Here is a 57,671-nt window from a genome sequence, read left to right as displayed (position 1 = left end):
CCCGACGGTCAGTGCGTCCCCGACGCGCAGTACGAGGAGGAGGGCGATCACCGGGCGCAGGGCGGGAAGCGTGACGTGCCACATGCGCCGCCAGCGTCCGGCGCCGTCCATGGCGGCGGCCTCGTACATGTCCGTGGGCACCGAGGCCAGCGCGGCGAGGAAGACGATGATCCCCCACCCGGCGTCCTTCCACACGCTCTGCGCGGTGATCAGGAAGGCGAAGGTGTCCGGGTTGGTCATGATGTCGAGGCCGTCGTACCCGTTCTGCCGCAGCAGCTGGGAGAGCATCCCCGCGCCGCCGAACATCTGCTGGAAGACGGCGATGACCAGCACCCATGAGAAGAAGTGCGGCAGGTAGAGAACCGCCTGCGCGACCGCCCTGACCCGGGGCCGGACCACGCTGTTGATGAGCAGCGCGAGCAGGACCGGGATCGGGAAGAACAGCACGAGCTGGATGACGAACAGCACCAGTGTGTTCTGGACCGCGTTCCAGAAGGCCGAGTCCTCGAAGATCCGCTGGAAGTTCTCCAGGCCCACGAAGGGGCTGTGCAGCATGGAGACGATGCCGTTGTCGCTGACGTAGGGGTCGTAGTCCTGGAAGGCGACGACGTTGCCGAGGATCGGCAGGTAGTTGAAGACCAGGACCAGCAGGACGGCCGGCAGCGTCATGAGGATCAGGACGCGGTCGCGTCTGAACCTGAGCCGCGGGCTCAGCTTGCCCGTGCCCTGTTCCTTCCGCGCGCCGGCGACGTCGACGGACGCCGCCGGGGTCTTCACCGGTGTGCCGGCCTCGGCAGCGCTCCGAGGCACCGTGCTGTGGGACACGGCTGTTCTCCTCGCCTCGAAGCCCGGTCAGCTCGCCGCCGTGCCGTTCTCGTCGAGAAGCTTCTTGTACCAGTCGCGCAGCCTGTCGCCACCCTTGCTCTTCCAGTCGGAGACGGCCTGCTGCATGTCGCTCATCTTCTTGTGGCCGCGGATGATGTCGTCCTCGAGTTGCTCGAAGTCGTTGGCGAGGTTGGTGTAGCGGGAGGGTTCGGTGATCTGCAGGCCCCAGAAGGACGACTTCCTGGTGAAGGCACCCATCCGCTGTTCCCACTCGACGCTTTCCCTGGTGACGTCAGGGAGGTCGGGGTGGGCGATGGTCGGGGCGGGGCTCGCCACCATGACGTAGGCGTTGAGGACCTCGTTGTTGCCCTTGTCGTTCTTGACCGGGACGCCGTCCTTGAGCGTGTAGTGCGTGCCCTGGACGCCGTAGTTGGTCATCATCCACTCCTTGGTGCCGTACGGCGCCGCGGTGACGTTGGCGACGGCCAGCACGTCGCGGATGACGGACTCGGAGGCCTTCTTGCTGACGAAGGCGAAGATGCCGGCCGGGTTCTGTGCGTACAGCGTCGGGGCACCGCCGTCGTGGTTCCAGATGTCCATGCCCCAGACCTTGAAGCCGGGGTTCTGGGTGGCCTGGGACGCCTGCTGGCCATACCAGTTGACGAGGTTGTTGTTCCAGATCAGGAACTCGCCGGCGGCGAACTTGGGGGCCGGGTCGACGGACTGGCTCTTGCCCAGCTTGAAGTCGGGGTGGACGACCCCGGCGGCGAACAGCTTGCGCGTCCACTCCAGGGCTTCCAGGTACTCCGGGGTCTCGATGCGGTTGATCAGCTTGCCGTCGACCAGGTTCCACCAGAGCGGCTTCTCCCCGCCCCCGAGGACGCCGAAGGTGTTCATCGCGGTCCACTTCATGTCACCGCAGGCCCACACCTTGGCCCGGGCGTTGGTGATGTCCTTGCACAGGGCCATGAACTCCTCGGCGGACCGCGGGACCTCGTAGCCCTCCTTGTCGAAGATGTCCCTGCGGTACAGGGGCACGATGTTCTGGATGGACGAGGCGGGCATCGGCAGACCCATCAGCTTGCCGCCGAAGATGGAGCGCTGCCAGGCGTCGGTGGGGATCGCCGCGAGGTTGGGGTAGTCCTTGACCTTGTCGCCGGACAGGTACGGGCCGAGGTCGGCCATCTTGCCGGCGATGGCGCTGGGTATCTTGCCCATCATGTTCCAGCCGGGGACGACGACCACGTCCGGGACGTCACTGGAGGCGAGGACCGCGCCGAGCTTCTGGTCGTAGGTGTTGCCGTCCTGGTTCCGCCACTGGACGTCGACGCCGATCAGGTCGTTCATCGACGTGTAGTAGGGGTTGTTCCCCTTCGGCGGTGAGCCCCAGAACGGCGACATCACGGTCACCTTGCCGCCCTTGCCGAGCTTCTTCGACACCGACGTCTTGAGCGTGGCGATGTCGAGTTTTGCGGTGAAGCCCATCGACGAACCGTTCTTGGACGGGATGTCCGGCGTCACCACGTTGCTCGCCACATAGGCCGGGAGGATCTTCTTCGCGTCCTTGCCCGACGTGGTGCCCTCCCGCGAGCCGCTCTCCGAACCGCCGCAGGCGGCGAGCAGCGGCATCCCGCCCGCGACCGCCGCGGCGGCGACCGCCGTCGAGGCGAGGAAGCTTCTCCGGCTGGGAGCGGAGGAGGAAGCGGCGTTCGGCGTCATTGCGTCAACCCTTCGTGGCGCACCAGGACACCCGGCGGTGGGCCGTCGGCTGCGGTGTCTTCAGTGGAACTGGCTGAGCCGAAGCGGATCTCCGGCGCGTTCCGGGGAGGCCGGGGAACGCCGAGGAACGGCGGGCCGTGTCGATGGATGCGCACGTCCCGGTGGCGGCCCTCGCGTCGAAGCGCTTCGATGTTGCTGCGAGGTTAAGTGAACGCCTGGGGGTGCACAAGGGTCACTTCCAAGATTCCTCGCGGCCGCGCACGGAGGTGCGGTGATTCCAACGGGCTCATATGCCGCTTGAAATGTCGCCGGAGAGTTGGACGTGTTGCCCTGGGGCGTCTTGACACCCGGCCCCGCTTCGACTGAGCATCGAAGCGCTTCGAAAGCGCCGCGTCGCTCCACAGCAAAGGGAACCCCACGTGACCGCACCCACGCCGCCCCTCCCGCCCTTCCGCGACCCGGACCTGCCGTTCGCGAAGCGCGTCGACGACCTGCTGTCGCGCCTCACCCTCGACGAGAAGACCGGTTTCCTGCACCAGTTCGTGCCCGCCGTCGAACGGCTCGGCATCGCCGCGTTCCGCACCGGCCAGGAGGCGCTGCACGGTGTCGCGTGGATGGGCCCGGCGACGGTGTTCCCGCAGGCGGTCGGTCTCGGCGCCACCTGGAACACCGGCCTGGTCCGGCGGGTCGGCGAGGCGGTGTCCCGGGAGGTGCGGGCGATGCGCGCCCACGACGACCGGGTGGGGCTCAACGTCTGGGCCCCGACGGTCAACCTGCTCCGCCACCCCCTGTGGGGGCGCAACGAGGAGGGCTACTCGGAGGACCCGAAGCTGACCTCGGCCATCGCCACCGCGTACACCCGGGGCCTGCGCGGCGACCATCCGGCGTACTGGCGCACGGCCCCCGTCCTCAAGCACTGGCTCGCGCACAACAACGAGACGGGCCGGGACGTCACCTCGTCGTCGGTGCGTGCGCGGGTCCTGCACGAGTACGACCTGCGGGCCTTCCGGGAGACCGTCGAGGCGGGCGCGGTGGCCGGTGTGATGCCGGCGTACAACCTGGTCAACGGCCGCCCCAACCACGTCTCCCCGTATCTGCGCGAGCAGTTGCGCACCTGGACGGAGGAGGAGCTGCTGGTCTGCTCGGACGCCGGGGCGCCCTCCAACCTGGTCGACTCCGAGCACTACTTCGACACCCACGAGGAGGCGACGGCGGCCGCCCTGCTGGCCGGCGTCGACAGCTTCACCGACCACGGGACGGACAGCTCCCGGATCGTCGGCCGGGTCCGGCGGGCCCTCGACCGGGGCCTGCTGACGGAGGCCGACATCGACACGGCGGTCCGCCGCCAGCTGTCGGTGCGGTTGCGTCTCGGCGAGTTCGACCCGCGGCACGACCCGCACCCCGCGGACGCCGCCTTCGACACCCCGGAGCACCGCGCCCTCGCCCAGGAGGCCGCGGAACAGGCGGTGGTCCTGCTGAAGAACGACGGGCTGCTCCCGCTGGCCCCGGACACCCGCCTCGCGGTGGTGGGCCTGCTCGCCGACGAGTGCAAGCTCGACTGGTACAGCGGCACGCTCATCCACCGCTCCACCCCGCTGGAGGGCGTGTACGAGCGGTTCGGCGCCCAGCGCGTCGAGTTCGCGGAGGGCGTGGACCGGGTGCTGCTGCGCACCTCGGCCGGCACCTTCCTGCGGGTGCCGCCCGCCGGCGCGGAGGACGAGAGGCGCGGCGCGGAGGGCGCCCTGGACCCGGCGCTGCTGGCGGGCCGCACCGACCTGCCGCCGCTCACCGCCGGCGCCGAGGGCACCGAGCTGGCGCTCGTCGACTGGGGCGGGGGCGTCCTGACCTTCCGCGCCCCCGACGGCCGCTATCTCTCGGTCGCCGGGGACGGCCGGGTACGCGCCTCCGCCGACCAGCCCGGAGGCTGGGTCGTCCAGGAGACGTTCCGCCTGGAACCCCACGGGGACGGTCACCTCCTGCGGCACCTCGGTACGGGTCGTCACGTGTGCGTCGCCGCGGACGGCGTGAAGGTTGCCGGGGAGGACGGCGGGAGTCCGGAGGTCTTCGAGCTCGTGGTCACCGAACGCGGCGAGGACGCGGTGCGCCGGGTCGCCGCGGAGGCCGACGCGGTGCTGGTGGTCGCGGGCAACGACCCGCACATCGACGGCCGCGAGACCGAGGACCGCAGGACCCTGCGCCTGCCCGCCCAGCAGGAACGCCTGCTGCGCGCCGCCCGGACCGCGAACCCGGCCACGGTGCTGGCGCTGACCTCCGCCTACCCGTACGCCGTCGACCCCGCCGACCTGCCGGCGGTGCTGTGGACCGCGCACGGCGGACAGGCGGCCGGCACCGCGCTGGCCCGGGTCCTGGCCGGCGACGTCTCCCCGGCCGGCCGCCTCCCGCAGACCTGGTACGTCGGCGACGGCGATCTGCCCGACCTCCTGGACTACGACGTGATCGGCGGCCGGCAGACCTACCTGTACTTCGAGGGCACCCCGCTGTTCCCGTTCGGGCACGGGCTGTCGTACGCCTCCTTCTCCTACGACGGACTGACGGTCCGGGCCGCGGAAGGCGCGCTGCGGGTCTCCTTCACGGTCACCAACACCGGCGAGGTCTCCGCCGACGAGGTCGCCCAGCTCTACACCCGCGCCGTCGACCCGTCGGTGCCGCGCCCGCGCCGCGAGCTGGCCGGACACCGCCGGGTCACCCTCCGGCCGGGCGAGCGGGCCGAGCTGTCCTTCGACGTCCCGTTGACGGCGCTGGAGTTCTGGGACGTCGCGGCGGGCCGGTGGCGGCTGGAGCCGGGCCGCTACGAGGTGCTGGCCGGCGCCTCGAGCCAGGACGTCCGGCTGCGGGCGACCGTCGGCCTCGACGGTGAGCCCGGCGCGCCGCGGCCCGTGCGCGAAAACGGCCTGGACGCGGCCGGCTTCGACGAGCAGAGCGGCACCCGGATCGTCGACCGGACGCGGACGACCGGGGACGCGATCACCACCGCGGACGGCAACGCCGGTGAACTGCTCTACCGCGCCTGCGACTTCGGGGACGGTGTCACCGAGGTGACGGTCACCGTGGCCGGCGAGGGCAGCGTCGAGGTCGCGGTGGACGGCGGCCCGGCGCCGGCCGCGCTGACGCCGGACGGACCCGCCTCCGGGCCGTACGACTACCGCGCGCTCACCGCCCCGCTCACCGCCGGCGGGGTGCGCGACGTGCGGATCAGGCTGCGCGGCCCGCTGCGGCTCGCGCACGTCGGCTTCTCCGGCTGAGGGGCCGCGCACGTCGGCTTCTCCGGCCGAGGGACCGGGGACGTCGGCTTCTCCGGCCGAGGGGCCGCGCACGTCGGCTTCTCCGGCTGAGGGTCCGGGGACGTCCGGCGCACGGAAGGGGCCCGGCACCGAACGGCATCGGTGCCGGGCCCCGGTCGGAAACCGTGGCTACAGGGCGAGGCCCGTGAGCACGAGCACCCGCTCGTAGGTGTAGTCCTCCATCGCGAACCGCACGCCCTCGCGGCCCACACCGGACTGCTTCACACCGCCGTACGGCATCTGGTCGGCGCGGTAGGAGGGCACGTCGCCGATGACGACACCGCCGACCTCCAGGGCCCGGTGGGCACGGAAGGCGGTCTGCAGGTCGTGCGTGAACACGCCCGCCTGGAGGCCGTACTTGGAGTCGTTGACGGCGGCGAAGGCAGCCGTCTCGCCCTCCGCCCTCTGCACGGTGAGGACCGGCCCGAAGACCTCCTCGCAGGAGAGCGTGACCTCGGCCGGTACGCCGGTGAGGACGGTCGGTGCGTAGGAGGCGCCGTCCCGCACGCCGCCGGTGAGGAGTTCGGCGCCCGCGTCGACCGCCTCCCGCACCCACGCCTCGACCCGCACCGCCGCGTCCTCGCTGACCAGCGGGCCGACGTCCGTCTTGTCGTCGGACGGGTCGCCGGTGACCTGGGCCTCCACGGCGGCCACGACGCGCGGCAGCAGACGGTCGTACACCGCCGCGTCCGCGATCACCCGCTGCACGGAGATGCAGGACTGGCCGCCCTGGTAGTTGGAGAAGGTGGCGATGCGGGTCGCGGCCCGGTCGAGGTCCTCGTCGCTCGCCCAGTCGGCCAGCACGACGGCCGCGCCGTTGCCGCCCAGCTCCAGGGTGCAGTGCTTGCGCGGCACCGAGTCCATGATCGCGTAGCCGACCTTCTCGGACCCGGTGAACGAGATGACCGGCAGCCGCTCGTCCTGGACCAGCGCGGGCATCCGGTCGTTGGGCACCGGGAGGATGCTCCACGCACCGGCCGGGAGGTCCGTCTCGGCGAGCAGCTCACCGATGACCAGCCCCGACAGCGGGGTGGCGGGCGCCGGCTTCAGGATGATCGGCGCGCCGGCCGCGATGGCCGGGGCGATCTTGTGGGCGCACAGGTTGAGCGGGAAGTTGAACGGCGCGATACCGAGGACGACGCCCTTGGGGAAGCGGCGGGTGAGGGCGAGCCGGCCCTGTCCGCCGAGGTCGGTGTCCAGGCGCTGGGCCTCGCCGCCGTTGAACCGGCGGGCCTCCTCGGCGGCGAACCGGAACACCGAGACCGCCCGGCCGACCTCGCCGCGGGCCCACTTGACCGGCTTGCCGTTCTCGGCGGAGATGAGCTGCGCGATCTCCTCGGTGCGCTCGGCCAGACGCCTGCTGACGTGGTCGAGGGCGGCGGCACGGACGTGGGCCGGGGTGGCGGCGAACTCCTCGCGGACCGCGTACGCGGCGGCCACGGCCTCCTCGGTCTGGGCGTCGGTCGGCACGGCGACCTTCGCGACGAGACGGCCGTCCCACGGGGAGGTGACGTCGAAGGTGTCCTCGCCCGTGGCCTGGCGGCCGGCGAGCCAGAAGGCGTGGGTGGAAGTCATGGGGTTCCGGCCCTTCCGCGATGGGGGTGGTCGTGTGCTGTCGGATCCACGGTAGGTGGGGGGTGGGGGTGGGGCGTATGTCCGGGGCGTAGTAGTCGGGGTGGGGGGTGTGCCGGAATGGCGGGGTGGGGTGGGGGGCCGGGTGGGTGCGGGGCTGTGGAGTGGGGGGGCACCCCCGCCGCCCTTCCCGCCCCTGGGGCTGCCGCCCCAGACTCCCGCCTCGGCCCGAAGGCCCTCGTCCTCGAACGCCGGACGGGCTGGTCTATTCGGACGTCGTCGCCTTCAGGGCCAGCCACAGCTCCATGCGGACGTCCGGGTCGTCCAGGGAGCGGCCGAGGATTTCCTCCACTCGGCGCATCCGGTAGCGCAGGGTGTGGCGGTGGACGCCGAGGTCCGCGGCCGCCGCGTCCCACTGGCCGTGCCGCGACAGCCAGGCGCGGAGGGAGGCCACCAGGTCGCCGCGTCCTGTCGCGTCGTGCTCGTGCAGGGCGCGCAGCAGGCCGTCGGCGAACGCCTTCACGGCGTCGTCCGCGAGCAGGGGGAGCACGGAGCCCGCCGCGAGCTGTTCGTGCTCGACGCACACCCGTCCCCTCCGCCGCGCCACCGACAGCGCCTGGTCGGCCTGCTTGTAGGCGGCGGCCGCCGCGATCGGGCCGGCCGGCGCGGACAGGCCCACGACGAGTTCGCCCTCCTCGCCCCCGAACGCCTGCTCGCCTCCCGCCGCGGCGGTCCGGGCGGCCTCCAGCAGCCGGCCGTGCTCGCCGCACGCGGCCACGGCGGCGCCCCCGTCCGCGACGAGGGCGACCAGTCGGCGGCCGTCCGCCTCGGGCACCAGGAGGAGCGCCTCCCCGGCCCGGGCCGCCGCGGACTCCACGACCTCGGCGAGGGCGTCCAGCGGGTCGGCCTCGGCTCCCGCCGCGGTGGCCGGTCCGCGGCCGCGGGTGTCGGCGTGCACGCGGGCGGCGGACGCCGAGGCGTACTCGGCGACGATCATCCGGAACGGCGCGTCCAGCAGGCCGCCGTACAGGTCCCCGGCCACGGCGCGTGCGTGGTCCGGCTCGCCGGCCAGCAGCATGCGCAGGACCGCGGCGCCGATCCGCTGCTCGGCCGCGTGCAGGGAGCGCGAGCGTTCGGTCGTCAGGGTGAGCAGCGCGATGGCGGAGTGGACGGCGTAGCGCTCGGCGGTGCCGAGGGCGGCGGCGGTGCCGACCGCGAGCGCGGCGCGGGGCCGCCGGCCGGTCCCGAGGGAGTGCAGTTCGACCCGGTCCTCGTTCTCCGGGTTCGCGGTGCCGTCGGCGTTCGTGGGGTTCGTGGCGTTCCCGGACCCGCCCACCACCGAGGAGGCGGGCGCGGGCCGCTCCCGCAGCCGCTCCACGTCGGCGGTGAGCCGGGCGGCCCGGCGGCCCGCCCACTCCGGTGCCGTCGCGACGACGGCGCCGGACGCGTCGTAGAGCGCGGCCCAGCCGTCGACCTGCGAGGCGAGCGCGGTGAGCAGCCCCTCGGGGCCGCCCGTGAGCGCCTGCCTGGTCAGTTCGCGCTGGGCGGCGAATCCGGCGGTGACCGCCCGGTACTGATCGGCCGCGATCGCCGCGGACACCGCCTTGCTGATCGCGAGGAAGGGGGTGCGGCGCGGCACCTCCAGCAGCGGCAGCCCCTCCTGCTCGGCCGCCTGGACGAGCGCCTTCGGGATCTCGTCGTAGTTGACGCCGACGGCGAAGCCCAGTCCGACCACCCCGGCCCCGGCCAGGCGCTTCACATAGCGCCGCATGGTGTCCGCGTTCTCCGCGTCCAGTTTCAGCGCGGTGATCAGCAGCAGTTCCCCGCCCTCCATGTAGGGCACGGGGTCGGCCAGCTCGCTGACGTGCGCCCAGCGGACGGGCACGTCCAGGCGGTCCTCGCCGGCCCGCACGGTCAGCTTCAGCGCGGAGTGGTGGACGAGCGAGGCGAGCGTGGGGGGCATGGGGCCTTCAGGTCGGTGTGATCCCGGTGATCTTTTGGCCGCTGTGTATGAACGGCCTGTGTCGATTCTGCCTCACCGTACGGTCCGTGTGTCCGCTGAACGCCCCACGGCCGGCTCAGCCGCGCAGGTCCACCAGCAGCGGCGGCGCGTGCTCCCCCGTCACGTCCGTGAGCGAGAGCACCGCGTGGCCGGGCGGCACGGCGTGGGCCAGCTCGGAGGCGGACCACCGCTCCCGCTCGACCTGCCGCACCGTCACCGCCCGCGCGGTGGGCGCCTTCCCGGTGATCACCCGGCGCAGCATGTGCACCGCCTTGCCGGCCGGGGTCTCGGCGATGATCTGCCGGTCGGTGACGTCCCGGGCCTCGGTCCACTCCTTGCCCCACACCTCGGCGAAGTCCTGGCCGTCCCAGGGGGTGAGCCCGGCCAGTGCCATCCGGCATCCGATGGAGCCGAGCAGCGGGCCGCGCAGCGGACGCGGTACGTCGTCCAGGGTGCGCAGGGTCAGGACGACCCCGGCGTTGCCGGACCGCAGCCGCTGGATGCCCCGTACGGCCTCGGGTGTCACGACCCCGGTGGCGTCGTCGAAGACCAGGCAGGCGAACAGCGACCGGTCCTCGCGCATCGCGACGCTCGCCGTGAACTGCGCGAGCACCAGCCGTGCCAGCATCCGGGAGGCGTCGGCGTGCCCTCGCTGGGGCAGGTCGATCCGCACCCGGACCGGATGGTCGAGCGCCTTCAGCGAGAAGGGCCGGGACTGTCCGGAGGTGTCGAAGAAGCCGGCGAAGGCCGGCCGGTCGAGCAGCGCGACCCGGTCCGCGAGCACGCTTCCCACGTCTCCGGGGTGACTCAGCTGGCGTTCCCGGGCGTCCAGTTCACGCAGCAGGGAATCCTGCCCCGAGCCCTCCAGTGCCTGCCGGAGGGCGCCGAGCGCGCCGGGGGCGCCGTCGAGGAGCTGGCGCAGCTCGGGCACCGAGGGGAAGCGCGCGTGGACCGCCCGGAAGGGGCCGAGGAGCTGGGCGAGGACGGTCGTGGACCGGCGGGTGTCGCCGCCCTGGTGCGGTTCGGCGAGGTCTCCGACGAGCGCCTCGGCCAGCACGGCCGCGGCCTCGTCGGGGTCGGTGGCGCCGCCGTACAGGTCGAGGTCGTGGACGGACTCCGGATTCCCGATCCGTACGACGACGTCGTAGGCGTCGGCCGGGCCGAGCCCCGCGCCGGCCGCGCCGACCACGACGACCGCGGCGCGTCCCGTCAGCGCGTGCAGGCACAGCGACTCGGCGAGCGGCCACACCACGGCGCCGGTCTTGCCGGAGCCGGCCGGTCCCACGGCGAGCAGGGAGGTGCCGAGCAGTTCGGGCGCGAGGCCGAGGCCGGTGCCGCGGAAGGCGTACGGGTTGCGGGCGTCGTCGGCGGTGGTGCCGAGCCGGACCTGCCCGGTGACCAGGTCGTGCCGGGCGAGCCGGGCAGGCAGGTCACGGTCGCCGGAGGGGTGCGGACAGGCGGCGGAGCCCTCGGTGAGCACGGCGCCGGTGAAGGCGGCGAGGCTGTGCCGGCCGCTGAGCACGCTCCGCCAGGCCCGGGTGATCCGGGCGTGGTCGACGTCCCGCATCAGTCCGGCCCGGGCCTCCGCGGCGAGCCGGTCGGCGGCGTCGGACGCGCCCGCCGCGCGCAGCTGGGGCCACTCGGCGGGGTCCTGCTCGGGGGCGGGCCGGTGCTCGGGGGTGCGGGTGGCCGGGCTCCAGGCGGGCGGGCCGTAGCGCCGCCAGACCTCGCCCCAGCGGCCGAGGCGGCCCACCACGAGCATGATCGCGAGGGCGATCAGCGTGTAGTAGCCGTACCAGAGGACGGCGTTGCCGACGCGGTCGCCGCTGCTGCGCCAGGAGTCGGGGGTGAAGAGCTCCAGGGGCACCACCCACCAGCCGCCGAGGTAGCCGTTCCACAGCAGCGACCAGATCAGCCAGCCCACGAGGAAGGCGATCACGGCCCCGCTGAGCAGCTGGCGTCCCGGGATGCGTTCGGGTTCCTCCTCGGGGCGGGGCGTGTACCCGAACCGCCACACGCCCGGCGCCGCCTCCGGCCGGGGTGTCCGCAGCCAGGTCAGGAACGCCGACCCGTCCGGCCGGGGCGGCACGCCCGGGGCGCTCGCCGGCCGCGGTGGCGCCGCCGGCACCTCCGGTGGCCCCGCCGGACGCGGCACCGGGTTCGCATGCGTACCCCGGGCGTCCTGCGTCCCGTCGCTGTCCATCGCCGTTGCCCCCTGACCAGCCGTTCCGTCTGCCATCAGCGAGTCAATCTAACTCCCCCGCAAGGGGAGTTCACCGCTTACGTGGCCGGGTGGTCCGTGATGCGCGACAGTGCCTGTATGTCCACCACGGACAACCGGGCGCGCCGACAGCGCCCACATGGAGCATGCCCACCCCCGGGGCCCCGTCCTAACCTGCGGGAAGAGAGAACCCCCGGCCCGCCGGGCGTCCGGGCGGACCGGGCGGGCCGCGCCGTCCGCGCCCCCGCCGGGCCGTCACCGCAGTTCACGTCACAGCAAGATCACCAGGAGCCCCTCATGACCGCACTTCCGCAGGAGCGCCGCGTCGTCACCGCCATCCCCGGCCCGAAGTCGCGGGAGCTGCAGGCCCGCCGCACCGCCGCGGTCGCGGCCGGTGTGGGCTCCGTGCTGCCCGTGTTCACCGCGCGCGCGGGCGGCGGCATCATCGAGGACGTCGACGGCAACCGCCTGATCGACTTCGGCTCCGGCATCGCGGTGACCTCGGTGGGCGCCTCCGCCGAGGCGGTCGTCCGCCGGGCCGCGGCGCAGCTGGCCGACTTCACCCACACCTGTTTCATGGTCACGCCGTACGAGGGGTACGTCGAGGTCGCCGAGGCGCTCGCCGAGCTGACCCCGGGCGACCACGCCAAGAAGTCCGCCCTGTTCAACTCGGGCGCCGAGGCCGTCGAGAACGCCGTGAAGATCGCGCGGGCGTACACCAGGCGGCAGGCGGTCGTGGTGTTCGACCACGGGTACCACGGGCGCACCAACCTGACGATGGCGCTCACCGCGAAGAACATGCCCTACAAGCACGGCTTCGGCCCGTTCGCGCCCGAGGTCTACCGGGTGCCGGTCGCCTACGGCTACCGCTGGCCCACCGGCGCGGAGAACGCCGGCCCCGAGGCCGCCGCGCAGGCCATCGACCAGATCAGCAAGCAGGTCGGCGCGGACAACGTGGCCGCGATCATCATCGAGCCGGTGCTCGGCGAGGGCGGCTTCATCGAGCCCGCCAAGGGCTTCCTGCCGGCCATCAGCGAGTTCGCCGCGGACAACGGCATCGTCTTCGTCGCGGACGAGATCCAGTCCGGCTTCTGCCGCACCGGCCAGTGGTTCGCCTGCGAGGACGAGGGCATCGTCCCCGACCTGATCACCACGGCGAAGGGCATCGCGGGCGGTCTGCCGCTGGCCGCCGTCACCGGCCGCGCCGAGATCATGGACGCCGCGCACGCGGGCGGCCTGGGGGGCACCTACGGCGGCAACCCGGTGGCCTGCGCCGGTGCGCTCGGCTCGATCGAGACCATGAAGGAGCTCGACCTCAACGCCCGGGCGAAGAACATCGAGGCGATCATGAAGTCCCGCCTCGGGGCGATGGCGGAGAAGTTCGACATCATCGGGGACGTCCGCGGCCGGGGCGCGATGATCGCGATCGAGCTGGTCAAGGACCGCGCCACCAAGGAGCCGAACCCGGAGGCCACCTCGGCGCTCGCCAAGGCGTGCCACCAGGAGGGCCTGCTGGTCCTGACCTGTGGCACCTACGGCAACGTGCTGCGTTTCCTGCCCCCGCTGGTCATCGGCGAGAACCTGCTCACCGAGGGCCTCGACATCATCGAGCAGGCCTTCACGACCGTCTGAGCCCGGCGGGCGCACAGCGGGGACCCGGGCGGGCCACAGAGACACAGCTCAGCGGCCCGCCCACCCCGCCGCCGCGCCCCGCGGCGGTCACCGGGCCGGCGGGTCCGGGCGTCGGAGGGTGTGAAGAACGTGTGCGAGGTGCATGGCGGGAACGGGTTCCGCCTGTCCAGCGCCCACGGCCTGTCGTAGGTTTCTTCCAGATGAGAGATACACCCCGCCCACAGGGGACTGTGGGTGACACCGGGCCGGGGCCTCCCCAGCTTCGACCTGGTCGTGCCTTCGCGCACACCACCGGGGTCTCTGGCTCCGGGTCTCCTCACCGATCGGACAGTCGCCCGCCCCAAACCCCCCGGGGCGGCCGACCATCCGATCCGATCGGCCGCCCCGGAACCACCCCCCCTGTTCCGGGGCGGCCGGCCCATTTCCTCCCCCTCCTCCTTCTCGGCCTTCCGGCCCTCCTGTTCGCGCTGATCACCTGGCAGGTCGTCGCCGACGGCCCGCTACTGCGGGTGGACCGGCGCCTCAGCCGTGTCCTGGTCCATCCGGACGGCGCCTCGCGACTCCTCGCCGACCTGGGCAGCGTCCAGATCGCGGTGCCCGTCCTCGTGGCGGTCATGGTGTACGCGGCGCTGCGGGCGCGGCGCACCGGTGTGGACCGCTGGTGGGTGCCGGCCGTCTCGGCCGGTGTCGTGATGGCGCTGGTCCCGGCTCTGGTCGTTCCGCTGAAGGAGCTGACCGCCCGTCCGGGCACCCCGGTCGTGCCTCCCGGCACCGGCTACTACCCCTCCGGCCACACGGCGACGGCCGCCGTCGCCTACGGCTGCGCGACCCTGCTCCTGCTCCCGCTGACGCGCGCCAGGGCCGGCCGCTGCGCGCTGCTCGCCGGCTGTACGGCGCTCAACGCGGGCGTCGGTTTCGGACTGGTCCGGCACGGTTACCACTGGCCCCTGGACGTCGTGGCCAGCTGGTGCCTGTGCGCGGTGCTGCTCGGCCTGCTGTTCCGCTTCCTCGGCCGAAGCAGCCGTCGAAGGTCTTCCGGAACTCCCGGTCCGGGAACCGGTCCCGGTTGACCGACCAGGTCATCAGGCCGCGCAGGGCGGGCCAGGTGCCGTGGGTGGTCGCCCGCAGGGCCGAACCGCCGCTGCGCACGGGTGAGCCGACCGTGGTGCCCGCCGTGCGGGCCCAGCCGTCGAGGCCCGCCTCGAAGCCGCCGTTGCGGGCGAGGTCCGCGTCGGCCGCGCGGGCGGCCGACGAGAGCGCGGTGATGCCGGGGACGGCCAGGAACGTGGCCGTGAGCGCAGCGAGGGCGGATCTGGTGCGATCCACAAGGACCTCCGGCCATGGGGGAATTGGAGGGCGGAGCGCGCCCATTTGGTCCAGACCAATCCTGTCGTCAATCCCTCGGGCCGCTACCCGCCGTCCGCAGCGGGCGGTCCCACCGCCGCTTCGTGCATCGCCAGCTCCAGCAGCGCGGGATCGGTGAGGGTGCCGGAACCGTCCGGCGGGACCAGCCAGCGCACCCCGCCGGTCGAGCGGCCCGGGTACGGCACGACGATCCAGGTGCCGGTGCCCGCCGCGCGGATGCCCGTGCCGAGCCAGCGGGCCGCGGTACCGGGCGGCACCAGGAAGCCCATCCGGGCGTCGCCGAAGTCGACCAGGACCGGTCCCGGCCGGTCGAGGAGGCGGGTGAGGACGTCGAGCGTCGGACAGCCGAGCGCGCCCGGCAGGATCAGGACGTCCCAGGCCCGGCCGGCGGGCAGCAGCGCGACGCCGTGGGGGTTGCGCTCCCATTCCCGCCGGCAGGCCCGGGGATCCGGTGCGACGGATGCCAGCCACTCGACCGCCGTCTTCGCCCCAGTCATGAGGAGACCTCCCGTTCCTTCGTGGACGCCGGTCGCGTCACGAGGGAGAGGGCGGTCTCCGGCCGGCATTACGCGGGTTCCGGCACCCCGTCGGAGTGAACCGGGACACCGCACGGTCAGCTGTCGAAGCCGAGCCCCAGCCGGTCCATGGTCCGCAGCCACAGGTTGCGCCGCCCACCGCGGGCGTCGGCGCGGGCCAGCGACCACTTGGTGAGGGCGATACCGGTCCACGCGAAGGGCTCCGGCGGGAAGGGCAGCGGTTTCCTGCGGACCATCTCCAGCTCGGTGCGCTCGGTGCGCTCCCCCGCCAGCAGGTCCAGCATCACGTCCGCGCCGAACCGGGTCGCGCCCACCCCGAGACCGGTGTAGCCCGCCGCGTAGGCGACCCTGCCCCGGTGCGCGGTGCCGTAGAACGCCGAGAACCGCGAGCAGGTGTCGATCGCGCCGCCCCACGCGTGCGTGAAGCGCACGCCCTCCAGCTGCGGGAAGCAGCCGAAGAAGTGCCCGGCGAGCTTGGCGTAGGTCTCCGGGCGGTCGTCGTGCTCGGCCCGCAGTCGGCCGCCGTAGGGGTAGATCGCGTCGTAGCCGCCCCACAGGATCCGGTTGTCGGCGGACAGCCGGAAGTAGTGGAACTGGTTCGCCGAGTCCCCGAGACCCTGCCGGTTCTTCCAGCCGACCGACGCCAGCTGGTCGGCGGTGAGCGGTTCGGTCATCAGCGCGTAGTCGTACACCGGCACGGTGTAGGCCCGCACGCGCCGGACCAGGCTCGGGAAGATGTTCGTGCCGAGCGCGACCCGACGGGCCCGGATCCGCCCGTAGGGCGTGTCCACGGCCATCCCGGCGCCGTACGGCTTCAGGCTCAGCGCGGGGGTGTGCTCGTGGACGCGGACGCCGAGGCGCAGACAGGCGCGCTTGAGGCCCCAGGCGAGCTTGGCCGGGTGGAGCATGGCCACGCCCCGGCGGTCGTACAGACCGGCCAGGAAGGTCGGCGAGTCGACCTGTTCCCTGACCGCCTCCCGGTCGAGGAACTCGATGCCGTCGGCGAGGCCGTGGCGCTCGGTCTCGGCGTACCAGTCGCGGAGTTCGGCCGCCTGGTGCGGCGCGGTCGCGACGTCGATCTCGCCGGTGCGCTCGAAGTCGCAGTCCAGCGAGTGCCGGGCGACCGCCCGCTCGATCTCGTCGAGATTGCGGGCGCCCAGCTCCTCCAGCCTGTGGATCTCGTCGGGCCAGCGGGTGAGGCCGTTGGCCAGACCGTGGGTGAGGGAGGCGGCGCAGAAGCCGCCGTTGCGGCCCGAGGCGGCCCAGCCCGCCTCGCGGCCCTCGATCAGCACCACGTCCCGCCCGGGGTCGCGCTCCTTGGCGTTCAGCGCGGTCCACAGTCCGCTGTAGCCGCCGCCGACCACGAGCAGGTCGCAGGTCGCGGTGCCGGTGAGGGCGGGCTCGGGGTGGGGTTTGCCGGGATCCTCCAGCCAGTACGGGACCGGCCGTGCGTCGGAGAGCGATGTGGTCCAGCGGTTCATGGCACCTGGGGCCATGATGTCAACTCCCTACGGAAATACGGGGTCAGGCCTTCTGCCGGTTGCGGCGGTTGCCGACGACCATCGAGGTCAGCACGAGCAGCACGGCGACGAGGAACATGGCCGTACCGATGACGTTGATCTGGACGGGCGTGCCGCGCTGCGCCGAACCCCACACGAACATGGGGAAGGTGACGGTCGAACCCGCGTTGAAGTTGGTGATGATGAAGTCGTCGAAGGAGAGCGCGAAGGCCAGCAGCGCGCCCGCCGCGATGCCGGGGGCCGCGATCGGCAGGGTGACCCGCAGGAAGGTCTGGAGCGGGCCGGCGTACAGGTCCTGCGCGGCCTGCTCCAGCCGCGGGTCCATCGACATGACCCGCGCCTTCACAGCCGTGACGACGAAGCTGAGGCAGAACATGATGTGCGCGATGAGGATGGTCCAGAAGCCCAGCTGGGCGCCCAGGTTGAGGAACAGGGTGAGCAGCGAGGCGGCCATGACGACCTCGGGCATCGCCATCGGCAGGAAGATCAGCGAGTTCACGGCGCCGCGGGCGCGGAAGCGGTAGCGGACCAGCGCGAAGGCGATCATCGTGCCGAGGAGGGTCGCGCCGATGGTCGCCCAGACGGCGATCTGGAGGCTGAGCGACAGCGAACCGCACATGCCGGCGACCCCGCAGGGGTCCTTCCAGGCGTCCGTGGAGAACTGCTGCCACTCGTAGTTGAAGCGCCCCTTCGGCTTGTTGAAGGAGAACACCGTGACGACGATGTTCGGCAGCAGGAGATAGCCGAGCGTCAGCAGTCCCGCGATGACGACGAAGTGGCGCCTGAGCCAGTTGACGAAGGCCATTTAAACCAGATCCTCCGTGCCGGACTTGCGGATGTAGACGGTGACCATGACGAGGATCGCCGCCATCAGGATGAACGACAGTGCCGCGGCCGTCGGGTAGTCGAGGATGCGCAGGAACTGCGTCTGGATGACGTTGCCGACCATGCGGGTGTCGGTGGAACCGAGCAGGTCCGCGTTGACGTAGTCGCCGGCCGCCGGGATGAAGGTCAGCAGGGTGCCGGAGACCACACCCGGCATCGAGAGCGGGAAGGTGACCTTGCGGAAGACCGTGACCGGCCGCGCGTACAGGTCACCGGCCGCCTCGTGCAGCCGGCCGTCGATGCGCTCCAGCGAGCTGTACAGCGGCAGGATCATGAACGGCAGGAAGTTGTACGTCAGACCGCAGACCACCGCGAGCGGGGTGGCCAGCACCCGGTCCCCCGCGGTGATGCCGAGCCAGCTGGTGACGTCCAGGAGGTGCAGCGCGTTGAGGGCGCCGACGACCGGGCCGCCGTCCGCGAGGATCGTCTTCCAGGCGAGCGTGCGGATCAGGAAGCTGGTGAAGAACGGCGCGATCACCAGGATCATGATCAGGTTGCGCCAGCGGCCCGCGCGGAAGGCGATCAGGTAGGCGAGCGGGTAGCCGAGGATCAGGCACAGGACCGTGGCGGAACCGGCGTAGAGCACCGAGCGCAGGAACTGCGGCCAGTAGTCGGACAGCGCGTTCCAGTAGGTCGCGAGGTGCCAGGTGACCTTGTAGCCCTCCTCCAGGGAGCCCGTCTGCACGGACGTGGAGGCCTGGTAGACCATCGGCAGCGCGAAGAAGACGATCAGCCACAGCAGGCCGGGCAGCAGCAGCCAGTACGGGACCAGACGGCCGCGTCTGCGCGGGGGCCCGGTCTCCGGGGCCGTCGGGGACAGCGGCGGGGGTGCTTCGGTGAGCGTCGACATCAGGCCGCCTCCTCCGCGAGGTCGATACCGGCGTCGATGTCCTGGGCCGCGTCCAGGCCGAAGGTGTGCCCGGGGTTCCAGTGCAGGACGACCTCGGCACCGGGCACGAGCCGGGGGTCGCGGTCGATGTTCTGGGCGTAGACCTCGAACTCGGGGCAGACGGGGCTGTCGATGACGTACTGCGTGGAGACACCGATGAAACTGGAGTCGGCGATCCTGCCGGTGATCCGGTTGCGGCCCTCGGCGATCTCACCGGCCTCGTCGGCGTGCGCGAGGGAGATCTTCTCCGGGCGGACCCCGACCAGCACCCTGCCGCCGGTGGTCGTCGGGGCGGAACAGCGCGCCTCGGGCAGTACGAGCTTGCCGCCGCCCGCCCTGAGCACGATGTCGTCGCCGATCCGGGAGTCGACCTCCGCCTCGATCAGGTTCGAGGTGCCGAGGAAGTTCGCGACGAACGTCGTCCGCGGGTTCTCGTAGAGGTCGGCGGGCGAGCCGAGCTGTTCGACGCGGCCCGCGTTCATCACGGCGATCGTGTCGGCCATGGTCATGGCCTCCTCCTGGTCGTGCGTGACGTGCACGAAGGTGATGCCGACCTCGGTCTGGATGCGCTTGAGCTCCAGCTGCATCTGGCGGCGCAGCTTGAGGTCGAGGGCGCCGAGGGGCTCGTCCAGCAGGAGCACCCTGGGCTTGTTGATCAGGGCCCGGGCGACGGCGACACGCTGCTGCTGGCCGCCGGAGAGCTGGTGCGGCTTCTTGCGCGCCTGCTCGCCGAGCTGCACCAGGTCCAGCATCTCTCCGACCTGCTTCTTCACCGACTTGATGCCGCGCCTGCGCAGCCCGAAGGCGACGTTCTCGAAGATGTCCAGGTGCGGGAAGAGGGCGTAGGACTGGAAGACGGTGTTCACCGGCCGCTTGTACGGCGGCAGGGCGGTCACCTCCTGGTCGCCGAGGAAGACGGTGCCGGAGGAAGGTTCCTCCAGTCCCGCGATCATCCGCAGGGTGGTGGTCTTGCCGCAGCCGGAGGCGCCGAGCAGGGCGAAGAACGAGCCGTGCGGAACGGTCAGGTCCAGCGGCTGTACGGCGGTGAAGGAGCCGTAGGTCTTGCTGATGCCCGAGAGGCGGACGTCGCCGCCGCGGTCGGTGCTGTTCGTCGTCACGGTGGTCACGCCCCAGTCAGCTTCGCGAACTTCTCTTCGAACGCCGTCTCTTCCTTCGCGCTCAGTGAGCGGAAGGCACGGGACTTGGCGGCCATGGCCTTGTCGGGGATGATCAGCGGGTTGTTCGCCGCCCCCTTGTCGATCTTCGCCAGCTCGGGCTTCACGCCGTCGACGGGACACACGTAGTTGATGTACGCGGCGAGCTGTGCGGCCGGCTTCGGCTCGTAGTAGTAGTCGATGAGCCGTTCGGCGTTCGTCTTGTGACGCGCCTTGCTGGGGATCAGCATGTTGTCGGTCGACGTCATGTACCCGCTGTCCGGGATCAGGAAGTCGATGTCCGGGCTGTCCGCCTTCAGCTGCACGACGTCACCGGCCCAGGCGACACACGCGGCGAAGTCGCCGCTGGTCAGGTCCGAGGTGTAGTCGTTGCCGGTGAAGCGGCGGATCTGCCCCCTGTCGACGGCCTTCTGCAGCCGGGCGATCGCCGCGTCGTAGTCGTCCGCGGTGAAGTTCGCCGGGTCCTTGCCCATGTCCAGCAGCGTCATGCCCATGCTGTCGCGCATCTCCGACAGGAAGCCGACCCGCCCCTTGAGCTTCGGGTTGTCGAGCAGGTCGGAGATCGACTTCACCTCGACGCCGTCGAGCGCCTTCTTGTTGTAGGCGATGACGGTCGAGATGCCCTGCCAGACGTAGGAGTAGGCACGGCCGGGGTCCCAGTCCGGGTCGCGGAACTGCTCCGACAGGTTGGCGTAGGCGTGCGGGAGGTTGGAGGAGTCCAGCTTCTGCACCCAGCCCAGACGGATGAGACGGGCGGCCAGCCAGTCGGTGAGGACGATGATGTCCCGGCCGGTGTCCTGGCCGGCGGCGAGCTGCGGCTTGATCTTGCCGAAGAACTCGTTGTTGTCGTTGATGTCCTCGGTGTACTTGACCTTGATGCCGGTGCGTTCGGTGAAGGCGTCCAGGGTCGGGTGGTGCTTTCCGCTGTCGTCGACGTCCATGTACTCGGTCCAGTTGGAGAAGTTCACGCTCTTCTCGGTGGCCGAGTGGTCGTCCGCGGAGACACCGCCCTGCGTCTGGCCCGCCGCGGGGATGCCGCAGGCGCTCAGTGCCCCCAGTCCGCCGACCGCCAGCGCGCCGCCGGCGGAGGCGCGCAGCATCGAGCGGCGCGTCAGGGAGGCCCTGCCGTTGCGGAAGCTGCGCCGCATGGCGGACACCTGGGCCGGGGACAGGCGGTCTGGCTCGTACTGCTCCATGCGCTTGGTGCCCTTTCGGGAGGGTGTGCGGCCGCGGGTCGGGCGGCCTGTTCTGCTATCGGTCCCCGAAGACGGTGCGGTGCCAGTCCTTCCGGGCCACCGCCGTGTTGTCGAACATCACGTGCTTGATCTGCGTGTACTCCTCGAACGAGTACGTGGACATGTCCTTGCCGAAGCCGGACGCCTTGTACCCGCCGTGGGGCATCTCGCTGATGATCGGGATGTGGTCGTTGACCCACACGCAGCCCGCCTGGATCTCGCGGGTGGCGCGGTTGGCCCGGTAGACGTCACGGCTCCAGGCGGAGGCGGCGAGCCCGTAGGGGGTGTCGTTGGCCAGCCGGATACCTTCATCATCGTCGTCGAACGGCAGAACGACCAGCACCGGACCGAAGATCTCGGCCTGGACGATCTCGCTGTCCTGCGCGGCGCCGGTGATGAGGGTGGGGCGGTAGTACGCCCCCTCCTTCAGATCCCCCTCGGGCACCTCACCGCCGGTGACCACCCGCGCGTAGGCCCGCGCCCGGTCGACGAAACCCGCCACCCGGTCGCGCTGGACGTGCGAGATCAGCGGGCCGAGGTCGGTGCCGGCCGCGAACGGGTCGCCCAGCCGGACGGTGTCCATGAGGGCCGCCGTCCGGGCGACGAACTCCTCGTAGACGGGACGCTGCACGTACGCGCGGGTGGCGGCCGTGCAGTCCTGGCCGGTGTTGATCAACGCGCCCGCCACGGCGCCGTTGGCGGCGGCCTCCAGGTCGGCGTCGTCGAAGACCACGAAGGGCGCCTTGCCGCCCAGCTCCAGGTGCAGGCGCTTGACGGTGGCGGTGGCGATCTCGGCGACCCGCCTGCCGACGGCGGTGGAACCGGTGAAGGAGGTCATGGCCACCTGGGGGTGCCCGACCAGCCGCTCACCGGCTTCCAGGCCGGTGCCGGTGACGATGTTGACCACGCCGTCCGGAATGCCCGCGTCGGTGGCGGCCCGCGCGAACAGCAGGGAGGTCAGCGGGGTCAGCTCGGCGGGCTTGAGCACCACGGTGTTGCCCGCGGCGATCGCCGGAAGGATCTTCCAGGCGGCCATCTGGAGGGGATAGTTCCAGGGCGCGATGGAGCCGACGACACCGATGGGTTCGCGGCGGACGTACGAGGTGTGGTCAGCCGAGTACTCGCCGGCCGCCTGCCCCTGGAGATGACGGGCGGCACCGGCGAAGAAGGCGGTGTTGTCGATGGTCCCCGGCACGTCGAACTCGCGGGTCAGCTTCAGCGGCTTGCCGCACTGCAGGGACTCCGCGCGGGCGAAGTCCTCGGCGCGCTCCGCGAGCACGGCGGCGAAACGGTGCAGGGCGTCGGAGCGCTCGCCGGGGGTGGTGGCGGCCCAGCCGGGGAACGCCCCGCGCGCCGCGGCGACCGCCGCGTCCACGTCGGCGGCGCCGGCCAGCTCGTATGTGAGGACGTCCTCGCCGGTGGCCGGGTCGACGACCGTGTGCGTACGGCCGGAGGTGCCCTTGGCCGGACGGCCCGCGATGAACTGCGCGCCGTCCGCGAAGCGGTCCCGGGCCGGGAACCGGCTCGGGGTGGCGTTGCCCGGTTTGTACATGTCGCTCTCCTCCGCGGGTGCCCGGATCTGAGGGCGGGTGGCGTAGCTCCAGCTTGATTTGAGTGCCGATCCTGACAGAGCAAGGGGACTCCAACAAGTGATTCCGTTGTTGCCTTTTGGTTACGCGACGGAATCTGTCGACCAGGTGTCGAGTCGGGGAGGAAAAGGGAGGACGGAGTGTCAGTGGTGCGTGCCACACTCGCGTGCATGGGGAAGATCGACTCCTGGGACACGCTGGTCAGCGAGGCCCGCGCGGGGGCACGGGTCAGGTACCTGCACTTCTGGGGGCACCGGCCGCGGGCGGACGGGCAGGTCGGCGCGAGCTGTCTCAGCCAGTGGTGGCCGTCACCGTTCGTGGCCGACTCGGTGGTCTACGCCACCGCCGAGCACTGGATGATGGCCGGCAAGGCCCGGCTGTTCGGGGACGCGGAGGCGGCCGAGCGGGTGCTCGCCGCGAGACATCCCGCCGAGGCGAAGAAGGCCGGGCGGCTCGTGCGCGGCTTCGACGAGACGGTGTGGGAGCGGGAGCGGTTCGCCCTCGTGGTCGAGGGCAGCGTACGGAAGTTCGCCGCGGACCCCGCCCTGCGGGACTTCCTGCTGGGCACCGGGGAGAGAGTCCTCGTGGAGGCGAGCCCGCTGGACCGCCTGTGGGGCATCGGACTGGCCGCGGGCGACGAGGCGGCCAGCGACCCGGAGCGGTGGCGGGGGCCGAACCTGCTGGGGTTCGCGCTGATGGAGGCCAGGGAGAGACTGCGGGGGGAGACGGCCGGGGGGTGACGGGGGGCCTCGCCGGGGCTGTGCCTTCCTGTGCCTTCCTGGCCTCTCGTGCGGAGCGCTGGTCGCGGGTGTCCTGGCCGTCGGGTGGCTATCTCGCTCTCGCTATGAGGACCGCGATGATCACCAGGCCGACGACGATGCCCACCGAGCCGCAGATGATCCCGGCCAGGGCCTGACCCGGATTGGTCGCCTCCCCCCGGCGGGCCCTCCCGCGGGCGACCAGGCCGAAGACCACGGCGAGGATGCCCAGGGGGATGGCGAGCGGCCACAGGCAGAAGAGGACGGACGAGACGATGCCGAGCACGAGTCCGGCCGTGCCCAGGCCGTTGCTCGGCTGCGGGGTCAGGCCGGGCCAGCCGTAGTACGCCCCGGCGCCCTGCGACCCCGGGGCGTGGGTTCCGCCCGGGGGTCCGTATCCGCTCTGGCCCGGATAGCCGCCGTACCCGCCGTATCCGTCGTAGGAAGGCTGGGCCGGGTAGCCGTAGAGGACCTGGCCGGGGCCGTCGGGGGCGATCGGCGGCGGGGGCACCGGCTCCCCCTGGGCGTAGGGGGCGGCGGGAGGTGGGAACGGGCCGGCGGGGCCGTGGGCCGATGCGGAGGGGTTCGGCGGGGCGCCGTACTGCGGCTGGGTGCCGTACGGCGGCTGGTCGCCGTGCTGTGGCGGGGCGAAGGGGTTGCCGCTCCGGCCGTTCGGGCCGTTCCAGCCGTTCGGGGCCGCCGAGCCGTTCGCCGGGGCGGACGGGGTGGCCGGGGCGGACTGGTCCGGCGCGGTGAAGGGGGACGCCCACGGGGCCGGTGACACGTCGACCGGTGGGGTGTGGGCCGGAGGAAGGTGAGCCGGAGGCGCGTCGGCCGGAGGCGTGCCGTACGGACCCGGGAGCGCGGTGACGGTCCGCTGGTCGTGCACGGAGGGAGGCGGTCCGGCCGGGGTGTCGGAGCCGGAGCCGGCGGGCGGACCGGAGCCGGGGGTGGCGTCACTCGCGGGCGCCGGCCAGGAGGTCGGTGCCGGGGCCGCCGCGTCGCCCGGCCGGCCCGGCTTGTCCAGCGGAACCCTGCCGGCGGGAGGCTCGTCCCCCGTGCCCACGGGCGTGTTCGGCGGCTGCGCGTCGTCGGACATCGTGGGCCCCCTCCGTTGTGCGTGGCGTCATGCTATGCGGCGCCACCCCGGTGCCGGCCTCCGGCCTACGATGATCCCGAGTCACCGATCAGCCGATCACCCGCGTCCCGCCGCACACCGGCCGGGGACGCCGTTTTTGGGGAGGACCCTTGACCGACCGCCTTGTCGACCCCGGCGTACCGCGCGACCTGCACGCGTTCATCGCGTCCCTGCCCAAGGCCGAACTGCACGTCCATCACGTCGGCTCCGCCTCCCCCCGCATCGTGTCCGAACTGGCCGCCCGCCACCCCGACTCCAGGGTCCCCACCGACCCCGAGGCGCTGGTCGACTACTTCACGTTCACGGACTTCGCCCACTTCATCGACGTGTACCTGTCCGTCGTCGACCTGATCCGCACCCCGGAGGACGTACGGCTCCTCACCTACGAGGTGGCCCGCGACCTGGCCCGTCAGCAGGTGCGCTACGCCGAGCTGACCATCACGCCGTTCTCCTCGACCCGGCGCGGTATCGACGAGCGGGCGTTCATGGACGCCATCGAGGACGCGCGCAAGGCCGCCGAGGCCGAGTTCGGGACCGTACTGCGCTGGTGCTTCGACATTCCCGGCGAGGCCGGGCTCGAAGCGGCCGAGGAGACCGTGCGGCTCGCCACCGACGACCGGGTCCGCCCCGAGGGACTGGTCTCCTTCGGGCTCGGCGGACCCGAGATCGGCGTGCCGCGCCCGCAGTTCAAGCCGTACTTCGACCGGGCGATCGCCGCCGGACTGCGGTCGGTGCCGCACGCCGGCGAGACGACCGGCCCCGAGACCGTGTGGGACGCGCTGACCGACCTGCGGGCCGAGCGCGTCGGACACGGCACCAGCTCCGCCCGGGACCCGAAGCTGCTCGCCCACCTCGCCGAGCACCGCATCGCGCTGGAGGTCTGCCCGACCTCCAACATCGCCACCCGCGCGGTCCGCACCCTCGACGAGCACCCGATCAAGGAGTTCGTGGCGGCCGGGGTCCTGGTGACCGTCAACTCCGACGACCCGCCGATGTTCGGCACCGACCTCAACAACGAGTACGCCGTCGCCGCCCGGCTCCTCGACCTCGACGAGCGGGGCGTGGCCGACCTGGCGAAGGACGGGGTCGAGGCGTCCTTCCTGACCGAGGCCGGGAAGACCCGGATCAAGGACGAGATCGACGCGTACACCTCGGCATGGCTCGCCCCCTGAGCCCCGCCCTCGCAGCCGCGTCCGCACCCGCCCCCGCACCGGAGAGCTCCGTCGCCATGACGTCCCCGCAGAACGTGACCGCCGTGGCCCACCGGGGCGACCCCTACCGCGCGCGGGAGAACACGCTCGACTCGCTGCGCTCCGCGCTCCGCCTGGGTGCGGACGCCGTCGAGGTCGACGTACGGCTCACCCGCGACGGTGTGCCGGTGCTGCTGCACGACCAGACACTGAAGCGGCTGTGGGAACTGGACCGGCCGCTGCACTCCCTGTCGGCGGCCGAGGTGCGCGGGCTGACCGGTGGCGGAGTGCCGACGCTGGCCGAGGCGCTCGCCGCGGCAGACGGGAGCCGGCTGATGCTCGACCTGCCGGGGGCGCCCGGCGGGCCGGCGGTACGCCGGATCGTGGACGTCGTGCGGGAGTGCGGGGCGGCGGAGCGTGTGTACTACTGCGCGGACGCGCCGGCCATGCTCGCCGTGCGTGCGGCCGACCCGGGCGCCGAGATCGCGCTGACCTGGAAGTCGCTCGCGCCGCCGCGGGGTGCGTTGCTCGCGGCCGTGCGGCCGCGGTGGCTCAACTACCGGTTCGGGCTGGTGGACCGGGAGCTGGCCGACCGGGTCCACCGGGACGGGTATCTGCTGTCCGTGTGGACGCCTGACACCCGGCGGTCGATGCGGCGGCTTCTCGACGCGGGCGTCGACTCGATCACGACGAACCGTGTCGACGTGCTGCACGGGCTGCGCGGCGGGGGCACCGGGGCTCGGCCCGAGCGCTGAGCCGCGGGGTGCGGGTGCGGTGGCCGCGGGGTGCGGTGGCCGCGGGTGCGGGTGCGGGTACGTCGTGGTTCTCGCGCCGTTCCCCGCGCCCCTGAAGGCGCGGCCGCGCCGCAACCTCCCCCCGGCCGTACCGCCGCCGCGGGTACGTCGTGGCTTGTCGCGCCGTTCCCCGCGCCCCTGAAGGCGCGGCCGCGCCGCAACCTCCCCCCGGCCGTACCGCCGCCGCGGGTACGTCGTGGTTTCTCGCGCCGTTCCCCGCGCCCCTGAAGGCGCGGCCGCGCCGCAACCTCCCCCTGGCCGTACCGCCGCCGCGGGTGCGTCGTGGCTTGTCGCGCCGTTCCTCGCGCCCCTGAAGGCGCGGCTGCGCCGCACCCTTTCCCCGGCCCCTACCGGCGCCGCGGGTCAGACTTGGGAGTGCTGTGGCACCGTTGACGGGTCGAACGGGGTCTCGCGGGTGGTGTATTGGGGTACCGGGGTCGTGTTCGTGCCGGTGTCGCGGAGGAGGCCGTAGCGGGTGGTGCCCTGGGCGGGGCCGGTTTCGATGTCCTGGTCGGCCGCCTGCCGGCTGGAGGGGAAGACGCTCAGGCCGTAGTCGGCGCCCCGTTCGTTCACGGTGAGGGTGACACTGCCGTCGAGGTAGAAGTACTCGTTCTGCCACATCTGCTGGGTGCCGGCCGGCAGCACGGTGTAGCCGGTGCCGGGTCCGCCCATGCCGGTGGTGTCGTCGCCGGTGGGGTCGTCCATGCGGCGGCCGCCGCCCGACGCGACATGGAAGAGCCTGCCTTCCAGGCCGGTCCAGGACGGCATGACGAGGGCACCGGGCCGGTACTGCGGGGAGATCTGCCAGCGCACCAGGACGTAGCCCTGCCCCGTGAGGTTGACCCCGTCCCCCCGGTGGTTCAGGACGGCCCTGGCCCCGCCGGTGCTGGTGACGCCCGACGCGGGGCGGTACGGCAGGGCGGCGGGCCGGGCGTCCGGGTCGGGGGCGCTGTCGACCGCGTCGACGACCGTGCCGTACAGGCCGTCCTTCGCCCGGGTCGCCGAGCCGTCCTTCGCCCGGGTCGCCGACGGTGACGGGGCGGGCCGGGCGGAAGCGGACGCGGTGCCGGACGGGGAGGCGGAGGCGGACGGGGAGCGCCGGGGGGACGGCGGGCGGGAGACGGCGGGGGTGGCCACCGTGCGCGGGGGCGGGTCGCTGGGTGCGCGGGTGACGACGTAGGCGCCGCCCGCGACGAGGGTCGCGCCGGCCGCCACGGCGACGGCCGGTTTGGTGAGCACGGTCAGTGCCTTGGCGGACCAGCCGGCCGAGGTGGCGGCCACCGCCGTCCTGCCGCCGAAGACCAGCGACAGCGTGAAGCCCGCGGGGACCGGGACCAGCGCGATGCCGGCGAGGAGACGGGCCGCCGGTACGACGGGTTCGCGGGCGTCGCCGCAGGAGGCGCAGGTCCGTACGTGCCGGGCCAGCCGCTTGCGCCACACGGAGTCGGGCCGCCCGGTCCAGCGGCCGGTCAGCCGGCTCAGGTCCGGGCAGGCGCCGTCGAGGGCCCGGACGATACCGCGGGAGGTCTCCAGGCGTTCCTTCATCCGCTGGACGCGCACGGCCGCGTGCTGCCGGGTGATGCCGGCCGCGGCCGCCAGCTCGCGCCGGGTCAGCTCGCCCGCGACCTCCAGCCACCACAGGGACAGGAGCCGGCGGTCCTCGTCGTCGAGCCAGCGCACGGCTTCCGCGACCTCGCGGCGCTGCCCCTGCAACTGGAGCTTCAGCACGGTGAGTTCGGCGAAGTCGGCGGTCTCGTGCGGCGCCGACTCGTCGAGCGGGGCGGGTTTCCTGCGGCGGGCCCGGTCCCGGATCTGCCGCATGGTGATCGCCACCAGCCAGGACCGGAAGCTGTCGGGGTCGCGCAGGGAGCCGAGGTTGTCGACGGCGCGCAGCATCGTCTCCTGGACGACGTCGTCGACGTCGGCGTGGCCGTTGAGGGCGCGGCCGACGATGTTGTAGACCAGCGGCAGCCAGCCCGTGACCAGCTCGTCCAGCGCCCGCCGGTCACCCGCCTGGGCGGCGGCGATGGTCGAACGCCAGTGCCGAGTGTCCACGGTGTCCTTTCGGTGGTGGCCGGGTCAGGGGGCCGGTGCTGCGGAGGGCTGTCGTGCGGGCCCACTCTGGGACGGGCGGGGAATCCGCGCCATGTCGGGGGTCACAGCGGGGAGACGGACCGGAGCCGGCCGCGATAACGGTTTTTCGCCCCCCTTAGGGGCGCTCCCGCACAACACCCGTACGGGGTGCGGTACTTGCTCGGGGATACGCCAGGGGCGGTGGTCCTCCCGGGTGACGATCCCGCCGGTCGCGACAGGACGGAAGCTGATCACGGACACCTTCCGTCCTCCGCACCACGGTCACCGCACCTTCCACGCCTCTCACCCCTGGAGCAGCCCCATGCAGTTTCGCCGCCGTAGCACCGTCCTCGCCGCGTCGCTCGCCCTGGTCCTGGGGGCCGGTCCGCTGGCCGCGCCGGTGTTCGCCGCGCCGGGACCAGCCGCGCGCGGTACGGCGGCCGGGCAGGGTACGGCGGCCGGGCCGGACGCCGCCGCCCTGCGGGCCGCGCTCGACGGGCTCCCGGACGCGGACGCCACCGTCGCCCTCGTGCGGGTCGGGGGCGGCGACGGCGACTGGCGCGGCAGCGCGGGCGTGCACGACCTGGAGAGCGGCCGCGTGGCGGACCCGGACGCCCGCTTCCGCGCCGGGTCGACGACGAAGGTGGTGACGGCGGCCCTCGTGCTCCGGCTCGCGGCGGAGGGCCGGGTCGGCCTGGGCACGCCGGTGGCGCACTACCTTCCCGGGCTGCTCGGCCCGCGTTTCGCCACCGTCACCGTGCGGCAGCTGCTGAACCACACGAGCGGCATCCCGGCGGGCGACGGCTTCGGGGACTCCTTCGAGGACCAGTACGCGCACCGCTTCGACACCCTGTCGCCGCGGACGGTCGTGGCGTCGGCGGTGGCGAAGGGGCCGGAGTTCGCCCCGGGCACCCGGCAGCACTACCTGAACATCAACTACACGGTGCTCGGCCTGCTCGTGGAGAAGGTGACGGGGCGGTCGTACGCCGCGGAGGCCACCCGGCTGGTGCTGCGGCCGGCGGGGATGCGGGACACGTACTTCCCCGGCACCGACCCGCGTATCCGCGGCCCGCACAACCACGGCTACCAGAAGGTCGAACGGGCCGACGGGGCGGCGGAGTTCGTGGACGTCACCGACTGGAACCAGGCGGACCGGTTCGCGGCCGGCGACATGATCTCCACCACCGCCGACCTGGAGCGTCTGGTGACCCGGCTGTTCCGCGGCGACCTGGTCCCCCGGCCGCAGCTGCGGGAGATGTTCACCGTCCCGGCGGGGATCGACGGCGCCACCATGAGCGCCGGCCTGCAGCGCTTCGAGTTCGGCGGGCGGGTCTACTGGCTCAAGTCGGGGGCCCGTTACGGCTACGGCACGCTGCTCGCCGCGACCCGCGACCTGTCCCGCACGCTGGTGCTGTCCGTCGGCGCGACCGACGCGAAGGGCGAGGGGATGAACCCGGTCACCGAGCGGATCGCGCGGGCCGCCCTCAAGTAGCCACCGCCGGGCCGGTGTTCGTGGTGGGCGGCGTCGCCTTCTCCAGGGACTCCAGGGCCCGGATCCGCTTCCGCACGACGTACAGGGGGATCACCCCGAACACCCCGAACGACATGTCGATCACCGACCACCAGAAGGGGATGTCCCGCAGCGGGCCGCAGATCAGCGCGAGCGGGATGATCCCGGCGCAGGCGATCATCCCGACCTCGACGACCCAGACGTTGCGGACCGGGTCGCGGTAGGGGCCGTAGAAGGCGACGGCGATCACCAGGTGGGCGAAGGCCAGCCAGTCGGTGCCGTAGAGGAGGAAGGGGTAGTCGGCGTCGGCCGTGTCGAGTCCGCGCCGGACGTGCTCGATCCAGTCGGTCAGGGCCGGGACGTGCTCCGGGACGGACATCGCCCGGAGCAGGTCCTCGGTCCAGCGCAGTTCGTGCACCAGCGGGAAGGCGGTGGCGCCGCTGAGCACCAGGCAGACGACGAAGAGGGCCAGCCACGCGCGGATGCCCTTGAGCAGGGCGGCTCTGTCGCTCATGAGGACAGCGTACGCCTGAAATTGAACACGTTCAAAAAGACTCAGCCGAAACGGCCCGCCACGTAGTCGGCGGTGCGCCCGTCGCGCGGCGAGTTGAAGACGTCGTCCGTGGCGCCGGACTCGACGATGCCGCCGGGGGTGCCCTGTTCGGCCAGGAAGAACGCGCACCGCTGGGAGACGCGTGCGGCCTGCTGCATGTTGTGCGTGACGATCACGACGGTCACCTCGCCCGCCAGTTCGTGGATCGTCTCCTCCACCCGGCGCGTCGAGGTCGGGTCGAGCGCCGAGCACGGTTCGTCCATCAGCAGCACCCGCGGCCGTACCGCCAGCGCGCGGGCGATGCACAGCCGCTGCTGCTGACCGCCCGAGAGCGCACCGCCGGGCTGGCGGAGCCGGTCGCGGACCTCCTTCCACAGGCCCGCGCGGGTCAGCGACTCCTCGACCAGCTCGTCCCTCTCCCGGCGGCCCACGCGCGTGCCGGTCAGACGCAGGCCCGCCACCACGTTGTCGTAGAGGGACATCGCCGGGAACGGGTTCGGCTTCTGGAAGACCATGCCGATCCGCCGGCGGGCGTCGGTCAGCCGCCAGGACCGGTCGTAGATGTCCTCGCCCTCGAAGAGCACCTCGCCGCCGAAGGCCGCCGCCGGGATCAGCTCGTGCATACGGTTCAGCGTGCGCAGGAACGTCGACTTGCCGCAGCCGGAGGGGCCGATGAGGGCGGTGACCTCGCCGGCGGGCATCGTCAGCGACACCCGGCTCAGCACCTGGTGGCTGCCGAACCAGGCGGAGACCGCGCGCGCTTCGAGGGTGGCGGGCGCGGGGGCGGCGGCGGTCGGCCCGGCCGGGGGCGAGGGCAGGACGACCGTGTCGGTCAGGGAGTCGGTCACGTCGGATACCTCGGTTCGCGGCTGGTCTCGGGGGCGGTCAGAGCAGGTTGGGCAGGAGCACGGTGGCGCGGGTGGCGACCTGGAGGCCGAGGACGGCGACCACCGGGGCGAAGACGATCCAGGTCTGGTGGCGGCCCCAGCGGTGCCAGGCCCACACCGCGGCGACCGCGGCCAGCAGCAGCGCCTGGAGCCACATGACGAGCGGCCACGGCATCCCGGTGGGCCGTGCGAGCGGTTCCTCGGAGCCGGGCAGGGTGCCCGAGCGGATGACGGCGGCCGGGGTCTGGGCGGGCGCGGACACCAGGTCCGCGTCGACACGCAGGACTCCGGCCGGCATGTACCGGGGGCCGGTGGCCGTGACGAGGACCAGCCGGCCCTTGCCGGCGGCGACGGCGGCGGGTGCCGGGTCACCGGCCCGCCGTACGTCGCTGACCTGGTAGGTCGCCTTGCCCTGGCCGGTGGTGACGGTGAACCGGTCGCCCTGCGCGAGGTCGGCGAGGTGGCCGAAGGGGCCGCCGTACGCGGCGGCGCGGCCCATCAGCACGCTGGTGCCGGCCTGGCCGGGCATCGGGGTGTCCCGGCGGTGTCCGGGGCCGTCGGTCAGCGCGGTGGAGTCGGTGCCCTCGACCACGACCTGGGTCAGGCCGAGTGCGGGGACGTCCAGCAGGGCCAGCGGGGTGCCGGGGGCGAGCAGCCGGCCCTGCGCGTCGGTCTGGGCCACCGGCGCGGTGCCCAGGGCGAGTTGCCGGCGCAGTTCGTCGAACGCGGAGTGCTGGGTGGCCCGTTCCTGGACTCCGCTGACCAGCAGGAGCTGCGCGCACACGCCGAGCAGCAGGGCGGCCAGGCTGAGCAGGCCGCCGCGGGCGAGGTGACGGACGGCGGTGATGCTCGTCGCCCGGGTCCGGGGCACGGACGGTAGGAGTGTGGTCGGTACGGCGACCGTCACGGCGGCCCGCCTCCTTCGCGGATCGTGGGTGGGTGGGTGGTGCCGGGCGCGGGCGGGGGGACCACCGCTGCGGCGGTCCCCCCGCCCGGACGGATCGGACGGATCAGGTGGACTGGACGCTGAAGTTCGCGCCGGACTTGGCGTTCACCGTCGAGGAGCCCAGGTAGCGGGCGTGCAGGGTGTGCTTGCCGCGGCCGAGCTTCGGCAGGGTGACGGTCACCTTGCCGCCGCTGAGGGTGCCGGTGGCGAGCGCCGTGGTGCCGTCGTAGACGGTCACCTTGCCGCCGGGCGTGGTGCCGGTCGCGGTGACCTTCACGGTGACCTTGGCGTGGGCGGTGTGGCTGACCGAGGCGGGCGCGCTGCTCGCGACGGCGGGCGTCGCCTTGCCGACCGTCAGGGTGAGCGCCGTCGAGGACGCGTTGAGCTTGCCGCTGCCGGCGTAGGAGACGGTCAGGGCGTGCTTGCCGACCTTGAGGTGGCTGGACAGGCTGACCGTGACCTTGCCGGCGCTGAGGGTGCCGGTGCCGAGGACGGTGGCGCCCTCCTTGACGGTGACCTTGCCGGTGGCGGTCACCGCGTGCGTGCCGGTGACGGTGACGGCGACCTTCGGGGCCTTGCCGTACGGCGTGGTCGCGGTGGTCGCGGTGGTGGTGCTGGCGTACCTGACCGCGCCGGTCCAGGTGGCGCCGGGGCCGGTGCCGTTGAGGTTGGCGGCGGCGACCGTGGCGGTGTAGGTGCCGACGGCCAGGTCCTTGAAGGTGTACGTGGTGGTGCCGGCCGGCACGTCCTTGACGGCCACGACGGCGCCGTCCGAACCGGTCAGCGTGACGCGGTAGTCGGTGAGCGGCAGACCGGTGGCGGCCGGGGCGGTCCAGGTCAGCTTGAGGCTCGCGTCGCCGACCGTGGTCTTCAGCGCGGGCGCGGCGGGCGTCGAGGTGTCGATGCCCGACTCCTCCAGGCCGCCGAACCTGGCGTGCCTGGCCGGGTTGACCGAGCCGTTGTACGCCTCGTTCAGGAAGCCGAAGTCGGCGATGACCTTCTCGGCGGGGTCGGAGGCCAGCTGCGCGGTGTGGCTGCCGCTGGTGACGAACACGTCGAACAGCGCCTTGTCGTAGAAGACGCTGGTGGGGTCGATGGCCCGGCTGGGGACGACGTTGTAGACGTCACGGCCGAAGGTGGCGTTCTCGTAGTAGCCGCCGACCGGGGTGAGCTTGCCGTTCACCGTGGTCACGGGGCTGGTGGCGCCGGAGTCGCCGGGCAGCTGGACGGCGGCCAGGTGGCCGCCGGCCGCCGCCGCGGTGGTGCTGTAGTCGGGGGCGACCCCGTTGACCTGGGCGATCCAGCTGCCGACGGAGAACGGGGCCAGCGCGCCGGCCTCGGTCAGCGCGGCGTTGCCCTGGTTCTCCTGGACGGTGGGGATCGACGGGGAGAGGGTGGCGTCGGTCAGGCCGATCGCGGCGAGGAAGAACTTGCGGGTGCCGGAGCCGCTCTGCGGGATCTTCGGGTGCACGGTCTGGCCGCCCACCGAGGTCAGCGTGCCGGAGTAGATGTCGTGCAGCTGGTCCACCGTCAGGGTGTCCAGGGCCGCGCCGCGCACCGCGACACCGACGGCGTCCCGGGCGAAGGGGATGTAGGTGAGGGCGGTGCCGGAGGTGGACGGACCGCTGGAGGAGCGGGCGAAGTCGACCTGCCCCTTGATGGCGACGCCGGCACTGTTGGGGAACTTGTCGCCGGTCAGCGACTCGCTCAGGGCGAGACGGCCGTTTCCGGAGCCGTTGGGCCGCAGGAAGGACGGGCCGCCGGTGCGGGTCTGGATCATGGAACTCGTGGAGCCCGTCCCGGGCTCGATCGCGTCGTACGAGGCGAGGCCCGCGTCGCCGGACTTCACCGCGGTGGCCGCGTAGCTCTTGCCGTTGACGGTGTCGCCGGCGAGGGCGTTGACCACGTCCTGGGTGGTGTCGGAGCCCACGCCGACCAGTTGGCGGAAGGTCCCTGCGGGGGTGGGGTCGGCGTACGCCGGGCTGGTGAGGACCAGGCCGCCGGCCACCACGGCGGCGGCGACCAGCGTCGCGGCGGAGCGCGTTCTGCGCATCGAGTGTCTCCTGTTGTGCGTCGGTGTGCGTGGAGTGGAGCCGGAGAGATCTGGCAGGGTGGTACGGGCCGTCCGCCCCGACTGTCTTTCGGGGCGGGCGGCCGTCTGTGGGGAGCGCCGCCGGGCGCAGCGGTGTCAGCGCCGGTGCGGCGGCCGCGGTCCGCGCAGCCGTTCGGGCAGCGTGAGCCGGGGCAGGACGGTGACCGTGCGGCCGCCCGGGAGCGGCACCCGCAGCGGCAGTCGCAGCCGGCTGCCGCCCGCGAAGGGCGCGCCGGCCGCCGCGGCGGCGCCGAGGGCGGCACCGATCGGGACGGCGTAGCGCAGGGAGTTGGCCGGGTCGCCGGGCGTGGTGCCGTCGGCGGCGACACGGACGGCCGCGCCCCCGTCGTAGGACGGTTTACCGCTCGGTGCCGGGCTCGCGCTGCCGCCGCCCGTGGCGCCGCCGGAGGTGGTGCCGCCCGCCGTGCCGCCGCCGGAGGAGCCGCCGGTGGTGGTGCCGGTGCCACCCGCGGTGCCGCCGCTGCCGCCGGTCGTGGAGCCGCCGGTCGAGCCGCCGCCGGAGGGGCCGCCGCGGTAGGCGGCGAGGGCGTCGGCGGCCCGGACGGCGCGCTCGCGCAGGGTGCGCGACAGCGGGGCGTAGCCGGCCGGGAGGCGGCCCGGGTCGGCGCCGCCGAGCTGGCCGTGGCCGGCCGCGTAGCGCAGCAGGTCCGCGTAGTCCTTGCGGGCGTCGGCCTTGAGTTCGCCGGGGCGGACGGCGGCGTAGACCAGCTGGGCGAGCGGGTAGGCGCCCTTGGCGGTGGCCCTGGCCGGGCTGATCTCGGGGGCGTGCGCGCCGGACGCGCTCGCCGCGGCGGCGGTCAGGGCCGCCGTGGTGGGAGCGACGAAGCGGCCCGCCGTGTTGCGCAGCCGGGCGGTCTGCAGGCCGTAGCGGGCGGCCGAGGCGGCGTCCGTCACCGTGATCACGAACCGGGAGCCGACCGTCTGCGGGCCGGGGCTCTTGAACGCGGGCGGGTTGGCGAGCGCGTCCCAGGTCGACTTCCACAGGGTGTCGGCGCGCCGGGTGTGCAGGGCGCCGGAGTGCATGTCCTCGACGTAGGGGTGGAAGTCCGTCATGCACTGGGGAAGGGCGGCGTCGGTGCCCGGCGGGATCGTGCACCACGGGTCGCTCTTGGGGTAGTCGTCGGCGTGGCCCGGGTCGAAGGCGACCGAGTTCGGGTTCAGGTCCGCGTTGGTGCTGTAGTACGGGTTGACGCGCATGCCCCAGTCGTCGGGGACCCCGGAGAGGAACTGGCGGGCCTCCCTGTCGGAGAGGATCCACTGCCACAGGGCGCGGGCGGAGTCGGAGTGGCCGAGCGCGGTGATCAGGTCGGTGTCGGTGGCCGGGGTCTCGGCGACCGACAGGTACGCGAACTCGGGGTTGAGGGCGACGAACTCGGGGTCGCTCGCCAGGCCCGCCGGGTTGTTCTTCGCCCAGCCGTAGCCCTTGGCTGCCTTGTCGGTGAGGACCGCTCCCCAGGGGGAGTTGCGGTACGACTCGGTGAGGAGCTTGGCGGCCAGGCGGGGCGTGAGGTCGACGGACTCGACCTTGGTGCCGGCGAGTCGGCGCACCGCGTCGGGCGCGCCGGCCCTGGGTCTGCGTTCGACGGTGAAGCCGATGACGGTTCCCGACAGCGCGAGCGGCGCGTATGTCGTGGGGCCGGAGGGCGCGGTGGTGCCGGGGTCGGCGCCGAGCGCGCGGGTGGTGAAGGCGAGGCCGGTCGTGCCGTCGGCGGTGAGGCGGGAGCGGGTGTCGGGTTCGCCGAGTTCCGTGTAGCCGTAGACCTTGCCGCCCGGGCACAGGGCCGCCTGCCAGCTGGTCATGGCGTCGGCGACGAGTTCGCTGCCGGTGGTGGGGCGTTCGTGGGCGCCGAGCGCGCAGTTGGTGCCGACCGGGTTGAAGTCCAGCGGGATCGCCACCCGGTTCCTCCAGTTGGTGGCGGAGACCGGGGAGCCCGCGTTCACCTGGCTGGTGTCCGCGTACGGCCTGCCGTCCAGGTCGAGGTGGCCCTGCGGGACGATCACCAGCCAGCAGGAGCGCGGCCGGGTCACGCCGTCGCGGGTGACCGGCAGGCCGCAGCCCAGGTGCGGGGCCTCGTTCGCGGTCTGGATCTCGACGTACTCCTTGCCGGTGCCGTCGGAGCCGGTGCGGGCGAAGTCGACCTCGTTGGTGGTGTTGCGGTTGAAGAACGGGTTGTTCTGGGTGCCGGTGGTGATCACCCGGCCGTCGACGGACTTGAAGGGCACCTCGCCCTGACCGGCGACGCCGCCCGCCCCGTACCGGTCGTCCTGGCCGTAGTTGGTGGGGTCGGCGCTGTAGAAGATCTGGCGGGTGTCGTCGTAGCCGTTGCCTGGCCAGCTGCCGCGGTCGGTGGTCGGGGAGGCGCCGTACTGGCACTGGGTGCGCGGCGGGCCGGGATTGCCGGGCACGCTGCCGTCGTCGTCGCCCCAGCACTGCATGATCTGCACGAAGTCGGTGTTGAACTGGGTGCCCGCGAACGTGGTCGCGGTGCCGCCGGTCCAACTGACCGTGACGGCCTGGCTGGTGAGGTGGGTGGTCTGGCCGACCGTGAACCTCATGTCCTTGAACTCGCCGTGCCCCGCGACGGTGACGGCGCTGCCGTTGCCGCTCGCCGCGGTCGCGGTGGGCGCGGTCTGGGCGACCGCGAGGCCGGCGAGGGCGCCCACGGTGGCCCCGGCGAGCAGGCGCAGCACGAGACGGCGCAGGCGGGTCATCGCTTGTCCCCTTCCGCGGCGGAGCCACCGGAGCGCCCGGTGATCAGCCGGGAGACGACCGAGGGCAGCAGGATCAGTCCCAGCACCAGGAACCCGGCGAGCAGCATCAGCGTCTGCGTTCCGGTCCAGCCGGTCCGGCCGGCCACCGCGACCGGTTCGGCGAGGGCGACGGTGCCGCCCGCGGTCGTACCGCCGCCGGAGCCGCCGCCGGGGGCGAGGGTCTGACCGGTGTCGGGGTCGACCGACGGAGCCGCGCCGGCGCCGCCGGCGGAGCCGCCGCCCGTGGCGCCGGTCGAGCCGGAGGTGCCGCCGCCGCCCGCCGTACCGCCGGAGGTGCCGGTGGCACCGCCCGAGCCGCCGGAGGTGCCGCCCGAGCCCGAACTCCCGCCGCCGCCGCCCGACTTGGCTCCGCCGCTGCCCGAGGTGCAGGGGGCGGCGCCCTTCTTGTCGCAGGCCGCCGGGTAGGGCGCGGTCTCGGCGAGCTTGTTGCGGCCGCCGGTGGTGAAGGTCGGGTTGTTGCAGTTGCGGATGTTGATGTTCTGCGCCTGGACGCCCGGTATCCGGCGGATCTGCTCGAAGCCGGCCCGCACCAGGTTGATCGGCAGCGGCGAGTAGCCGAGCGACGGCGCCTGCTGCTGGCCCTGGCACATGAAGTAGTAGGAGAACGCGCCGAGTGTGCGGCCCTTGTCCTTGGTGAAGGTGCCCTGCACCTTCAGCGGCAGGATCATGTACGAGTAGCTGGACAGCGGGTAGTTGCGCCGGTCGCTGTCGCTATAGACGCCGGCGAGCTGCTGGGTGAGGTAGTCCGGCGAGCTCCTGTTCGTGTTGATCTTCGCCTTGAGCAGCGACACCGCCACGTTCTGCGGGGTCGGCTCGGTGTAGTAGCCGGCGTGGTTGAGGACCTTGGCGACCGGATAGTGCGCGTTGAGGGCGTAGGAGTAGTTGACGTACCCGATGGCGCCCTCGCCGTAGTTCTGGGCCACGTAGCCCGCCACGCCGAGGTCGCCGGACTGGGCGATCATGCCGGAGACGGTCGGGTAGTACGAGGTCTGGCCGCAGGCGCCGGAGCGGCCCACGCGGGCGCAGTAGGCCTGCCACAGCGCCTTGTGCTGGTCGGCCATCCACATCGTGAACTGCGCGGTGGAGCCCGACCCGTCGGAGCGGACCACCGGCACGATGGTGCGGTGCGGCAGTTGCAGACCCGGGTTGTCGGCCCTGATCACCGGGTCGTCCCAGGTCTTGATCACCCCGGTGAAGATCCGGGTGACCACGTCGCCGGAGAGCCGCAGGTTGGTGACCCGCTTGCCGTTGACCGTCAGGTGGTACATGAAGACGGTGCCGCCGGCCACGATCGGCATGTAGGCGTACGACCCCGAGCCCGGCCGCTCGGCCGCCGAGCCGTCGGTCGGGTGGGTCTGGAAGGGGATGTCGGAGACGGCGAAGTCGACGGTGCCGCTGAGGAACTGGCGGCGGCCGTCGGAGGAGCCGGTGCCGGCGTAGCTGATCCGCATGCCGTACTGGTTGACGGCGCGGCGCCACTCGTCGACGGCGTTCTCCGCCCAGGTGGAGCCGGCGCCGGCGATCGGCGTGTAGCTCGCGGCGGCCGCCGGCGCGGCGAGCGGGCCGCCCAGCAGTCCGGCGAGCACCGCGAACAGCGCGCCGAGCGTGCCGAGGGCCCGCAGGCGGCGGAGCGTGGTGGTGAGGTGGCTGAGCATCAGTCGGTCTCTCCGGTGGTCTCGCCGGGGGTGTCCGCGGGGGCCGGGGACAGCGGGCCGGTGCCGTCGGCCTCGAACAAGGACGGCTTGGGGGCGTGCAGTTCGTCGAAACGGGTGGCGTCACGACGGGAGGCGCGGGCGGTGCGGCGGGCCTGCCGGCGGCTCTGGTGGCCCGGGCCGCGGCCGCCGATCACCCGGGCGATCGTGAAGAGCAGCAGCACCAGGGCCATCAGGACGGCCGCCGCGCCGAAGCCGCGGGCGATCATCGCGGGCTCGGGCGACTTGACGAAGTTGAAGACCGCCAGGGGCAGCGAGACCATCGGCCCGCTCGTCGGGTCGGCGTTGAGCGCCGCCGTGAACCCCGCGGTGAGCAGGACGGGTGAGGTCTCGCCGATGCCCCGCGCGGTGCCGAGGATGACGGCGGTGGCGAGTCCGGAGCGGGCGGTGGGCAGCACCACGTGCCACACGGTCCGCCAGCGCGGCGCGCCCAGCGCCTCGGCCGCCTCGGTCAGGTTGCCGGGCACCAGCCGCAGCACCACGTCGGCGGCGCGGATCACGATCGGCAGCATCATCACGCTGATCGCGAAGCCCGCCGCCAGGCCGGACTTCTGCATGCCGAGGCCGAGGATCCAGACGGCGTACACCATCAGTCCGGCCACGATCGAGGGCAGCGCGGTCATCGCCTCGACGATGGTCCGCACGAACCGGGAGAAGCGGCCGGGGATCTGGTTGAGGTAGACCGCGCAGGACAGGCCGAGCGGGACGGTGATGGCCAGCGCGATGGCGATCATGATGAGGGTGCCGAGCATGGCGTGCGCGATCCCGCCGTGGGTCAGCGGGTCGAGCGGGCCGGCCGCCTGCATGTCCTGGGTGAAGAAGTTGGCGTGCGGCAGCGCCTCGCGGCCGCGCCAGGCGGTGAACCCGACGACGAGGGCGAGCCCCGTGAACAGCAGCGCGGCCGCCGTCCACAGCACCACCGTCATCACCCGGTCGCGGACGGCCTGTCCGTCGTCCTCCAGGCCGGTGAGCACCGCGTAGACGGTGAGGAACGCCAGGTAGGCGGTGACGGTGAAGCCGAGCGGGCCGGAGAAGGGGGCGATCTGGCCGAACAGCAGCACGGCTACGCACAGTCCGGAGGCGGCGGCCCCGCACAGGGACAGCACGCCCGAGCGGGTGGGGCCGCCGATGCGGCGCGGCCGGTCGGGCGGCCCGTCGGGGACGGGGGCGGCGGCCGGTTCGGCGGCCTCGGTGGCGAGCTCTTCGACGACGGTCATCTCATGCCTCGCTCTGGGCGCCGGAGCGGGACCGGGCCGCGATGGAGGAGGCGGTGAAGTTGACCGCCAGGGTGAGCACGAAGAGCGCCAGGCCCGCCGCCATCAGCGCCGACATGCCGAAGGAGGAGGCGTCGCCGTAGTGCAGGGCGATCAGTGAGGACACCGAGTTGGAGCCGGTCTGCAGGACGTGCGGCTGGATGACGAAGACCGGCGAGATGATCAGGTACACGGCGATGGTCTCGCCGAGTGCCCGGCCGAGGCCGAGCATCGTGCCGCCGATGATGCCGCCCTTGCCGTACGGCAGGACGACCGAGCGGATCACGCCCCAGCGGGTCGCGCCGAGGGCGTAGGCGCCCTCCCGTTCGCCGGCCGGGGCCTGGGCGAACACCTCCCGCATCACCGAGCACTGGATCGGCGCCACCATCAGCGCGACGACGATCCCGGCGACGAAGGTCGAGGCCGTGTAGACGCTGTCGGAGGCGAGCGGGTCGCCGGGCCGGGTGCCGTCGACGGCGAAGAGCGGGATCCAGCCGAACCAGTCGGACAGCCAGCGGGAGAGTCCGATGGCGTGCTGCTGGAGGAAGAACAGTCCCCACAGCCCGTAGACCACCGAGGGGACCGCCGCCATCAGGTCGACCAGGGACACCAGGGTGCGGCGCAGCCCGCGCGGAGCCACGTCGGAGATGAAGAGCGCGGTGCCGACGGCCAGCGGCACCGAGACGGTGACCGCGACGGTGGCGATCAGCAGGGTGCCGGTGAGCACCGCCGCGATGCCGAACCGGTGGACGTCGGGCTGCCACTGGGCGGTGGTGAGGAAGGAGAGGCCCGCGACGCGCAGCGCCTGCACGGCCCGCAGCAGCAGGAACAACCCCACCGCCGCCATGATCGCGAGCACCACCACACCGGTGGCCGTCAACTGGTACCGGAAGATCCGGTCACCGAGACCCCGGGCCGCGTGCGGCCGTCGGGGCACTGGTCTGTCGGGTTCCGGTCGGCCGGAACCCTCCTGCGCGGACTGCACGTGCGTCCCCCCATACGGAAAACGGTTCACTCCACGCGCCGCCGAGGTGAGCCGCGCGGACAGAGTCAATGGCCGGATGTTGTCGGTGCGACGCGTCACATGTGGACTGTGCGTGAATGGGTCATGTCACTTCGGTGGGGCACCTGTGGAGGCCGTCGGCACGCGCCGCGCGTGGGGCCAGAAGGCCGTCAGGTGTACGGGAGTTGACCCCCCGGTGTGCCCCGGAAGGCGAACAGTCCAGCACTGGTCGGACACCCCCCGACCTGCGCGGACGGTGGCTACGTTGAGGCCGTGCGGACACAGCGGCAGTCAGGGGACGGCAGGACCGAGGCTTCTCAGGCGGCACCCCGGGTGCCCCGCACCACCGGCCCGCCACCCGTCGTCGCCCCGTCCCACGCCCTGCTCGCCATCCAGCAGTCCGCGGGGAACGCGGCCACCTCGCAGGCCGTGCGGCGCGGCCGGTCCGGGCCGGCGGCGCGAGCCGGCGGCCGGCAGCGCGTCCCCGCCCCGCTGCCGGCGGTCGAGGAGCGCACGGAGACCGGGTTCGTGCTGCCGCCGTACCTGATGGAGCTGGAGACGGGCGGGCTGTCCACGGCGTACGGGCTGACCGGGCACGAGTTCGTGCGGCACGCGGTGGCCTCCGTCGTGGGGCACGGCGGGGGCACGGTCGCCGCCCTCGCCGCCGACCTGGCCGGACGGCCGGAGAGCTTCTTCGGAGCGGGCCGCGCCTTCTCCGTCGAGGGCGGGCAGGGCAAGGAGTCGTACGACGTCACCGTCCGGATCTCCCGCGCCCCCGGCGACAAGCCGCCCGTCTTCCAGCCTCCGGGGCAGCTGGCCACCGCCTCACCGGGCAGGGACGGGGTGCCGCAGGCCGAACTGGAGGACGCGGAGGGCAAGGACACCAAGGTCGACGTCCAGCACAACACCTCCGCCGGGGTGAGCACCACGGCCGGCGGCTCCTCCAGCAAGGGGCTGGGCGGCCTGGCGTTCGGACTCGCACCGGTCGTCCCCGGCCTGTGGGTGGGGGCCGCCGCCACCGGCAACGCCCAGCCCTGGCAGTCCTCCCGGGAGTCCCGCGGGCTGCGCACCGTGGCCGAACCGCGGGTGCTGCGCAGCGACAAGGGCTCGGTGGAGGTACCCCGCGCGGTGCGCTACGAGGTGCGGATCAAGAAGCACGGCACCTCGAACGCGCAGTCCTTCCAGGACGTGGGCACCCTCACCCAGCGGGTGCCCGTCGAGCACCTGGTGCCCGTCGGCACCGCAGCGCCCCACGCCCCGCGAGCCGTCACCGCGGAGAGCGCGCGAGCCGTCTCGCTCGCCGACTCCCTCGCCCCGCTCGGCGTGAGCGACACCGCCGCACCGCACCGGGGCGGCGGCGGCCTCTTCGACGCGGTCGCCTCCGTGCTGCACCCCTCGCTCACCGCACCCGGCGCGCCCGGCCTGGCCCGGCTGTACCAGGCGACCTCCACGGCCACCGTCCTGGAGGACATGCCCCGGCTGCTGCGCGACGGCGTCACCGGCGAGGACCTGCACGCCAAGGACAACCAGACCGCGGGCAGTTACCGGATGCGCGCCGCGATCAGCGGCCTCTCCCCCGCCTGGAGCAGCGGAAAGACCCAGCTGCGCACCCACCAGCAGACGCAGAGCACGGTCACCGACTCCGCGGGCAAGGGGCGGGCCCTCACCGCCGGGCTGGGCCCGGCGATCGGCGTCGGAGCGGCCGGCAACGCGGCCGTCGTCCGCGGTACGGCCATGCCCGTCGCGGGCGCCCGCAAGGCGCGGTTCACCGTGGCCGAGCAGACCGTGTCCAGCCGGCAGGGCGCCGAGGTCCGCGGCGAGAAGGTGCTCTACACGGCGACCGTGAAGTTCACCGTGGAGGGCACCGGCCCCCGCTCGGCACGGATGATCCTCGATCCGGGCACCCGCGTCGCCGAGCACTCGATGAAGGTGTGGATGAGCCTGCGGGCCGACGAGGCGCGGGAACTCGGGCTGCCGCTGCCGCCGGGCACGACGGCGGGCGAGTTCGTCGAGAAGCCCAAGCGGACCGACGAGAGAGGCGAGAAGGTGACCGACGCGAACGGCCGGGAGGTGGACGTCGAACGGCACCTGCCCTTCGGCGCCATGGGCTCCAGCGTCGCCCTCAGCCGGCTCGACACCGGCCCCATGGTGAAGGCGGTACGGGAACTGTTCGCCACCGATCCCCGGCTGGCCGGCTACCTCCCGGCCTTCGGCCTCACCCCGCCCGGCGCGCACACCAGCAGGGAGGAGGCCGAGGCCCAGCGGGACAACCACCGCGAGCTGATGACCGCCCTGTCGGAGACCAACCTCCGTGTCAACAAGGACCAGTTGCTGTCCACCGGCATCCGGGTCCGGCTGCGCCGCAAGACCACGATGCACGCCCACGACGTGCAGATCCACGTCAAGGGCGCCCTTCGCGAGACCGGTTACCTCGGCGACACCAAGGACTGGCTGGTCCGCAGCCACTCCGGCGTCACCAGCAACGCGCAGAGCGGGCGCGGCAGTTCACGCTCGATCGGCGGACTGGTCCTCGGCCAGGTCCGGCTGGTCCCCGGCGTGCTGACGGGCGCGGCCCGCTACGAGCGGCACAGCACCGGCACCCGCCGCAACCAGGCCGGCCCCACCACCCGCACCGACCTGCTCACCAACGGTTCCGAGACGGCCGCCACCTTCGGGGCCGCCCTGCGCCTGGACGTGGGCTTCACCATGACCTCGCGCCCGCGCAAGCTCGCGCGCGGCCTCACCCCCGGCGCACCGGGACGGGACGTGCCGGAGCCGAGGAAGCTGGCGGGGCTGCACCTGGAGGAGCAGGACGTCCGGCTGGTCACGCCGGCGGAGTTCACCCTGGACGACGAGGGGAGGCAGCGGCAGCGGACGGTGGCTGCCGGGCGCGGCGCGCAGGCCCCGCGCCCCGACTGGGACGTCGCCGCGACCGGTATCGGCGACCTGGCCGCGCTGGTGCCGCGCCCCGCCACCGGGGAGGTGCTGCGCGACTGGCAGTTGGTGGAGACCGTCGGCGACGGACAGGCCGTCCGGGACCTCGCGCTGAGCCTGCTGTCGCGGGCCGCCGCCCGCAACAAGGGCGTACGCGAGGACCCCGCGCTGGCGACGGAGGGGCTCGCCCCGCGGCTGGCGGTGGAGGAGCGGCTCGCCCCGCAGGCGATCACGGCCGCGCTGCGGCAGGCCGCGTCGTCGGGCTGGGTGGTGAAGAACCTCCGCTATCCGCGCCGCCTGGCCGCGCTGAACGGGGCGGTCGGCACCCGGCTGACCCTGACCAACCCGAAGTTCCTGCACAAGGGCGCGGGACCCGGCACGGAGACCTTCGTGCTCGGCGGGCACCAGGCCGCCGGCCAGCAGGGGCAGAGCGTCACCACGACGGTGCAGGCCGGCGCCACCGGCACGGAGAACGGCCCGCAGTGGCGCACCGGCCAGGGCCTGTCGGCGTTCCGGACCACGGGTGAGGGCGGCGCCGAGTCGTCCGGCGTCTCCGGCACGGTCGAGCGCAACGCCCACACCCCGAGGAAGGCGCCGCTCTACCTGGTCCAGTGCGACCTGCTGGTGAACATGGTCGCGGAGGTCGGGGTCACCGGCGGCGGCCCGTACGTGGCGAAGCAGGCGCGCACCCTGCCGGCCGAGGCGGCGGTGTGGCTGACGGAGGCCCAGCTGCCGGCGTCGATCCGCCGGCAGCTGCAACAGGACGAGGAGCGCAAGCGCGGACGGGAAGCGGAGCGGAAGGCGCCGTCGTCGTCCCCGCGTGACGGCGGCGCGGCGGAGAGTTCCCGGGCGGCCGGCGAACGGGCCGCCCGCCACGGCGAGCGGGCCACCGGCCCGGTGGACGGCCGGCAGCGGCCCGCGGGCACGGTCGGCGCCGGCTCCCCCGCGCCCGCCCCGTCCGGGCCCGTCCTCCCCCGCGGGCTCCCCCTCGGCTTCGGCATGGTCGAGGACCTGCCGGACTTCGTACCGCTGCTGGAGTCGCTGCGCTCGCGCCTGGCCCAGGGCGACAAGCCGGACCTCGCCGAGGACCTGTTGCCCAGGCGGCAGCTCAAGGACCGCAACGACAACGTGCAACGCCTGCTGCGGGTCCTGGACCGCGACGGTGCGGCCGGGCTGCTGTCCGGCGCGATGGACGGCGGGGTCACCGTCGAGCTGTTCGACGGCCGCAGAACGCCCTACTGGGCGGTCTTCAAGGTGGACCGCGTACGGGACGCCACACCGGCGGGCCCGGCGGACGACGGCCGGGACATGGAGTACATCACCTCCGCCGTCGCGCAGCAGGCCGGCTCCCGGGACGAGAGCGCGGTGACCGGCGTGGAGGGCGTCTTCGCCGGCTCCGGCAAACCGGAGGCCGGGGCGGGACAGCTGAAGAGCCTGGGCGGCGGGGCGGGCCTCGGCCTCGCGTCGGGCGACTCACGGCGTGCCGGCGGGGCGAGCCGCGGCCAGCTCGGCATGAAGACGGTCGCGGAGGCGTCCTCCGCCAAGTCGGCGAGGATGCGGGTGCCGATCCGGGCGAGCCTTGAGCTGTACCGGGGCGGCAGCCGGGTCGGCCTCGCGCGGATGGACGGTCTGACGCTGACCCACCGGGCACTGGAGAAGGACCTGGCGGCCCTCGCCCGGGTGTCCGCCCCCCGGGCGGACGCGCTGCGGGCCGGCCAGGGCCCGCGCGCGGTGGACGGGGACCCGGCGGCCGGGCTCGGTGCCTGGCGCGCGGACGGGGTGCGGCTGCCGATGGAGGCCCAGGTGAACGGCTTCCAGGGGGCGCCCCGGGTACGGGAGTTGGTGAACTCCGCGGTGCGGCAGGCGGGCGGCGGCGACCGGTTCCGGGACCGGGGACAGGCGGCGGCCTACACACTGCAGGAGGCGGTCTCCACCGAGTGGCTGATCGCCGCGCTGCCGCTGCTGACCACCGCCGGGGCGGACCTGCCGCCGGTGCACGCGAGCGGCGCCGAGGGCCAGGACCTGCGGGCCTCGGTGCACGCGCGGCTCAGGAACGGGCGGGTGCTGGGTGTCGGCGACAAGATGACCTTCGAGACGGTGGGCCAGAGCCACCTCGACGCGCCCCGTCCCACGCAGACGGACGGCGTGAGCTCCACCGACCGGGGCCGGGCCGCGCGGGGCCTGGCGGGCGCGGGTCTGCTCAACGCGGACGAGTTCCGCCTCAACCAGCTGATGGGCAACTCCGACGGCTCGGGCGGCACCTCCGACGCCACGGTGAACTCGGCCGGCTCGATGCCGCTGCACAAGCCGAAACTCGCCTCGGTCCTGGTGCAGTTCACGCTGGACGTCCGGGTGGTGGCCCGGGTGACCAACCGGGTCCGCACCGCGCGCACCGGTACGGCGGTACGGGAGATCACGCTGCCCACGCCGGTGGTGATCCGTATGCCGGAGCCGACGGTCCGCCGCATGCTGGCCGCTCAGGGCGGACGGCTCCAGGACCCCGACCACCACCTGGGGCCGGGCCGGGCGGTCCCGCCGCCCGCCCCGTAGGCCCAGGGCTCAGGGGGTCCTGAGCGCCCGGCTCAGCTCGTTCCGCCGCCGTATGCCCAGCTTCTTGTAGGTGCTGGTGAGGTGGGTCTCCACGGTGCGGCGGGCGAGGTGCAGCAGTCCGGCGATCTCCGTGTTGGTGCGTCCGTCGGCGGCCAGCAGGGCGATGCGCCGCTCGCTGCCGGTGAGGGAACCGGAACCGGTGCGGACGCCGGTGGCGCGGCGGGCGCCGCCCTCACGCAGCGCGTCCTCCGCGAGGGTCCGCAGCCGCGGCGCGCCGAGGCGTTCGGCGCGTTCGGCCGCCTCCCGCAGGCAGTGCCGGGCCCGGACGCGTTCCCCGGCGGCGGTCAGCTGGCGGCCCTGGGCGACCAGCGCGGCCACGTACTCGGGCGCGGCCGCCGCGGGGGCGTCCCGCAGCAGTCGTACGGCCTCCTCGGCCAGCTCCAGGCCGCGGCGGCCGCCGGTGACGGTGCCGAGGACCCGCAGGGCGCGGCCCGTGATGCGCGGAGTGCCCCACACCCGGGCCAGCCGCAGTTCCTCCCCGGCCAGCGCGAGCGCCTCCAGGGGGCTGCCGAGGGCGAGCCGGCACTCGGCGGCGGCCGACCGCCACGGGGTGACGACCGGGCTGAACACCTCGCGGGCGCTCTGCCGGCGGCCGCACTCCAGGAAGTCGTGCAGGGCCGCCGCCCACTCGCCCGCCGCGGCCCGCTGCACGCCCCGCGCGTACAGGAAGCGGTTGAGTTCCCAGGAGTCGGGGGCCGCCCGCAGGTCGAAGCCGTCCGCCAGCCGGCGTGCCTCGGCCGTGCGGCCGGTCTCCACGAGCGCGATCAGGGTGTGGGCGTGCGCGTTGGAGGGCCCGGCGTCGGGGGTGAGGAGCGGCTCGGCGGGCAGCCGGGTGTGTTCACCGCGGGCGGCCGCGATGTCGGCCCGTACGTTCAGCAGTGCCTGGTGCATCGGGTGCAGCAGGTCGGGACGCTGGCCGGCGAGGCCGCGGTCGACGAGCCGGTCCGCCTCGTCGAGCTGGTCGGCCCACTGGGCGATGGCCGCGGCCGTGCCCAGCAGGAAGGGCTCGGTCAGGGGGTGGGCGGGCGCGGCGAGGAGGGTGCGCACCTGCTGCATCGCGTCGTCGGCCGAGGTGAGTCCGGCGGTCGCCGCGTGCCGCACGAGCAGCGCCCGGGCGGCCGGACCGACCAGCCGCGGGGAGTGCTCGGCGGTGTCGCACAGCCACCGGTACACCTCCGCGCGGACCGTCTGGTCCTGGTCGGACAGCAGCGCGGACGCGCTCTGCAGGGTGCCCACGAGGTCGGAGCGGCCGGCGAGTTCGGGGCGGTCGGCGAGCTGCCCGTCCACCGTGCGCAGCACCTCCACGGCGGCGCGGGTCTTGCCGCGTCCGGCGAGCGCGGTACCCAGGGCCACCGCCGTACGCACCCGGTCCTGCGGCGCGCCCGCCAGCCGCAGCGCCTCGGACAGCCGGGGTATGCCGGCCGAGGACTCCGTCCCCGCGCACTCCAGGGAGCCCAGTTCGGTCAGCAGCCGTTGCCGGCGCTCGTCGGTCAGCGGTTCCGCCAGCGCGCGGCGCAGGAACCCGACGGCGTCGTCGGCGCGGCCGTCGCGCAGGGCGAGGGCGGCGGCGTCCTGGAGCACGGCCGGCGCCCAGGGGGTGCCGGCCGGCCCGGACAGCAGCAGCCGGCGGGCCACCGTCTCGGTGGGCGCGCCGCGGTGCAGCATCGCCTCGGCGGCGGCCCGGTGCGCGGCCCGCCGCCGCTCGGCGGGCACCCCGGCGAGGACGGCGTCCCGCAGCAGGGGGTGGGCGTAGCGGGGGCGGCCGTCGGCGTCGGGGCGCAGCACGCCGAGTCCGGTCATGGCGGTGAGCCAGCCCGCGACCCGGGCGGGGTCGGCGCCCGCGAGGTCGGCGAGCAGGCCTGCGGGGCCGTCGGCGGAGTGTCCGGGGTCCTGGTCCGGCCGGCCGGCCGTCCCACGGTCCCATCCCTCGTCGAGGGCCGCGAGCGCCCGCGCGGTCTCGGTCGTGCCGGGGCCCGCGCTGTCGAGCCACCACCGCACGGCCTCCGGGTACGTACCGGGGTACAGCGCGGCGGACGTCTCCGGCACGGTGGGGTGCCGGCCGGGGGCGCCGAGGTCGTCGAGGAGCGCGCCGAGCAGCAGGGGGCTGCCCGCGCCGGCCCGTACACAGCTGTCGGTCCACGACCCGCCGGCGGACGGGAACCGGGCACGGACCAGCCCGGCGGCCGCCTCGGTGGTGAGCGGGGCCAGGGTGTGGGTGTGCACGAGGGCCGGCGAGAGGGTGTGGGTGAAGCCGGGGGCGGGCGGGTCGATGTCGTACTGGCTGCGTTCGGTGACGGCCAGCAGGACCGGCAGCGGTAATCGGTCCACGTGCCGGGCGGTCTCCACGAGCCAGCGGTGCGAGGGGGCGTCGGCGAGGTGGACGTCGTCCACGGCGAGCAGCACCGGGGACTCGTCGGCGTAGGAGCGCAGTACCCGGCGCAGCAGCGCGGCCCGCTCCCGTTCGCCGCCGGCCGCGTCGAACTGCTCGAATCCGGGTACGGGGGCGAGGAGTTGGAGGACGGCGGCGAAGGGCACGGTGGCGTCGCCGGGCGAGCAGCGGGCGCGCAGCACCCGCATGCCGTGGCCGGCGGCGGCCTCGGCGGCGGCCTCCAGGACGGTGGTCCGGCCGGTGCCGGTGGCCCCGCGCAGCAGCACCAGGCCGCCCGCGCCGGCCCGGGCCCGCGCGGCCTGGTCCGCCAGCAGAGCAACGGCTTCCCGGTGCTCGCGCGGCAGTTCACGCTGCGGTACGGACATCCGTGCCTCCTTGGTCGGTCGGAACGCCTTCCGCGGGCGAAGACGCCGTCCGGCGGGGTGCGGTGACGTGAGAAGTGCCACGGCGGTCCGGTGCGGCCGCCGTGGAACCGGACGGGAGGTCGCCGTCGTGGTCGCGGTACCGCCGATCTCGTGGTGCTGCTCGTGGTGCTCCACGATTGCGTCCGTCCCCTCCGCCCCACGAGTGTGAAGAGTGCACGCCTGCCACCGGCCTTGTGGAGGTGGCGCACACGTGGACATAGGGGAAACGCTTGCTCAGCCAATCGCGCACCACGCACCCGGGCACGGCCGACGCCGCGGACCGGGTACCCGTGGCGGTGCACGCCTCGGACCCGATCTCGCGGGAGGGAGCCCTCAGCCAGCTGCGCCGGTACCCGGAGGTCCTCCTCCGCGAGGAGAGCGAGTCGGGGCCCGGCACGGTGGCCCTGCTCGTCGAGGAGACGCTCGACGAGGCCGCGCTGACCCGGCTGCGCCGGCTGGTGCGCAGTGAGGGCGCGCGGGCGGTGCTCGTGGTCGGCGCCCTGCGGGAGACGGAACTGCTCGACGTGATCGAGTGCGGGGTCGGCGCCATCGTGTGGCGCCACGAGGCCACGGCGACGCGGCTGGTGGCGGCGGTGCTCGCGGCCGCCCGCGGGGACGGCGACCTGCCGGCGGATCTGCTGGGCCGGCTCATCAGCCAGGTGGGCTCGCTGCACCGCGGTGCAGCGGGCCGGTCCGGCGCACCGGCCTCGGGACTGACACCGCGTGAGGTCGACGTCCTGCGGCTGGTCGCCGAGGGACTCGACACCGGAGAGATCGCCAGCAAGCTGTCCTACTCCGAACGGACCGTCAAGAACGTCATGCACGGGCTGACCACCCGGCTGCATCTGCGCAACCGTGCCCACGCCGTGGCGCATGCCCTCCGCGAAGGCTACATCTGACCGAACGGGCATCCGAACCCGGCCCCGGGGGCAGTCCGGTCTGCCCCGCGGCCGTCCCCGGCGTGCCTGCGGGCACGGGCCGGTCGGAGGGCAGGATCGGGTAGGGCCGCAGGTGGCACACAGGGCGTCTGCCCTGGCACGGCAGGGCGGGAGCACGACAGTGATCCACGAAGTGGACGAGGTCCTCAAAGGGCTGCTCAGCGGTGGTGCGCTGGCCGGTTCGGGCATCGACGTCGCCCTCGACGCCCCCACCCGCGACTGGGCCGCCCGCCGCAACGCGCCCACCATCAACGCCTACCTGTACGACATCCGGGAGGACGTGAAGCGGCGTCAGCGCGGACACGTGTCGGTGCGCGACGACCGGGACGTGATCGTCAAGCGCCGCCAGCCGCCGCGCTGGTTCCGGCTCTCCTACCTCGTGACGGCGTGGACGAAGCAGCCCCAGGACGAACACCGGCTGCTGTCGGCCGTACTGGCCACGCTGATCCCGCGGGAGCTGATCGCCCCCTCGGAACTTCCGGGCGCGCTCGGCGCGTTGGGCCTGACGATGCCGTTGTCGGTGGCGGGCATCCAGACGGAGTCGCGTTCCCTGGCGGAGATCTGGTCCGCGCTCGGCGGTGAACTCAAGCCGTCCCTCGACCTCGTGGTCACCGCCCCCTTCCCGGCCTATCCCGAGTACGACGCCGGCCCGCCCGTCACCGAGGGTGCCGCGATCCGGGTGCGTGCCGTGGACGGCGAGCCGTCCGGACTCGAGGAACGCGCGCACCGGCCACGACAGGTCACGGCGGCCCGTGAGGCCCGGGAGGCGGCGGCCCGGGAGGCCAGGGAAGCGATGCGGGGCGGGACGACGTGACGTCGGCGCCGACGGCCCACGAGGAGGCGGCGCCGGAGGCCGACCTGTCGGCCGCCCTCCTCGACCGGCTGGCCGGACTGCGCGAGCGCGTCGCCCTGCTGGTCGACCACCGTGCCGCCGACGACCCCACGGCCGCCGACCCGCTGCGCGGCCTGTACCTGCCGGAGGACGCCGTACGGCATCTGCTGCGTCCGGCACAACCCGCCCGGCTCGACCTGGCCGGCGCCGCCGGGCCGCCGCACGACCGGCTGACCGGCCTCGCCGCACGTCTGGGCCTGTCCGACCTCGACTCCTTCCTGCTGCTGATCGCCCTCGCCCCCGACCTGGACCGCGGCTTCGAGCAGTTCTACGGCTACCTCAACGACGACGTCAGCCGGCGGCGCGCCACCGTCGCCCTGGCCCTGGACCTGTGCGGCCTGCCCGTCCACCTGCCCGCCGCCCGTGCCCGGCTGCACCCGGCGGCCCCGCTGTGCACGCTGGGGCTGCTCGTCGTGGAGGAGCCCGAACGGCCCTTCCTCAGCCGCTCGTTGCGGGTGCCCGACCGGCTCGTGGCGCACCTGCTCGGCGACGACACCCCCGACGCGTCACTCGCCGGCCACCTCCACCCGCTGTCGGTGCCCGTGGATCCGGGTGAGAACGAAGAGGCGGCCCAGGACGGCGAGTTCAGCCGCTTCACCCGGCGCCTCGCCGCCCGGCTCACCGCCGGCGCCCCGTTCACCGCGTATCTCCGCGAACGCCACGAGGGCGACGGCCTCGCCTCGGCCGCGGTCGCCCTGCACGCCGCGGGAGTCCCCGCGCTGCGCTACTCGGGGCCCGAGGACCGCGTGCCCGACCTGCTGCGGGAGGCCCGGCTGACCGGCCGCGCGGTCGTCGTCACCGGCCTGCCCGACGCGCCGGCCCCGCTGGTGCGGGAGCTGGCCTCGGCGGCCGACGTCCCCGTGCTCATCACGGCGTCGCGGCCCTACGACCCCCAGTGGTGCGACCACGATCCCCTGGTCCTGGAGGCGCCCCCGCAGCGCGCGGGCGCGGTCCGCGCCTGGTCGGCGGCGCTCGGCGAGGAGCCCGGCTTCGACCTCGCGGCCACCGTCGCGCCGTACCACCTGGCGGGCGACCACATCACCCGGGCGGCCCGTGCCGCCCGGCGCCTGGCCCGCTTCGACGGCACTCCGCTCACCCCGGCCCACCTGCGGCTGGCCGCCCGCCAGCAGTCCGCCTCGGGGCTTGAGCGGCACGCCCGCCGGATCAGGCCCGACGTCGACTGGCGGGACCTCGTGCTGCCCGAGCAGCCGCTGGGCCGGCTGCACGAACTCGCCCTGCGCGCCCGCCACCGCGACCGGGTCCTCGGCGACTGGCGGCTCAGCGCGGGCGGCGGCCGCGGCCGGGGTGTCCTCGGCCTGTTCGCGGGCGAGTCCGGCACCGGCAAGACGCTCTCGGCGGAGGTGGTGGCGGCCGAACTCGGGCTCGACCTCTACGTGGTGCAGCTGTCGTCGGTGGTCGACAAGTACCTCGGCGAGACCGAGAAGAACCTCGAACGCATCTTCACCGAGGCCGACCGCACCGACGCCGTCCTCCTCTTCGACGAGGCCGACGCCGTGTTCGGCAAGCGGTCCGAGGTGAAGGACTCGCACGACCGCTACGCCAACATGGAGAGCGCCTACCTGCTCCAGCGCCTCGAATCCTTCGACGGCATCGCCCTGCTCACCACCAACCTGCGGGCCAACATCGACGAGGCGTTCACCCGGCGCCTGGACCTGATCGTCGACTTCCCCTTCCCCGACGCCGGCCAGCGCGTCGCGCTGTGGCGGCACAGCCTGACCCACGTGCCCTGCGCGGAGAACATCGAACTCGGTCCGGTGTCCGCCGACTTCGAGCTGGCGGGCGGCTCCATCCGCAGCGCCGTCGTCACCGCCGCGTACCTCGCGGCCGGCCGTGGCGGTGTGGTCACCGGGGCCGACCTGCTGGAGGGCGCCCGCCGTGAGTACCGCAAGGCGGGGCGGCTGGTGCCGGGCGAGGGCGCCTGGTAGCGGGGCGAGCGTGTCGCCCCGCTGCCGGTTCACTGATCCGAGGTGCGGACGACCTGCCACTCCTGGTCGTCGGTGTGGGAGCAGTCGAACAGGGTGAGGTCGGCGTCGTTGCCGCCGGCGCTGTAACCGGCCACGTCCAGGCACTTGTTGTCGCTGGCGAAGTTGCGGATCCAGTACGCGCCGCTCGGCTGCTTCTGGATCCACCACAGCTGGTTGTCGCCGGTGGTGCCGTCGCAGGTGAACTCGGTGATCGGGGTCCGCACGGGCTGCGCCCCGTAGTAGGGCAGGTCCATGCAGAGCTGGTCCTTGACGTTGCGGATCTGGAAGAGGGGCTTGCTGCCGGGACCGCCCTTCGGGTACTTCACCTCGAGGTTCCAGCGCTGGTTGTCGTGCGTGGTCTCGTCGCAGACGTACTGGCGCACGGGTCCGTTGATCTGGCCCTTGTCGTAGTTCGGGATGTCCGCGCACTTCTTGGTGGTGGTGTTGCGCAGCACGACGTTCGTCGCGGGCACCACGGGCTTCACGGTCTTCTTCCTGGGCGCGGCCGGCGCGCCGCCGCCCCCGCCCCCGCCCCCGCCCCCGCCGCCCGAACCGGTGTCCTGCTTCTCCTCGCCGGCGCCGGCGCTGGTCTGCGGCGCCACGGGCGCGGCCGGCTCGGGCGGGGCGGCGGGAGTGAGGACCGGTGTGGGCGTCGGCGAGGGCGCGAGGGTGGCTCCGGCTTCGACGGTCTGCTCGTCGGCGCCGGATCTGACGTTGGGTTTGTAGGCGATCCACAGCATCGTGAACGTCAGGGCGAGGGCGAAGAAGAGACCGAAGAACGTCGCCAGCCAGCGCGGCAGGAACCCCCGCTGCACATACGTCCCCTCCACCGGCAACGGCTTCGCACCCGACCGCAGCACCGACACCGTGAACGGCCGCTGCTCCTTCGCCCCGAACCAGATGATGTCCCGCGGCTTCAACGTCGCCTTCACGAACACCGCACGACCCGGCTCCACCTGCACACTGCCCGGACGGATCTCATACGACAACTGATCGCCCGTGTCACTGCCACTGAGCGACGCCGTCAGCTTCGTGTTGCCCAGATTGTCGATCGCCAGCCTCGGCCGCCCCCGGAACCGCCCCTTCACCGTCGGCGGCACCAACTCCGCCCGCACCTCCGAGAACGGCGTCACCGTCAGATTGCCCTCCGGAACCGTCGTCGCCTCCGGATGCTCCGTCGGCGTGATCCGCACCGCATACGGATTCGGCCCCGCCAACGCGTCCGGCGACCTCGGCGGCGCGAACGTCAGCTCCACCGTCCCCGTCGTCCCCGGAAACAACCGCAGACTCGCAGGCTCCACCGACGTCCACGGCGCGACCGGCCCCACCGCCTCGAACCGGTACTCGTCCACCACATCACCGGTGTTGCGCAACCTCAACCGCACACGCGTACTGCCACCCGGGTCCACAGTCGCGGAGGCGGGTTCCAGAGAAGTCCAGATCGTCATGTCACCAGTCACCCGTCATACCGTGAGCTTGACAGCTTCGAGCCAGTGGCCGTTCTCCATGGCACCGCCGAACTCGAAGTCGGTGCGCGGGCCGGCACACTCCTGGTTGCTCCACCCGATGTCGTGGACGTGGGAGCTCTCACAGACCTGGCCGCTGCCGATGTTGATGGCGAAGCCCGTCATGTAGGGAGCGTCCTTCTTCGAGCTGCCGATGTAGTTGTCCTCGCGGTCCGGGACGATCGGCGTCCAGTCCGGAATCCACCTGCCCTTGCCGTCGGTCGACTCGGGGTTGTACACGAAGGCGTTGGCGGCCGAGCCCGCCGCGCCGGCCACCGCGACGTTGAGGGCCTTGATCGGCTTCTCCTGGCCGGTCGTGCCGGCGATCGTGCCGTCGCACACCGGCTTCTGCCAGCCGTCCCCGGTGACGTAGGCGCGGTAGCAGATGTGGCGCCCGCCGGGGTCGTCCTTGGCGAGGCGGCGCACGGCCGTGGCGGCGGTGTCCGGCTTCGGCTTCGGCTTCGCGGTCACGGTGGCCGTGGCGCCGCCACCGCCTCCACCTCCGCCTCCTCCGCCGCCGCCCCCTCCGGACGCGGGCTCCTGCGTCTGCTGCGTCACGACGGGCGCCGAGACCTCGGCGCTGGGCAGGGCCGGCGGGCTCGGCGACACCGAGGGGTTGGGCGCGAGGGTGGCTCCGGCTTCGACGGTCTGTTCGTCGGCGCCGCTTCTGACGTTGGGTTTGTAGGCGATCCACAGCATCGTGAACGTCAGGGCGAGGGCGAAGAAGAGACCGAAGAACGTCGCCAGCCAGCGCGGCAGGAACCCCCGCTGCACATACGTCCCCTCCACCGGCAACGGCTTCGCACCCGACCGCAGCACCGACACCGTGAACGGCCGCTGCTCCTTCGCCCCGAACCAGATGATGTCCCGCGGCTTCAACGTCGCCTTCACGAACACCGCACGACCCGGCTCCACCTGCACACTGCCCGGACGGATCTCATACGACAACTGATCGCCCGTGTCACTGCCACTGAGCGACGCCGTCAGCTTCGTGTTGCCCAGATTGTCGATCGCCAGCCTCGGCCGCCCCCGGAACCGCCCCTTCACCGTCGGCGGCACCAACTCCGCCCGCACCTCCGAGAACGGCGTCACCGTCAGATTGCCCTCCGGAACCGTCGTCGCCTCCGGATGCTCCGTCGGCGTGATCCGCACCGCATACGGATTCGGCCCCGCCAACGCGTCCGGCGACCTCGGCGGCGCGAACGTCAGCTCCACCGTCCCCGTCGTCCCCGGAAACAACCGCAGACTCGCAGGCTCCACCGACGTCCACGGCGCGACCGGCCCCACCGCCTCGAACCGGTACTCGTCCACCACATCACCGGTGTTGCGCAACCTCAACCGCACACGCGTACTGCCACCCGGGTCCACAGTCGCGGAGGCGGGTTCCAGAGAAGTCCACAGGCTCACGCGTCGACGCTAGTGCGGCGGGCACGACGGGGCAGGAGCCTTGAGTGCACAGCTCGCTGCCCTCGCGGCCCTCCCGGGTGCGCCGCCGCCCCGGAAGGGAACGGGGACCGGGGCCGTCAGGGGCCGCTCAGGTCGGGGGCGCCGCCCTGGGCCATCCTGCGGCCGTTCTCGGCGGACTTGCGCTCGAACTTGTCCCCGGGCGAGGACACCTTGGCCCCCGACCCGTTGTCGGTGCCCGAGACCTGCCCCATGCTCTGCTGGCGGACGTGGTCGAGCTCGTGGAACATCGTCTCGTCGTCGAGGCGGGACGCCCCCGCGACGATGTCCGAACCCGTGGTGTAGGCCTTGGCCTGGAACTCCTGGGCGGAGCGCTGCGCCACCGGCCCGGAGTGCACCCGCACATGGGCGAAGCTCATGCCGTACGCCTGCTCCGCCCGCTGCTGGATGCGCGGCTCCAGTCGCGAGGCGGGCGAGTCGACCGCGTCGAAGACCGACGAACGCCGCTGCACGGAGGGCTGATCCTCCGCCCGCTGGACGGCCGCCGGCTCGTGGCCGCAGTCCGCGCCGTGCTCGTGCCGCGCCTCCCCGATCGCGCGGGTCACCGCCGCGTTGCCCGCGGCGCGCTGCAGCGCGAGCAGCGGCGGCAGTGACGCGGCCGGCCCGGACGGGACGGCGCCGGGCTTCCGGTGCGCGGGGGTCCGCTCGGCGGGCTTGCGGTCGGCGGACGAACGGTTCTCTTCGTGTGCGCGCATGGGCCTTCCCGGTCCGGGCGACGGGTGGTCTTCCTCCCCGGAATAACGCACCGGGCGGCGCGGCGGAAGGTCCGAAGGGGCAGACCTCGGGGCGTGGCCGCCGGCCGGCGGGACGGGAGGGCGCGACGGACTGCCCTTGCGGGCAGCGGAGTTGCCCCCGGTCCGGCACCGGCGGACGTTTCGCCCGGCGCCCGCGCGCGTGAGGCTGGAGGACGTTCCTGTCTCGTACCCCGAGGAGAGCAGAGCATGCCGTCCTACCTGTCGCCCGGCGTATACGTCGAGGAGGTGGCCAGCGGCTCGCGCCCCATCGAGGGAGTGGGCACATCGGTCGCGGCCTTCGTCGGACTCGCGCCGACCGGTCCGTTGAACGAGCCGACGCTGGTGACCAACTGGACTCAGTACGTCGCGGCCTTCGGTGCCTTCACCGACGGCTACTACCTCGCGCACTCGGTCTACGGCTTCTTCAACAACGGCGGTTCGGCGGCCTACGTCGTGCGGGTCGGCGGCTCCGCCGACGGCGCGTCCGAGGGTTCCTCCCCGGCCGCCGCGCTGAACGGTTCCACCGCTCCGGCCGCGCTGCCGCCGGGTGAGCCCAAGCAGCTCGGCACCTTCTCGGTGACGGCCATCGCGAGCGGTTCGCTGAGCGTCGAGGTCGCCGACCCCGAGGGCGAGGGCCCCGCCGAGCG

The 57,671-nt window shown here is 73.4% G+C and carries 37 protein-coding genes and 2 pseudogenes (2 of these 39 only partly in view); 12 read left to right on the top strand and 27 right to left on the bottom strand.

Annotation, left to right across the window (positions count from 1 at the left end):
• Both AC07AZ_RS31555 and AC07AZ_RS31550 read right to left on the bottom strand, forming a co-directional pair.
• Positions 1–825, bottom strand: the 5' portion of a protein-coding gene (locus AC07AZ_RS31555; RefSeq protein WP_478853783.1) for an ABC transporter permease. 210 nt of this gene lie to the left of the window's left edge; only the first 825 of its 1,035 coding nucleotides appear in the window; its start codon is at positions 823–825; the stop codon falls past the left edge of the window.
• A 27-nt stretch (positions 826–852) separates the two neighbouring features.
• Positions 853–2,544, bottom strand: a complete 1,692-nt coding sequence (locus tag AC07AZ_RS31550; protein WP_478853781.1) for an extracellular solute-binding protein — start codon at positions 2,542–2,544, stop codon at positions 853–855.
• A 419-nt stretch (positions 2,545–2,963) separates the two neighbouring features.
• Here AC07AZ_RS31550 and AC07AZ_RS31545 point away from each other — a divergent pair, with 419 nt between their 5' ends.
• On the top strand, positions 2,964–5,807 hold the full coding sequence (locus AC07AZ_RS31545) for a glycoside hydrolase family 3 C-terminal domain-containing protein (protein WP_478853779.1): 2,844 nt from the start codon (positions 2,964–2,966) through the stop codon (positions 5,805–5,807).
• Between the two features lie 168 nt (positions 5,808–5,975).
• Here AC07AZ_RS31545 and AC07AZ_RS31540 read toward each other — a convergent pair whose 3' ends face one another.
• From AC07AZ_RS31540 to AC07AZ_RS31530, 3 genes are all read right to left on the bottom strand, one after another.
• Positions 5,976–7,421 carry an aldehyde dehydrogenase family protein gene (locus AC07AZ_RS31540; RefSeq protein ID WP_478853777.1) on the bottom strand — a complete coding sequence of 482 codons (1,446 nt, stop codon included), beginning with the start codon at positions 7,419–7,421 and terminating at the stop codon, positions 5,976–5,978.
• Between the two features lie 262 nt (positions 7,422–7,683).
• Positions 7,684–9,381: a PucR family transcriptional regulator gene (locus AC07AZ_RS31535; protein WP_478853775.1), complete on the bottom strand. Its 1,698-nt coding sequence runs from the start codon at positions 9,379–9,381 to the stop codon at positions 7,684–7,686.
• A gap of 115 nt (positions 9,382–9,496) precedes the next feature.
• Positions 9,497–11,623, bottom strand: coding sequence for an ATP-binding protein (locus AC07AZ_RS31530; RefSeq protein ID WP_478853773.1), 2,127 nt, complete (start codon positions 11,621–11,623; stop codon positions 9,497–9,499).
• Positions 11,624–11,938: 315 nt separating this feature from the next.
• Here AC07AZ_RS31530 and gabT point away from each other — a divergent pair, with 315 nt between their 5' ends.
• Both gabT and AC07AZ_RS31520 read left to right on the top strand, forming a co-directional pair.
• Positions 11,939–13,273, top strand: coding sequence for a 4-aminobutyrate--2-oxoglutarate transaminase (gene gabT / locus AC07AZ_RS31525; RefSeq protein WP_478853771.1), 1,335 nt, complete (start codon positions 11,939–11,941; stop codon positions 13,271–13,273).
• A 200-nt stretch (positions 13,274–13,473) separates the two neighbouring features.
• Positions 13,474–14,229: pseudogene (locus AC07AZ_RS31520) on the top strand (phosphatase PAP2 family protein); the annotation flags it as partial.
• Here the strand turns inward: AC07AZ_RS31520 and AC07AZ_RS31515 are convergent.
• The 8 genes from AC07AZ_RS31515 to AC07AZ_RS31480 form a co-directional block, all read right to left on the bottom strand.
• A complete protein-coding gene (locus AC07AZ_RS31515; RefSeq protein WP_478853769.1) occupies positions 14,171–14,644 on the bottom strand; it encodes a hypothetical protein in 474 nt (157 codons plus the stop codon). The pseudogene AC07AZ_RS31520 and the gene AC07AZ_RS31515 overlap by 59 nt on opposite strands.
• Positions 14,645–14,682: 38 nt before the next feature.
• Positions 14,683–15,135: a hypothetical protein gene (locus AC07AZ_RS31510; protein WP_478853767.1), complete on the bottom strand. Its 453-nt coding sequence runs from the start codon at positions 15,133–15,135 to the stop codon at positions 14,683–14,685.
• A 116-nt stretch (positions 15,136–15,251) separates the two neighbouring features.
• Entirely contained in the window at positions 15,252–16,670 is a 1,419-nt protein-coding gene (locus AC07AZ_RS31505) for an NAD(P)/FAD-dependent oxidoreductase (RefSeq protein ID WP_478853765.1), read from the bottom strand.
• A 28-nt stretch (positions 16,671–16,698) separates the two neighbouring features.
• Positions 16,699–17,499, bottom strand: a complete 801-nt coding sequence (locus tag AC07AZ_RS31500) for an ABC transporter permease (RefSeq protein ID WP_478853763.1) — start codon at positions 17,497–17,499, stop codon at positions 16,699–16,701.
• The gene (locus AC07AZ_RS31495; protein ID WP_478853761.1) at positions 17,500–18,429 is read right to left on the bottom strand and encodes an ABC transporter permease; all 930 of its coding nucleotides are present in this window, start codon (positions 18,427–18,429) and stop codon (positions 17,500–17,502) included.
• Positions 18,429–19,595, bottom strand: a complete 1,167-nt coding sequence (locus AC07AZ_RS31490; RefSeq protein WP_478853759.1) for an ABC transporter ATP-binding protein — start codon at positions 19,593–19,595, stop codon at positions 18,429–18,431. The genes AC07AZ_RS31495 and AC07AZ_RS31490 overlap by 1 nt, the downstream gene beginning before the upstream one ends.
• Positions 19,592–20,839 carry a polyamine ABC transporter substrate-binding protein gene (locus AC07AZ_RS31485; protein WP_478853757.1) on the bottom strand — a complete coding sequence of 416 codons (1,248 nt, stop codon included), beginning with the start codon at positions 20,837–20,839 and terminating at the stop codon, positions 19,592–19,594. Before AC07AZ_RS31485 ends, AC07AZ_RS31490 begins: the two co-directional genes overlap by 4 nt.
• A gap of 55 nt (positions 20,840–20,894) precedes the next feature.
• Positions 20,895–22,430: a gamma-aminobutyraldehyde dehydrogenase gene (locus AC07AZ_RS31480; protein WP_478853755.1), complete on the bottom strand. Its 1,536-nt coding sequence runs from the start codon at positions 22,428–22,430 to the stop codon at positions 20,895–20,897.
• Positions 22,431–22,637: 207 nt separating this feature from the next.
• On the opposite strand from AC07AZ_RS31480, the gene AC07AZ_RS31475 reads away from it, so the two are divergent.
• Positions 22,638–23,207 carry an NADAR family protein gene (locus AC07AZ_RS31475; RefSeq protein ID WP_478853753.1) on the top strand — a complete coding sequence of 190 codons (570 nt, stop codon included), beginning with the start codon at positions 22,638–22,640 and terminating at the stop codon, positions 23,205–23,207.
• A gap of 88 nt (positions 23,208–23,295) precedes the next feature.
• On the opposite strand, the gene AC07AZ_RS31470 is transcribed toward AC07AZ_RS31475, so the two are convergent.
• Positions 23,296–24,324, bottom strand: a complete 1,029-nt coding sequence (locus AC07AZ_RS31470) for a DUF4190 domain-containing protein (protein WP_478853751.1) — start codon at positions 24,322–24,324, stop codon at positions 23,296–23,298.
• Positions 24,325–24,345: 21 nt separating this feature from the next.
• Here AC07AZ_RS31470 and AC07AZ_RS31465 point away from each other — a divergent pair.
• Positions 24,346–25,535 (top strand): annotated as a pseudogene (locus tag AC07AZ_RS31465) (adenosine deaminase).
• Between the two features lie 56 nt (positions 25,536–25,591).
• A complete protein-coding gene (locus tag AC07AZ_RS31460) occupies positions 25,592–26,308 on the top strand; it encodes a glycerophosphodiester phosphodiesterase (protein WP_478853749.1) in 717 nt (238 codons plus the stop codon).
• Between the two features lie 402 nt (positions 26,309–26,710).
• Here the strand turns inward: AC07AZ_RS31460 and AC07AZ_RS31455 are convergent, their stop codons facing one another.
• Positions 26,711–28,402 (bottom strand): RNA polymerase sigma factor, encoded by a 1,692-nt coding sequence (locus tag AC07AZ_RS31455; protein ID WP_478853747.1) that lies wholly within the window; start codon positions 28,400–28,402, stop codon positions 26,711–26,713.
• 340 nt (positions 28,403–28,742) lie between these two features.
• Here AC07AZ_RS31455 and AC07AZ_RS31450 point away from each other — a divergent pair, with 340 nt between their 5' ends.
• Positions 28,743–29,912 carry a serine hydrolase domain-containing protein gene (locus tag AC07AZ_RS31450; RefSeq protein ID WP_478853745.1) on the top strand — a complete coding sequence of 390 codons (1,170 nt, stop codon included), beginning with the start codon at positions 28,743–28,745 and terminating at the stop codon, positions 29,910–29,912.
• On the opposite strand, the gene AC07AZ_RS31445 is transcribed toward AC07AZ_RS31450, so the two are convergent.
• The 8 genes from AC07AZ_RS31445 to pstC form a co-directional block, all read right to left on the bottom strand.
• Complete coding sequence (locus AC07AZ_RS31445; RefSeq protein WP_478853743.1) at positions 29,905–30,444, bottom strand: hypothetical protein; 540 nt, start codon at positions 30,442–30,444, stop codon at positions 29,905–29,907. The two genes, AC07AZ_RS31450 and AC07AZ_RS31445, sit on opposite strands and share 8 nt — an antisense overlap.
• Before the next feature lie 41 nt (positions 30,445–30,485).
• Complete coding sequence (locus tag AC07AZ_RS31440; protein WP_478853801.1) at positions 30,486–31,301, bottom strand: phosphate ABC transporter ATP-binding protein; 816 nt, start codon at positions 31,299–31,301, stop codon at positions 30,486–30,488.
• A gap of 67 nt (positions 31,302–31,368) precedes the next feature.
• The gene (locus tag AC07AZ_RS31435) at positions 31,369–32,277 is read right to left on the bottom strand and encodes a sortase (RefSeq protein WP_478853741.1); all 909 of its coding nucleotides are present in this window, start codon (positions 32,275–32,277) and stop codon (positions 31,369–31,371) included.
• A gap of 103 nt (positions 32,278–32,380) precedes the next feature.
• Entirely contained in the window at positions 32,381–34,369 is a 1,989-nt protein-coding gene (locus AC07AZ_RS31430) for an Ig-like domain repeat protein (protein ID WP_478853739.1), read from the bottom strand.
• Between the two features lie 135 nt (positions 34,370–34,504).
• The gene (locus tag AC07AZ_RS31425) at positions 34,505–37,141 is read right to left on the bottom strand and encodes a hypothetical protein (RefSeq protein ID WP_478853737.1); all 2,637 of its coding nucleotides are present in this window, start codon (positions 37,139–37,141) and stop codon (positions 34,505–34,507) included.
• Positions 37,138–38,856 (bottom strand): phosphate ABC transporter substrate-binding protein PstS, encoded by a 1,719-nt coding sequence (locus AC07AZ_RS31420; RefSeq protein WP_478853735.1) that lies wholly within the window; start codon positions 38,854–38,856, stop codon positions 37,138–37,140. The genes AC07AZ_RS31425 and AC07AZ_RS31420 overlap by 4 nt, the downstream gene beginning before the upstream one ends.
• On the bottom strand, positions 38,856–40,130 hold the full coding sequence (gene pstA, locus AC07AZ_RS31415) for a phosphate ABC transporter permease PstA (protein WP_478853734.1): 1,275 nt from the start codon (positions 40,128–40,130) through the stop codon (positions 38,856–38,858). Before pstA ends, AC07AZ_RS31420 begins: the two co-directional genes overlap by 1 nt.
• A gap of 1 nt (position 40,131) precedes the next feature.
• Entirely contained in the window at positions 40,132–41,103 is a 972-nt protein-coding gene (pstC, locus tag AC07AZ_RS31410) for a phosphate ABC transporter permease subunit PstC (RefSeq protein ID WP_478853732.1), read from the bottom strand.
• 399 nt (positions 41,104–41,502) lie between these two features.
• Here pstC and AC07AZ_RS31405 point away from each other — a divergent pair, with 399 nt between their 5' ends.
• Positions 41,503–46,653, top strand: coding sequence for a hypothetical protein (locus AC07AZ_RS31405; RefSeq protein ID WP_478853730.1), 5,151 nt, complete (start codon positions 41,503–41,505; stop codon positions 46,651–46,653).
• Positions 46,654–46,662: 9 nt separating this feature from the next.
• Here AC07AZ_RS31405 and AC07AZ_RS31400 read toward each other — a convergent pair whose 3' ends face one another.
• On the bottom strand, positions 46,663–49,467 hold the full coding sequence (locus AC07AZ_RS31400) for a helix-turn-helix transcriptional regulator (RefSeq protein ID WP_478853728.1): 2,805 nt from the start codon (positions 49,465–49,467) through the stop codon (positions 46,663–46,665).
• A 269-nt stretch (positions 49,468–49,736) separates the two neighbouring features.
• Here AC07AZ_RS31400 and AC07AZ_RS31395 point away from each other — a divergent pair, with 269 nt between their 5' ends.
• The 3 genes from AC07AZ_RS31395 (at position 49,737) to AC07AZ_RS31385 (ending at position 53,282) form a co-directional block, all read left to right on the top strand.
• Entirely contained in the window at positions 49,737–50,405 is a 669-nt protein-coding gene (locus AC07AZ_RS31395; RefSeq protein ID WP_356034852.1) for a helix-turn-helix transcriptional regulator, read from the top strand.
• A 160-nt stretch (positions 50,406–50,565) separates the two neighbouring features.
• Complete coding sequence (locus tag AC07AZ_RS31390; protein WP_478853725.1) at positions 50,566–51,258, top strand: Pvc16 family protein; 693 nt, start codon at positions 50,566–50,568, stop codon at positions 51,256–51,258.
• Positions 51,255–53,282 (top strand): AAA family ATPase, encoded by a 2,028-nt coding sequence (locus AC07AZ_RS31385; protein ID WP_478853723.1) that lies wholly within the window; start codon positions 51,255–51,257, stop codon positions 53,280–53,282. Before AC07AZ_RS31390 ends, AC07AZ_RS31385 begins: the two co-directional genes overlap by 4 nt.
• Positions 53,283–53,311: 29 nt before the next feature.
• Here AC07AZ_RS31385 and AC07AZ_RS31380 read toward each other — a convergent pair whose 3' ends face one another.
• From AC07AZ_RS31380 to AC07AZ_RS31370, 3 genes are all read right to left on the bottom strand, one after another.
• On the bottom strand, positions 53,312–54,769 hold the full coding sequence (locus tag AC07AZ_RS31380) for an RICIN domain-containing protein (RefSeq protein ID WP_478853799.1): 1,458 nt from the start codon (positions 54,767–54,769) through the stop codon (positions 53,312–53,314).
• A gap of 15 nt (positions 54,770–54,784) precedes the next feature.
• Positions 54,785–56,233, bottom strand: coding sequence for a hydrolase (locus AC07AZ_RS31375; RefSeq protein ID WP_478853721.1), 1,449 nt, complete (start codon positions 56,231–56,233; stop codon positions 54,785–54,787).
• 116 nt (positions 56,234–56,349) lie between these two features.
• Positions 56,350–56,985, bottom strand: a complete 636-nt coding sequence (locus AC07AZ_RS31370; RefSeq protein WP_478853719.1) for an eCIS core domain-containing protein — start codon at positions 56,983–56,985, stop codon at positions 56,350–56,352.
• Positions 56,986–57,231: 246 nt separating this feature from the next.
• Between AC07AZ_RS31370 and AC07AZ_RS31365 the strand changes: the two genes are divergently transcribed.
• Positions 57,232–57,671, top strand: the 5' end (the start) of a protein-coding gene (locus tag AC07AZ_RS31365; RefSeq protein WP_478853717.1) for a phage tail sheath family protein. Its footprint extends 1,144 nt past the window's final position; only the first 440 of its 1,584 coding nucleotides appear in the window; it begins with the start codon at positions 57,232–57,234; its stop codon lies off the right edge, out of view.

It is taken from the genome of Streptomyces sp. NPDC043878 (genome assembly GCF_056435735.1).
The sequence above is the reverse complement of the archived record's forward strand: the minus strand, read 5'-3'. Positions and strand labels throughout refer to the sequence as shown.

What these genes read in the sequence shown, in the direction of transcription:
- AC07AZ_RS31550 (WP_478853781.1), bottom strand. Translation starts at nt 2,544, where the DNA reads ATGACGCCGAACGCCGCTTCCTCCTCCGCTCCCAGCCGGAGAAGCTTC.
- AC07AZ_RS31540 (WP_478853777.1), bottom strand. Translation starts at nt 7,421, where the DNA reads ATGACTTCCACCCACGCCTTCTGGCTCGCCGGCCGCCAGGCCACGGGC.
- AC07AZ_RS31535 (WP_478853775.1), bottom strand. Translation starts at nt 9,381, where the DNA reads ATGCCCCCCACGCTCGCCTCGCTCGTCCACCACTCCGCGCTGAAGCTG.
- AC07AZ_RS31530 (WP_478853773.1), bottom strand. Translation starts at nt 11,623, where the DNA reads ATGGACAGCGACGGGACGCAGGACGCCCGGGGTACGCATGCGAACCCG.
- gabT (WP_478853771.1), top strand. Translation starts at nt 11,939, where the DNA reads ATGACCGCACTTCCGCAGGAGCGCCGCGTCGTCACCGCCATCCCCGGC.
- AC07AZ_RS31515 (WP_478853769.1), bottom strand. Translation starts at nt 14,644, where the DNA reads ATGGGCGCGCTCCGCCCTCCAATTCCCCCATGGCCGGAGGTCCTTGTG.
- AC07AZ_RS31510 (WP_478853767.1), bottom strand. Translation starts at nt 15,135, where the DNA reads ATGACTGGGGCGAAGACGGCGGTCGAGTGGCTGGCATCCGTCGCACCG.
- AC07AZ_RS31505 (WP_478853765.1), bottom strand. Translation starts at nt 16,670, where the DNA reads ATGGCCCCAGGTGCCATGAACCGCTGGACCACATCGCTCTCCGACGCA.
- AC07AZ_RS31500 (WP_478853763.1), bottom strand. Translation starts at nt 17,499, where the DNA reads ATGGCCTTCGTCAACTGGCTCAGGCGCCACTTCGTCGTCATCGCGGGA.
- AC07AZ_RS31495 (WP_478853761.1), bottom strand. Translation starts at nt 18,429, where the DNA reads ATGTCGACGCTCACCGAAGCACCCCCGCCGCTGTCCCCGACGGCCCCG.
- AC07AZ_RS31485 (WP_478853757.1), bottom strand. Translation starts at nt 20,839, where the DNA reads ATGGAGCAGTACGAGCCAGACCGCCTGTCCCCGGCCCAGGTGTCCGCC.
- AC07AZ_RS31480 (WP_478853755.1), bottom strand. Translation starts at nt 22,430, where the DNA reads ATGTACAAACCGGGCAACGCCACCCCGAGCCGGTTCCCGGCCCGGGAC.
- AC07AZ_RS31475 (WP_478853753.1), top strand. Translation starts at nt 22,638, where the DNA reads ATGGGGAAGATCGACTCCTGGGACACGCTGGTCAGCGAGGCCCGCGCG.
- AC07AZ_RS31470 (WP_478853751.1), bottom strand. Translation starts at nt 24,324, where the DNA reads ATGTCCGACGACGCGCAGCCGCCGAACACGCCCGTGGGCACGGGGGAC.
- AC07AZ_RS31460 (WP_478853749.1), top strand. Translation starts at nt 25,592, where the DNA reads ATGACGTCCCCGCAGAACGTGACCGCCGTGGCCCACCGGGGCGACCCC.
- AC07AZ_RS31450 (WP_478853745.1), top strand. Translation starts at nt 28,743, where the DNA reads ATGCAGTTTCGCCGCCGTAGCACCGTCCTCGCCGCGTCGCTCGCCCTG.
- AC07AZ_RS31445 (WP_478853743.1), bottom strand. Translation starts at nt 30,444, where the DNA reads ATGAGCGACAGAGCCGCCCTGCTCAAGGGCATCCGCGCGTGGCTGGCC.
- AC07AZ_RS31430 (WP_478853739.1), bottom strand. Translation starts at nt 34,369, where the DNA reads ATGCGCAGAACGCGCTCCGCCGCGACGCTGGTCGCCGCCGCCGTGGTG.
- AC07AZ_RS31425 (WP_478853737.1), bottom strand. Translation starts at nt 37,141, where the DNA reads ATGACCCGCCTGCGCCGTCTCGTGCTGCGCCTGCTCGCCGGGGCCACC.
- AC07AZ_RS31420 (WP_478853735.1), bottom strand. Translation starts at nt 38,856, where the DNA reads ATGCTCAGCCACCTCACCACCACGCTCCGCCGCCTGCGGGCCCTCGGC.
- pstA (WP_478853734.1), bottom strand. Translation starts at nt 40,130, where the DNA reads ATGACCGTCGTCGAAGAGCTCGCCACCGAGGCCGCCGAACCGGCCGCC.
- AC07AZ_RS31400 (WP_478853728.1), bottom strand. Translation starts at nt 49,467, where the DNA reads ATGTCCGTACCGCAGCGTGAACTGCCGCGCGAGCACCGGGAAGCCGTT.
- AC07AZ_RS31380 (WP_478853799.1), bottom strand. Translation starts at nt 54,769, where the DNA reads ATGACGATCTGGACTTCTCTGGAACCCGCCTCCGCGACTGTGGACCCG.
- AC07AZ_RS31370 (WP_478853719.1), bottom strand. Translation starts at nt 56,985, where the DNA reads ATGCGCGCACACGAAGAGAACCGTTCGTCCGCCGACCGCAAGCCCGCC.